This is a genomic window from Paenibacillus sp. SC116 (genome assembly GCF_024733555.1).
Classification (GTDB): domain Bacteria; phylum Bacillota; class Bacilli; order Paenibacillales; family Paenibacillaceae; genus Paenibacillus_B.
The window spans coordinates 230,686-288,356 of the sequence record NZ_JANIOF010000002.1 but is presented as its reverse complement, the minus strand read 5'-3'; the positions used below and the strand labels follow the sequence as shown (position 1 = coordinate 288,356).

The following is a 57,671-nucleotide window of genomic DNA, read 5'->3' as shown; positions in this document are numbered from 1 at the left end:
CTAATCGAATCCATATTCCTTGTACCGATACACCGATTGGATTGAGCTTCATCGCTCGATAATCCGAGATAAGCCATATAATCATGTATACATTGCCAATGGACAGAATCCATGCAAATACGGATGACCATTTTGCTACAAAGAAATGAAGTATTAATCCCTCTAAAACAAGGAGCTTAATGATAAACAAAACCATCGTCAGCCAACCTGATTCCTTATGAGCAGTAAATGACTTTACATCGTGCTGCTCAAAGGAGCGTTTGCCCCAAGAAAATAGCGCATAATAGTATACCGCCAGCTCGTAGGAGAGATAAGAAGTCACGCCCCTTCGGCCAAACAACGATGTAAGACGGCCATGAAACGCCTCCATTGGATGAATACGTACCGGGCCCGTGTCATACTTCTCCATGCCTGCACACCCCTTCTCTGTATATCCACCTCTACTTATGCTCAGTATAACTTGCTACTCTTTCACGCATCTGTCCAAACTATTTCGCCGCTTCTTCAGTAGAGAAGATCAACTTGTAAAACATAGCCGCTGCCTCTTGTCTCAACAGTGGCTTATGCGATTGATAGTTGAAGGAACCATCTTTCCCCTTTTTTACCTCTGGACCGTATATTCCGTTTGCGACCATGAATTTCACGGCTTCCACTGCCCATGCATCTGTCTTGCCTGATAGCTTTGCGTCCTTTTTCTTAGCACCGAGTGACTGCATCACTTTCCAGATCATATCTGCTGCTTCTTGCCGCTGAATCAACTTGTCGGGGTAAAATTTCCCTGATTTATCGAGCGTAACCATCTGCATATCAACGACAGTCTGAATCGCAGCTGCAAATTCATGATTGACACTGTCTGCTACTACAGGCTTTTTGTAAGAGTAGCCCATGTCCATATAATCTACTATCAGTTCTGCGAACTCTGCCCGCGTCATCTCTTCTTCAGGTTCAAGCTCCAGTTCGTCCTCATCAGTATCCTCACCAACATGCAGTGTAATGAGCGAACTAATACCATCAATATAAGCACGATACGGATGATTACGTTCTACATCTTCGTATTTCAGCGCTGGGCCAAGCTTTTTCGCCCAACTTGCTGGATTGAACAGAGGATTATATGCATATTCAATCTGTCCATTCTTCTCTTTGAATGCCAATTGGGAGCCCTCTTCGCTCATAAAAAGAAACTCATCTACTTGCTTGTATTTGGATGGAAAATAACGAATAGAGAGCGTGCCATCTTCGTTTGCCTTAACTGTTGAAACCGTCATACCGATACGCAAATCTTTGTACACACCTTCATAGCGCGCTAACTGCTCTTTCGTCGGTTTCAAGAATTCCGGCTTTGGCGAAGAGTCAGGGAAGTAACGATCCATAAACGCTTCGAGATACATATCCCTTAGTGGCCCATTTGAGTTGTAGATAATAAAGATACCTGTATTTTGTTTTGGCAGCAGCCACAATACCGATGAATGGGTTGGAAGATCTCCACCTTTCAGTACGACATGCTGTCCATTAAATAAATGGTGATAATAAAATTCATAACCATATGCCATGTTCGGTAATGTTGGATGAATGGATACTTGCGGATTTAACATTTTATCCAAAGATTCGGATTGTAAAATACGTCCTCCCTCATAAGCCCCACCATTCAATTGCGTGAGCATGAACTTTGTCATATCTGCCCCAGTGGACAGCATTCCACCTTGCGGAGCAACTGTTGGCTTGAAGGCGTATAACGGAAATTCCGTATTGTCAGTGCTTCCAGGAATATAGCTTTTAGCCAGCCTGCTCTTTAACTCGGGAGTTAACAGAAATCCACTATCGTTCATGCCGAGGGGATCAAGAATATGCTTATCTACATATTGGTTGAAAGGCATGCCTGATACCTGCTCTACAATGTAACCTTGCAGCATCGAGGCAAAGTTATCATAGGAATAGGCTTCGCCCGGCTTGGTCGTTATTTCTGGCATATGATCACGAATGACGTCTTTTAATAGGGAATTTGAATCCGGATTAAGCTGTATTAATTCGCTAGAATCCGCATACTGGACACCAGACGTATGGGTGAGCAAATGTTCCATCGTTAACTTGCTCCCCGTCTTATTTTTCAACTTTGCCTCTCCAAGATACTGCTGTACATCAGCATGCAGGTCAATTTTCCCCTGTTCAACCAACTGCATAACCGCAGCCGCTGTAAATACTTTTGTCACGGAAGCGATACGGAATACCGTTTCTTTTGCATCAACAGGCTTTTTCGTTTTCTCATCAGCATAGCCGTACCCTTTTTCCAGCAGTATTTTCCCGTCTTTAACGACGGATACAACTGCTCCTGGCGCTAGCTTCTTCACTTTGTCTTGCTGGAAAAACTCATCTGTAAACTTCTGAACATCTGCCGTACTTAGCGTTGCTGGGACTGCCGGAGTTACAACCACCTGTGTAGCTGAACCAGCCGTAGAGTCTGCTGCTGTAACTTTTGTATTTGCATCCGCTTCAGCCGCAAAGCTAACTATTGGTGTGAGCAGCATGGCTATTGCCAGTACAGCCGCCCACATACGAGTAATCTTCGTTCTCTTCATAAATATCCTCCTCATATGAAAATACATGACTATAACTCTCTCAAATTAGCTAGTTCACAAAATCTGTCCACTTCAACATTGCTATATTCGCATCACCTTCAACAGATTGACTCCTTATCACCAATCGTACCTTCCCCATCTTTCCGTCAGCTTTCATTATTCTTACATTAATCTTACATAAGAGGAAAAGGGTTCCGCTCGGAGAATGTTTACAGTACGCTAGGAGAGAAAGGGGGAATGACATGTCACACACCATTTTAATCGTCGATGACGAGCCGGAAATTATCGAGATGCTGCAATTATTTTTAGAACGTGAATCGTATACGATCGTTGCAGCAAATGACGGACAAGAAGCTCTGCAACGACTGCAAGAGCATACTATTGATTTAGCCATTGTGGATATTATGATGCCGCGAATGGACGGTCTCCAACTGCTAACAGAGCTGCGCTTGACGAACAAACTTCCTGTCATTCTTCTATCTGCTAAGAGTGAAGACAGTGATAAAATTGTTGGATTAGGCCTAGGGGCTGACGATTTTGTTGCCAAGCCATTCAATCCGCTCATCGTTCTTGCCCGCGTGCAAGCCCAACTGCGCAGGACGTATACCTTTAATGAAGAAGAAGCCCTGCCATCCATGCCGCCTACACGTGTGGGCGAACTGACACTGGATCATGACTCCTGTTCGCTATTGAAACGAGGTCAGCTTATTAGCTTAAGCGCGATCGAATATAAACTGCTTCATATGCTGATGAGCGCACCTGGGCGAGTGTTTACGAAGAAGCAAATTTTCGAACAAGTATGGGGCGAGCACTATATGGCTGATGACAATACAATCATGGTTCAGATGAGTAGATTGCGAGACAAAGTGGAAGATACGCCGAGAAATCCATTGTATATTAAGACAGTACGCGGACTTGGTTATCGTTTCGCAAAGAGAGATGAGCTGCATGCGTAAACCAAAAAAACTTAAGGCCAAAAAGCTATTCGGACGGCTAATTAGCTATTACATATGGTTCTCAGTCACAATTACCTGCATCGCTGTTCTTGTCTTCGGTTTCATCTTTTATCGAACAGTCGGGCCCGTTGAAGAAGTCTTGTCCCCTGGCATACGAGGTAATGAAATCGTTAAAAGCGATTATAAGCAAATCGATGCTTCCTTCATTCAATCCATCGGGGGTTGGGTAGAAATTGTGAATCAAGAACGGCAAGTTATCCATATCATTGGTGAAAAAAAGGCGGGGCCTATGCAGTACGATCGTATACAGTGGCAGAAGCTATTTTATGATAGTAAGGAGAAGCCCTACTATGTATCGTCTGCTCCTATTCCAGGTACGAACGAACAGCTGTTGGCGGTAGTTTTTGTTTCTTCGGAACATGCGATACACGAGACCCTCCTTCATAAAATGGCAGAGGAAATCAACAAAGATTTTTATCATTCGCTACCCATTGGAGCAGTTCTTCTAATTATCTTGTTTATGGTCAATCTGTTTATTTATGGGCGCTTGGCCTCAAAGAGAGTTACCCGACCTCTCAAGTCCATCTTAGAAGGGCTGCACAGCATCGTCGATGGGCAATACGACAAGCGGCTCCAATATTCAGGCGATTATGAGCTGCAACAGATTCAAGATTATTTTAATACAATGGCAGAGAAATTAGAGCAAGCTGAACAAATGAAGCATGAGATGGAAGCGAGCAAACAGCGGATGCTTACTGGTATTTCACATGATTTACGGACACCGATCACGACGATTCAAGGGTATACACAAGCACTGCAGATGGGACTAATTGAAACCGAAGAAAAACGGCAGCAAGTGCTGACGACGATGCTGCAAAAATCACAGCGTGTTTCCGAACTGATCGATGATTTCTTCGAGCTTTCGAAGTTGGAAAGTTCCGATTATCCTTGCGAGCTAGAGCAAACCGACCTGTCTGAGTTCATTCGTGAAATTGCAGCCGAGTATTATCCATTGTTTGAAGAACAGAAATTTGTATTTAACTATTACATACCAAGCAATACCGTCTCCGTGCCTGCGAACAGCAGGTTGTTGTATCGAGCCGTATCGAATCTACTGTCCAATGCCATTCGTTACAACCCTTCAGGTACGACCGTGTCGATATTGCTGGATGTTATGCCTTTAGAGGTGCTTATTCGTGTCGAGGATAATGGGGTCGGCATTGCTGAAGAGCTGCGACCTACCATATTTGATGCCTTTACGCGAGGCGACCGTGCTCGCAAGAGTGATGGCGGTACAGGATTAGGTCTTACAATTGCGAAGCATATCGTCGAGAAGCATAACGGGGAAATTATTCTGCACAGTATTGTCGGAAAAACAGTATTTGATATATGGCTGCCCATACAGCAAACGAAGCAAACAAAAGAGAAAGTAGTCAGTAGTGCCGTTCAAAGAAAGCATATCAAAGATAATGATTGCCTTGAGCTATGATGTGTCAAAATGCATACTAAAACTCACGCTTCTATACGATACAAATAAGTAAGCCCCTGATCACCTTTTCTAGGAAGAGAAATCAGGGGCTTTATTCAACACTTTAGTAAAAGGCTGTAACACTAAACGAAATGCTTGCTATGACTAGCGCTTGCGTCTTGCCAATATCGGCAAGATAAGACCAAGGCCAAGCAACGCGAACGGTGTTACGATGTTCAGTCCGAACTGGAAATACCACTCACTCGTGAACATAGGCACTTTCGGGAACATACCCATCAAACATGCGAATGCTGTAAACACGAAGCACCATAGTCCAATTGCAAAACCGACTTTATTATTTTTCACAAACTTATAATCGGAAATGAATTTATCCGACAGCTTCATCAATGCCATGAACGCCAAGAAGACGAACAAGTAACGAAGCGGCATCACGATAGAATTCAAATCTAGCAGCCAGTTGAACAACGTATTCATATTACCGATACCGAATGCTGGCACCATAATGAGGATACCAACCAATACCGCTGTCATGATATAGCCGTTTATTGGTGTACCACGCTTATTCGTCTTAAGCAAAGCACGCGGCACATAGCGATCGTCTGAATCAGAAAGCAATACTTTAAGCGGTGCATCAATGGAGAATGCCAACGCAGAGATTTGCGCCAATGTATTTGCCAATGCATATAGAACCATGAGCACATTACCAATGCCATAGTATTCACCAAGAATTTGGAACGCATAGTACTGACCATTCATTTTCAAGTCATCAGGGATATTGTTCGAGTCGAACATCATACCCATTGCGAATGAACCTAGAAGTGCACATACCGCCACCATGATAGCCAACACGAGCATACCACGCGGAAATTCCTTCGTCGGATTATGCGTGTTATTTACATAAGGAGAGATTTTTTCCGCTCCTCCTACCGCAAACACGAGCATAGATAGAGTCGTGAAGTAAGCAAAGTTGAACTCCGGAATAAAGGATGATACCGACATATCTGCTGTTGCTACTTGAACCCCTGTCAACATTGGTGCTGTAACAGCAAGTGCAATGTACAAGAGAGACATGACGAAGACGGAAATACCCGCAATCGTACCGATACGCTTCAGTGAAGAGATACCGCGAGATGCAATCCACAAGAAGAATAAGAAGATAAGCAACGTAATCGATTGTAGGATGACTGGAGAAAACTCTTTCACCAGCGACCCCTCACCTGTAGCTGCCCAGCCGAGCGCAATCACGATCGCTTGCGGCTTCTGTGCCAAATAAGGAATGTGCACAACCCAATACGTCCATGCTGCAAAATAAGCAAGGTTAGCGCCCATCGTTTCTTTAATCCAGCTGCTGACGCCGCCTTTGCCATCCTTGAATGTGGAACCAAGCTGTCCAACCATTAGCGCGTAAGGTATGAAATACAACGCGATAATGAGAACCCACGAAGTGATGACACTTAAACCTTGGTTCGCATAGTTATTCACGACATTACCGAATCCCCATACGGACACGAAGGCCATGAGCGCGATGTTATACCATCGCAACTTTTTTGCTTCGTTGTCAATCATTGATGTCCAAGCTCCCTTTCTGTTTGTTAATCTAAGTTGTCAATTTGTTTGGCATGTCCTGTATGCATATAGAATGACGCTGCACCTATTTATGCAGCGCTATCCGCTTATCCCATCATTTCATAATTATTCTAAAAAGGATGTATGGAATTACATATACAAGATGTACCTATATCAGTATACTCCTACCTTTTCAACAACCCTAGCGGAAATAGTATCCTCTTATTGGTATATTAAGGTGATAGATGGTATAACAGCAACTGCATGAGATACCGCTATCTCTCACCCTTGTAATTGATAATGATTATCAATATAATAGGGATATGTTTTCATTATGTTCAGGGAGCGTGTACCTATGTTTATCGAGACGAAAACGATCGTTGTAAAAGAAGGCTTTTCCCAGCAAATTGTAGACCATTTTACAGGACCGGGCATTATCGAGCATTCTCCAGGATTTATCGATCTTAGTGTTCTGGTTAAACGAGTTCGTCGTGGTGACGAGGAAATTATTGTGCTCATCCGTTGGGAATCAGAAGCAGCCTGGAAAGGCTGGGAGACGAGCGAAGCTCATATCGAAGGACATCGTCAAAACCGTGGCAAGCCGAAGCCGGATTATGTAATCAGTTCTGCACATGCAACTTATGATGTGAAGTCCTCCAAAGGCCCTGCAGTGAAAACCGAAGCGGTGGAGCATTAATTGATCAATGTGCTGTTGAAAAGCAGCTATATTCATATTCATTTTTATAGGATTAGAAGCGCTAGATGTTAGAGGCTGCTCCTACGATGCACAGTACCTTTATTAAGTTAGACCATACTAACTTTTTAGATCACTGTACCTGTAAGAGACAGCCTCTTTTGGTCACTCTTTTAATTGAAATCAGATAGTGGAAGAATTAGAGCCAGCCGAGCTAATTAAGCTGACGAACTAACAGAACTTCATCAGTATAAAGCTCCTTGTTTAGTTTAGTGACAATTATGCAGTTATTTCATCTGAAAATAGGCTTATTTCAGAGATTATCGTCAAAAATACATTTATTTAGGCTTCCTTTACCTTCTCAGATGCATAATCGAGAAAAATAACTGCACTTTTGTCCTTATCTATCGCAAAAGGATCGTTTCGACTTAAAATAGATGCACTTTTGTCCAAGCCATCATGTTTTATGCACTCAAGTGAAGGAATTGGCCCAGTATAATCCCCTCTAGGCTCCACATTAACTCTTTTATGCTACATCACGATTATTGTGATGGCGCCAAGTAAGCTAACCCATTCATATATGGGCGCAGCGCTTGCGGGATGTGTATCCCTCCATCCTCATCTTGATGGTTCTCCAACAGTGGAATCAAGATGCGCGGCGTAGCAACCGCCGTATTGTTCAGCGTATAGGCAAATTGCAAGTTCCCCTCTGCATCCCGATAGCGAATGCCAGACCGCCGCGCCTGGAAGTCCAGCAAGTTCGACGACGAATGCGTCTCCCCATAGGCTTGCCGACTTGGCATCCAAGTCTCAATATCGAACTGCTTGTATGTCTTCTGCGCCATGTCTCCCGTGCACACAGCAAGCATCCGATAAGGAAGCTCCAACAGTTGTACAATTTCCTCAGCGTGCGCAGTAATCTCTTGATGCAGCAGCTCTGCCAATGCCCGATCTGCCTTGCAAATGACGACCTGCTCCACTTTGGCGAATTGGTGCACTCGATATAAACCGTGCACATCCTTACCTGCGGAGCCTACTTCACTGCGGAAACAAGTCGATGCAGCTGCCAAGCGAATTGGCTCACTCACATCTACAATCTCATTGCTGTAGTAAGCAACTAGTGGCACTTCCGATGTTCCCACTAGCCATTGATCCTCATCCACAATTGCATACGACTGATCCTGTCCTGTTGGGAAGAAACCCGTATTCATCATGGCAGCCGTACGTGCCATAAGCGGAACCTCTAACGGTGTAAAGCCGCGCTGCATAAGCAGATCAAGTGCTAGCTGCTGTACCGCACGATGAAGCAGCACACCTGCCCCTTTTAAATAGTAATGACGAGTTCCCGCTGTCTTGACACCACGAGGAATATCAATCATATCGTGCAATTCACCAAGCTCCATATGATCTCGCAGCTTGAACGTTGGGGCTTCGGGTGTTCCTACTCGCTTCACCTCCACATTGTCCGCATCCGAGCGCCCCTGAGGCGTATCAGGCGACACAATATTGGGTACATACAACATTCCCTTTTCCAACTTCATCCGCACTTGCTCAAGCTCTTCCTCCAGCATCGACAAGCGTTCATTCATCGCCCTTACCTGCTGCTTCACTTGCTCTGCTTGCACATGCTCCCCAGTTTGAATAAGCTTGCCTACATACTTCGACTGCTCATTGCGCTGCTGGCGGAGCACCTCTACCTGTTGAAGTAGCTCTCGCCTTTGCACGTCCATCTCTAATAGAGCAGCAATATCAATCTCGATCCCTTTCTGCTCCGCAACTTGCTGCACCTCATTTGCATTCATCCGTAACCATTGCAGATCCAACATACACCGCACACTCCTTCTCTTGTTGTGTAAAAAACAAAAAGAGCCCTCATCCGTATGGGACGAGGAGCTCTCTGCTCGCGGTGCCACCCAACTTGACCGAACTTGTTAGGGTTCGATCCTCTTTGGTTCCGCGATAACGGGCGGGCCCGGTTAACTTAGGGGAATGCTGTACCCTGCTGGTCAGCTCCCTTAACGAAAACGCCTCCGAGTTGGATGCTCTTCACTGGCGAATGGTCGTGTTTATTTTGAGTGAGTATAGCAGATTTGCATGAGATAAAGCAAGTGTGTTGCGTCTAGAGCTTAAACTTTTGCATTTCCGCATTCATTTCTTTCATCTTGCTGCCCAGCCAAGCGGCTGTGCTAGCCATCTCTTCTACACTTGCCAGCTGCTCTTCCGAAGAAGCGGCAATGCTTTGCGCGTTATCAGCAGCATCCTTCGCAATCGCAGCCAAGCCATTCATGGAAGCCGATACTTGCTCTGTACCAGCCGACATCTCTTCTGATGCGGCAGATACCTCTTGAATGTGCTCCGCAACACGGTGCACCGCCTCATGAAGGCTTTGGAACTGCTTTCCGGCATCGCGTGCAATTTTCGTACCCGCTTGTGTTTCTCCCGCACTGCGCTCCATCGTTATCGATAACTGTTTCGTCTGAACGATAACGTTCTGTAACTGTGCACCAATCTGCTCTGCAGCGTGACCTGTCTGTTCCGCCAGCTTCCTTACTTCTTGTGCCACGACAGCAAATCCTCTTCCATGTTCGCCCGCTCTTGCCGCTTCTATTGAGGCATTCAAGGCAAGTAAATTCGTCTGTCCTGCAATTTCCTGAATCGATGACACAATAGCCTCAATCTGCTGCGATTGTCCAGCCAATTGATTTGCTTGCTCCGACGACTGTTGAGCAGCCTCCTGAATACGATTCATCTGTTCAATCGTCTGCTTAATCATGTCGCTGCCTTGCTCCACCGTCGCTGAAGCATCGCTGCTCATTTCCGATACAATCAAAGCCGACTCCGCGATACGTTGAATCCCGATCGACACTTCTTCCATCGCGATCTTGCTGTCTTCAACGGTTGCCAAATGTGTGTTTGAACCTGTCGCCACTTCCTCAACCGCTGCTGCAACATGTTGAGCAGATTGAGCATTTTGATCAGAAATAATCGTCAACTGCTCCGCAGATACGGTAACTTGTTCAGTCGTCTCCCTTACATCAGCTGTAATTTTACGCAGTGCTTGAACCATTTGATTGAAGGACTGTGCAAGCTGACCAATTTCATCTTTAGATGAATTCGATACAGATACCGTAAGATCCCCTTGAGCTGCTTCCTGAGATATTTGAGTCAACTGCTTAAGCGGTCCTACCATACGACGAATCAACAGAATCATTACACCCATAATAGCCAAGCCCACAGCTACACCTACGCCTGCTGTCTTCCACAAAATAGCGTCTAGTTCGGCGTCAATCGTGTCGTAATTGAAATCGACCGCAAATAGTGCCACCACTTCTTTCTTTTCATTATGAAGTGTTGTCATCGTCGTAATCCATTTACCACCTAGATCTCGATATACATCACTTATAGCAAAGCCGTCACGAAGCAGCTCATCCTCCGTTTGCATCCACTCATCTGGAAGAATGTATAATTGCCCTGGCTGAACCCCGCTGTCTTTTATAAACTCCGTATTAGCATGCAATAGTCTTTTGTATGTCTTGCCATCTTTCAATTCATCTTTAGGCAGCAGCAAGTAGCTGTTGCTTATGAAGCCATCTCGAACCATGTTATTTAGGTTATCGCTAATCCATTCGATATTCTCGTCTTTCAAATACTCTGCGGGAGCAAGTTTGTTAAGCTTCGCTTCTGCACCTATGATTCCTTCCAATTCAATCTCAACTTGCTTTGTTAAAGTCTTATGTAATTCCGTAAGCTCGTTATAGTAAATCCCTCTTTCTGCTACATAACTATAGCCAGTAAGAATACTGGTAAGCGTAACAATAAGGGCGAAAATACTTAACGCAGACTTCACCACAATACTTCTGGAAATAAAGCCTCGCATCGTAACTCCTCCTTGGTCCAATCAGAAACTTCCTAATTTTCTGGAAATGCTCTATTACTTAAATGGTTTATAGTAATATATCGACATTATTCGACAAATGTTGATACTTCTACACACTTTCTTTCCTTATCAAAAAGAAGTATTCCATTAAAATGGATAACCGCACAAGCTGCCTTTATCAGGTTCAGCAATAACCTTTCATGCTTGTAGTACGAAAGCGCCTACTCTTCTTAAACAAATCCAAGCAGGTTTAAACAAAGAAAATAAAAAAAGCGCCTCCCCCTTAGGGAAAGCGCTCATTATGCTCAATTTATTGGATTAATGCGCTGGGAAGTAGACCATTTGCAGCGCAAAGATAACACCGAAAATATAAAGCAGTGGATGCACTTCGCGTCCTTTGCCACTGAACAGCTTCATCACCGGATACGTAATAAATCCGATTGCGATACCTGTTGCAATGCTGGACGTCAATGGCATGCTCACAATAATAGCGAATGCCGGGAATGCTTCATCGAACTGATTCCACTTGATACGTGCCAAGCCATCCATCATAAAGCAGCCTACGATGATCAAGGCCGGTGCCGTAATAGCCGGTAAGCCAGATATCGCTTGAATGACTGGAGCGAAGAACAAGGATACCCCGAACATAAGCGCTACTACTACAGTAGTCAAACCTGTACGACCACCCGCTGCTACACCTGCGGATGACTCAATGTACGCTGTACATGGAGTTGTACCCATGACCGAGCCAGCAGTTGTTGCAAAAGCGTCAGCCATAAGCGCCTGCTTCGTGCGCGGCAGCTTGCCGTCCTTCATGATGCCCGCCTGCTCAGCGACACCAATCATCGTACCCGTTGTATCGAAAATCGTTACTAGCAAGAAGGCGAACACAACAGTATATAGGCCATTTGTGAAAACACCTTGTACATCTAAGTCAAACAAAACGGGAGCTGAAGGCAAAGACACAACGCCTGCATCAAAGTTCAACAGACCCATAAAGCTGCCTGCGATAGCGGTAACAGCCATACCGACGAACAACGCGCCCTTCACATTGCGAACCATCAAGATCAAGGTTACAAGAAGACCTAGCAAGGTCAAAATTGTAACCGGTTGATGCAGGTCTCCGAAGCCAACCATTGTCGCTTCATTCGGAACCACAATCCCCGAAGATTTCAAACCTAGAAAAGCAATAAACAATCCTATTCCCGCCGTAATCCCGAACTTCAATGCCGGCGGAATCGCTGCGATCAACATCTCGCGCAGCTTCGTGAACGTCAAAATGACGAATAATATAGCAGCCAAAAATACAGCGCCGAATACAACTTGGTAAGTTACGCCTTGCGAAGCGACGACAGAAGCAAAGTAAGCATTCATGCCCATGCCTGGCGCGATCGCAATTGGGTGATTAGCAAGCAAGCCCATTAGCAACGTTCCGATAATCGCGGAAATAACCGTCGCCGTGAACACCTGCTGAAAAGGTACCCCTGCGGATGATAATATAGCTGGATTGACGACAACGATATAAACCATCGTTAGAAACGTTGTCATACCTGCTGTAACTTCTGTGCGGACATTCGTTCCGTTTTCCTGAAGTTTGAACCAATTCTGCAACATACGGATTTTGCTGCCCCTTTCGATAAGAACACTTGGATTACTTAATGCATGCTACCTTATATACGATTTAATGTCAACGAAAAAACATAATTTGTTCGGATTTTAATATTACCAAATGGTTTATAAGCCTCATTTACAATCAAAACTAAGCAAAACACGAACATTAAGCACATCAAATCCCACAAGCAGCCTAATTATTTCCTATCCTCAATCTTGTTCTAACCCAACGAACGGATGAGCTGTGCCAGCTTCCCCATCGCAAACTTCATTTCCTCGATAGAAGCATAGGCATACGACAGTCGCAGCTGTCTACTAGCCCCGCGGTCATAAAGTGTACCGACATTCAGCAATATACCTGCTGCAAGTGCCTGTTCGAACAGCTTGCTCAGTGAAAATGCACCGTTCAAAGTTACCCAGATGTAGAAACCGCCAGTCGGCTTCTGCCAAGTGGCAATGTCATGCCAATCCTGCTGCAGCAGCTCCAGCATCAAGTCTCTCCGCACACGCAAATGAGCTCGAAGTTGTTCCATATGCCGTTGATGATAGCCTGAATGAAGCCAATGGTACGCCATAAGCTGCGACACGGAGCTGGACCCGTAATCCGTCTGCATTTTAATGTCTGCTAACCGCTCAATCACTCGCTCTGAACCTACAATCCAGCCGATCCTCAATCCAGGGCTAACTATTTTCGAAAGCGTGCCGACATAAAGGACTTGCCCATTCACATCTCTCGATTTTAACGAAGCAGGTGGTTGATGATCCAGCCATAACTCTTCATATGCACCATCCTCTAAGATGGGCAATCCAATCTGACTGCATACCTGCATCAATCGCGTTCGCCGTGCTTCACTCATCACGATTCCAGTTGGATTATGATAGGTCGGATTCGTATACAGCAGCACAGCTTGGCGCAGGTGCTTCAAGCGGGCCAAAGCAGAAGTTTGCAAGCCTTCTGCATCCATAGGGACACCTGCTAGACGAATCCCTGCCGATTGAAACGCATGAATGGAATATAAATAAGAGGGCTTCTCCAATAGTATCGTCGATTGCCGCTCTAATAATCCTGCCGAAATAAGCTGTAAGGCTTGCAGTGCTCCTGATACAACGAGCACATTTGAAGGCGATGCGTTAATACCGCGCCTCTCCATTTCTAGACATAGTTCACGACGCAGCTGATAAGAGCCCAACGGCTCTTCATAACTTAGTGGTACTGTATCCACAGTAGATGCTATTTCAGAAAATAGATGACGCATAGACTGCTCTGGCAGCAGACTCGGTGAAAGCTCGCCCGTTCCTAGTCGAATAATGTGAGGTGCGAATTCCATTCGATTTATCGTCTGCACAAGCGGTAAGTTCGGATAGTGCACGCCATCCTCCACGTAATCATTCCAATGCTTGCGTGGGAACAAGGATTGTTGAGCTAGTTGGCTGTCATGCTGAGTCAGATCTGCCTCACCATCACAAGCTACTCGCGTACCTCCCCCACTATTCCCTTCTAGCGTTCCTGCAGAGATGAGTCTATCCATAGCCGCGACAATCGTACTTCGGTTGACACCGAACTGCTTCGCCAACACCCGCTGCGAAGGAAGCTTCATGCCCTGCGTCCATTCGCCGCTCTGTATTTTTAAGATAATATAAGCTTCAATCTGCTGATACAGCGGAACGGAAGAGTTGATATCCGGCCGCCATTGCGATAAATGATCCATTTGACACGCTCACCTTTTTTGCATCGTTCATTCCAATGATGAAGTAAGTGCTGCTAGTATCTCCCGAACTTGCTTGCAGGTAGATTACTAGTGGCAGTAACGCTCCATCTTATTTGGAATGTTATTCCTTCATTTGTTTGTGCTTATTATAAATTTGGTTGGCTGCATGTTCAACCAAATGGTTGGGGACATTTGCCCAACCATTCGATACGATTAGATACATCGACCAGATCGAAGCTATACATACAGGAGGAATCATCATGGTAGAAGCATTTATTCACGGTATTTTGCTTGCATTCGGACTTATTTTGCCGCTAGGTGTGCAGAATGTATTTATTTTTAACCAAGGAGCCATACAGCCACAGTTCAATCGGGCATTGCCTGCCGCACTGACCGCTGCAATCTGTGATACGCTGCTCATTTTACTCGCTGTAGAAGGGGTATCTCTTATTATTTTTCAATGGCTATGGTTAAAGCAGATCCTATATGGGGTTGGAGTTGTATTCATGCTCTTTATCGGGTACAGTCTCTGGAAATCTGCCGGGGCTCAAACAACAGTCCAAGATCGAGTGAAGACAGCACTAACAGGCCGAAAACAAATTTTGTTTGCAGCCTCTGTCTCGATTTTCAATCCGCACGCCATTTTGGATACGATCGGGGTTATCGGAACAAACTCCTTACAATACGAAGGTGAAACGAAGTGGGCGTTCACGTTAGCCGCTATCGGTATCTCGTGGCTATGGTTCTTCGGCTTGGCGGCCGCAGGTCGGATGCTGCGCACCGCCGACACCTCAGGGAAATGGATTGCTATATTTAATCGTATTTCTGCCATTACCATATGGGGAATTGCTTGCTATATGCTTATTACTTTACTCCGAGACTTAACTGCTTAATCTCCCATAAGCTCGTAAAGTAAGCAACCTGTCTATCGTAATACTGCCACGCCATTCTAACTCGCAGGCTGGACTAACCGCTTCCCAGCGGATCGGCCATCCACCGTCCGCCTGCTGCTCGGTCAGTAAATGATCCAAGTGCTGGCTTATATCTTCCGCCGTAACCAACTTCGCAACAGGATGATTGGGTGCAGGGGCCCAATCGAGCACTTTGTGCACATAGCCCTCGGCTTTGGGATCGAGCTCGATAATACCTGGCCGTCTAATTAGCTCGTCCAACCATACTCGATACTCTTGTACTCGTTCCGAATTAGGAGCATGCTCCAAGAAAGTGGCAGCCTGCACAATATCGTGATAATCATAAGGATTCAGATCTTCCAACTGACGCCACATGTATTCTACAGACAACTGGAACCATTCCTCTTCTTGAAAAGAGTGATGCTCCAACAATTTGTACAACAAGCCAATGATGTTGCCCGTCGGATTCAAGGACGGCAATTGATCTTCTTCCCTATGCCACCATGGAGCGTGAGGATAATCATTCACGACTAATGTCGCTAACGGAAAACCTCCTTCAGGGCGCGTAATGCCTTTTAAATAACGGCCAATGCCGTCCATGATCGTCGGATCTACATAACTGACTTCATCCATCAGCCTAAGCGCTATTTCTACAGGCACAGGCTGACTTTGCGGACAACGAATATCCGGTTCCAACGCTTGCCCAAAGCCACCATCCTCATTCTGATATGCTCGCAATGCTGCGATGACCTGTTCTGGACTGCCTTGTTCAAAATGAAATTCGTATCTTCTCCGATCGAGCAGCCTCGCTTGACGATATATAAATGGCTTCGCTTGTCCTAACACCTCTACACTCAATTGTCCTGTCATCTCCCTATTACCTCCCATAATTATTTCCTACCTTCCCCTCTTAGGCAGCGAAAGAGAGCTATTCGACTAATTACGAATAACGAACCAGTTATAGCCCCAACGCTTTGCGAAATGCTTTGATCGCTTCAGGCGTGCACACAGAAAACAACCGTTCTTCCAACCTAGTTCGGGCTTCATCACGTGTCAGCTGTTCCTCTGCCAAACCAATACCTCGCATCCAGTCCCCCAATGTCTCAAAGGACGTATTGCGCCATCCTTTTAACTCGCCATCCTCATTCCGTTCTTCTTTTACACCTGAGATAACAATATCCATAGTGCTCTGAAGCTCCAACAGGCTGCGATCAAAGTCTTTCTTTTTATCTTGTGCCTTCATTCCCGCTTCAGCCCGAAGCGAGCGTGTTTCGATACCAGGATTGGCTTCAATAATGGTATACAGCTCTTTCGCCTCACGAGATAATTGACCATCCTCATAACGTTCCTCCACCGAATGCTCACTTCCAATAAGCGTCTTAAGCGCGGAGACAAGATCAGCGGAAACGAGTACTGATTTTTTCTTCAAAAACTTGCCGTATGCGGCGCTCCCGTCACTAGGAAAGCGAACTCTCCAACGCCACGGATCATTGTCTGCATCCGTATGCCACTGCTCACTAGGTGTAATCACATCCAAAGAAGGATGATTCGGTATCAGCTTCGCCAATGGCAAAATACCGACTTCTCGTATCACTTCTACAGCTTCATCATACGTACAAATGCGTTCGCGATTCATACTTGCGAGCCTCCTAGATCATATTTCAATACATCTGTATAGTAAGAACGCAAATCTGCAATTCAATTCCGGAATGGCATTGAAACCGTTCGCCTCAACGCTTGCTGAGTAAAATTCACGCCCTATTATTCTGTATGGTCAAGTAGGCTGTTCTTCATAACGGGCATACACTTGTGCTGCCAACTTGGCGACTTCCATTCGCAGTTCTAAGGGCTCCAACACTTCAGCATCCATACCAAGCCGATAAAACCATTCTACGACCCACTGCCATTCTGACCTCGGAAGTTCTGCATCCAGTTCCCAACTATCATCCCCGCACAAATGGACCTGCTCACCCAAATGCTCATCTTGTTCTACCTGCAGCATACCTCGGTAGGTAAGACGGGCGACAATTCGCACACGTTCTGTTACTTGTTGGGTTACATCTGGATTCAAAATTTTCGTTGAAGCTTGGTCTTGGGATGCTATATATTGCCCCCTTTGCTGAGCAGCCGCAGTGTTTATCTCTGCGTGTTCTTCCGACAAGTGCATCTCGGCAACCCTATCCACTCGGAACGATCGCGTTTCGCTATGTGTGAATGAATAGGCTTCACAGTACCAGAAGCCATTAGCTGTATACACCCGTTTCGGCAATAGCTTGAGCCACCGCTCATGACGCATGGAACGGTAAAACGCTTCTATGGCATGTCCTTCTACAGCAGCTTCCAACAGCTGGGTCAAATAAGGTGTCCGGTAACTTCGTTTGGGCATAAACAGTTCCATTCTTTCAAGCTTTGTATCAAGTTGTGAACGATAGGAAGGTGCCAGAGCATGCTTAAGCTTGTCCATAACCGTCCAGCGCTCCGCATTGAATGGAGAGTCTGCCAACTGGGTCATCCCTTGCAGGGCAACTAGTGTCAGCAATGCTTCTTCTTCACTCAACGCAAGTGGGGGCAAATGGTATCCTTCCATAAGCTTATAGCCGCCGCGCGGCCCGCTTTCCCCATATAGAGGTACTCCCATTTCACTAAGTGTCTGCATATCCCGCAAAATAGTTCGCTTCGAAACCTCGAATTTGTCAGCCAGTGACTGAGCTGTTTCTGATTGCTGCTGCAATGCCATCACAATAGCGGTCAAGCGGTCACTTCGCTTCACGACTGCACCTCCGATTGACTGTTAAGCCCATTATAGCACCGTATTAGTGACAGCTTGCATGTCACCAATTCCAAAAAAACTTCAATAACAAATCTAGTCCATCCGCCAACGATTATCGTTCCTAAACTTTCTGTCACCAGATTGAAATCCATTTGTATCCAAATCAATCGATTTCACAAAGAAATTCGTAACGATCTCGGCTCCATTTCGATCTATTATATTCTCGGAAGTTCATAATCTATAGGAAAGGCAAGTGAATCATTTGAAAAACATGCTCATGAAAGTAACGTTAGCTGTAAGCGCCGCCTCCTTACTATCAATAGGAGGCTTAGCAAGCAGCACATCCGCACTAACCTCCAATACCTCTCTACAACCACAATTAACTGAAACAGCAGCATCCACTACTCAAAAGAACATAAGCAAGCCGATACCCACTAAATCATCCAAGCATCAAAATGTTGTAGCCAACATGAAAAAACTAGCCAGCAAAGCTAAAAATGCATATGAACTAATTACGTATATGGATCGACATATTCACAAAGTAAAGCCCGAGCAAGCCACGGAGATGCTTATCATTTTAGAAAAATACTATGAAAATCACGTCGAACAAGTCATTGGCCAGTTCAATGAAAAAATTGCAAATCCCAAACTGTACAAACAGCTTAAGAAGCTCGGCAGCAATCTAAATAAGTTCGATAAAATTAAAGATAAGTCGTTTAAGAAATGGCTGCTCCTTCAACAAAAAGGCAAGCTAAAGCTTGATTATGACGGTACCCTCTACTTCTACCGCGTTGACTATAAAGCGATCCAAAACGCCTACCGCTCTGCATTCAACAAAGATACAGCCTTCTACCTTCAATATACGACCCTTAGCGTCGAGGAGCTTTATTATATTTTTAATGATAACAAAAAACCTCCCTACGATACGCTAATGAAACGCGCTGCTGCCATTGATGAATATATACAAAAGACCCCTAAGAGCCGACACATGAAAGAGATAAAAGATTTACACCATGGATACCTGTGGCAATTTTTCAATCGAAATTGGGATGATATGATCGATAAAAAGACAGGAAAGCTACACCCTAAAATGAAAAAAACGTATGCAAGCGTAATTGAAAAGTATGGTGAATCGAGAAGCGGCAGCCTGTTAGTCAAATATGTAGATTTAATTGCACAGCATAAAGACGCCATTTCAGATAGCGATGGCAATATCCTACCGTATATGCATAAGTTTTGGGATGAAGAATATAGTGAGCTCTATAAACAGACGTTTAAATAACAATTCCAGCATTTCACGCATACCCTATCACAAAGACCCCCTTCTTCCTTAATAATCAAACCCAGTCTTTCACGCATACAAAAAGAGGGCTGTTCCCCACTATGGAGAACACCCTCTTTCTTATTGCTATACGAACTATGCTATCCGCCTACATTAGCCGCTAACACAAGATGACTAGCTGCCTGTTTAGTAGATAGCAGTATTCGATTGCATCACTTACGCAGCATTAGCCTTCTTCTTCGTACCTTTGCGGCTAATTTTGCTAACCGCCTCATAGACAATCGGCACGATAAGAAGTGTAAGCAATGTCGAACTCGTCAATCCACCGATAACCGTTACACCAAGGCCACGGGAAATGACGCCGCTGCCCTCCATACCAATCGCAAGCGGAATCAATGCGCCGATTGTCGCGATTGCCGTCATCAAAATCGGACGAAGACGCGTTGTTGCCGCTTCAAGCAAGGATTCACGTACGGAATATCCTTCTTCTTCCTTCTGGATAACACGGTCGATCAATACGATTGCATTCGTTACGACAATACCGATAAGCATGAGCATACCGATAAGTGCCGAAACGCTAATGGTCTCTCCTGCAATAAACAACGCCACAATCGCGCCGATAATCGTAAATGGCAAGGAGAACAAAATTGCAAACGGTGCTAGACCGCCGCCAAATGTAATAACAAGCACCAAGTATACGATAGCGATTGCAGCGATCATCGCGATACCAAGCTGCTTGAATGATTCTTCAATGTCAGCCGTTACCCCGCCTGTAGAAATTTCTACGCCTACAGGAAGCTTCATCGCATCGATTTCTTTTTGCACAGCAGCAGATACTTCCGCTACATTTGATCCAGTAATTTTGCCGCTGACGTCTAGAACGAGACGGCCATTTTTACTTGTAACCGTGTCCGATGTTGTTCCTTCGTTCAACTCGACAACGTCCTTCACTTTCACTTTCGTGCCAAGTGGAGTTGTAAGCTCTCGGTTCAACAAATCATCGACAGAGTTTGCCTTCTTTTCTTTCACTTGCAAGTATACGTTCAGCTCTTCGCCGTCTTTCTCAACGGTCGTCAACACTGGACGCTCTCGCTGTTGGCTAAGTTCCATGCCGACTTGAGCAGATGTTAAGCCATATTGGCTTAGCTTCTTATGATCAATCGCCAATGTATACTCTTCATACGCATCAGACAAGCTGGACTCGACGTCCTTCAAACCTTCAACTGTAGACATACGCTTCTCAAGGTCTTCAACAACTGGCTTCATCTTCTCCATGTTGTCACCGAACACGTACATCTTCATGTCGCTGCCGCTAAATCCGCCCGTAGCGAAGTCCATTTGACCCCACTCACCTTTCGGCGTCTTCTCCTGCAAGTCTGGTATAACATTCTCTTTCAGTTCTGTGAAATTAGGCGTGTCTGGGTTGTAGCTTATGAAGAACAACGCCTGATTACGAGCTCCCGGGCTCATCGGGTTCTCACTGCCTATTGAATACTGCACTACATCTACATGCTCATTACCTTGGAAATACTCTTCTGCCATTGTAGCCGTCTTCTTCACATCTTCCAGCGTTTGGCCTGCTTCCGGATTGAAGGTTGCGATAACCATCTTCTGTTCCTCGGAAGGCAGGAAGCTGACGCCAACGAATGGTGTAAGCATCAAGCTACCAACTAGCAATGCCACCGCAATAAGCGATGTAATCACTTTATGATTCAAAGACCATTGCAGCGTACGTTTATAAGCCAAAGCCAGACGGCCTGGGTTATCTTCGTGATGCTGATGCTTGTCGCTAATTCCATGCTTGAACATTTGATGCGCCATCATTGGCACGATTGTAATGGCTACAAGCAAGGAAGCAAGCAACGCGAATACAATCGTCAAACCGAATGGCAAGAACATTTCACCGACCATCCCCGATACAAGACCAAGCGGCAAGAATACCGCAATCGTTACGATCGTGGAGGACAAAATAGGCATAAACATTTCTTTCGTTGCTTCACGAATGAGATCGAATCCTTTAAGCTTCTCCTGCTTCAAGGACATACGACGATAAATATTTTCAACAACAACGATGGAGTCATCGACAACGCGTCCAATCGCAACGGTCATCGCACCAAGCGTCATGATATTAAGCGTAATATCCATTTGATGCAATAAAAGAACAGCAATAAGCAAGGACAAAGGAATCGATACAACCGAGATTAGCGTTGTACGAAGGTTTCGCAAGAACAGCAAAATGATAAGCATAGCGAAACCTGCACCGAACAAGGCTTTGCTCAACATCGTGTTAACAGAGTCCTCAATCGGTTTTCCTTGGTCAGATGTTGAGATGAACTCCAAATCCGGATATTTTGCTTCAAAGTCCGCAACGACAGCTTTCACAGCGTTTACGACTTCAACCGTATTCGCGTCTGCAGCCTTAACGATCTGCATACCAATTGCATCTTGACCATTCGTACGGGATACGGACTCCGCTTGACCCGTCAGCTTAATATCAGCTACTTCACTGAGCTTCACTGTCGGCATCTTTATATTCGCAGTTGCCTGACCTTGCGCAGTAGGAGGAAGCGTCTGAGCACCTGCACCAGCGCCTGCGTTAGGTTGACCAGCTGCGCCCGGCATTGCTCCCATTCCAGCTCCAGGCGTCGCTGGCTGTTGTCCACCAGTGCCTGCACCGACTCCGCCCATTGCAGCCGGATTGTAAGGAATCTCAAGATTACGGAGCTCTTCCAATGTTGTTAATTTGCCATCGACAACAACGGATTGCTCTTTTTCACCGAATTGGTACAATCCTAACGGGAAGCGCACATTAGATGCTTGCAGCAGTCCACGTACCGTATCCTCTTGCAAGCCATATTTCTTCATCTGATCGCCTTTGAACGTCAGCTGTACTTCATCAACTTGTTGACCGGAAACTTGGATGCTGGCAACGCCATCGACACCTTCCAGCTTCGGCACGATTTCTTCTTCTACTTGCTTCGTCAACTCTGCGAGCGATTGCTTGTCGTTCGCTGCACTGAGTGTAATAACTGGGAATGCACTGAAGCTCATACGAGATACTTTCGGAGATTGCACGCCTTCAGGCAAGCTAAGCTCAGCCATAATGCTCTTCACTTCTGCTTCTGCCTTCTCCATATCTGTATCGAAATCATACATAATCGTAATTGCAGATGCATTTTGGAACGATGAGGAATCTACGGTTTCGACTCCCTGCAAGTTCTGTATCCGCTGTTCGATCGGCTTCGTGACTTCATCAGCCACTTCCTGCGGAGCAGCACCTGGATAAACAGTCGTTACCGTTACGACAGGTGTCGTAATATCCGGCAGTGTCTCCATCTTCATTTGCGTTCCTGAGTATAGACCTGACACGACCACAATGATCGTAATCAACCACAGGGCAAACTTGTTTTTCAAAGAAAAATTAATAATACTGTTCAACGTCTCTCCTCCACTCCTGTTTTGCTCTCTTTCCTTATCCTTGGTTACGGCATGATATCCATAACAGAGATATGGTTATTTATAGAGTTGAACAAACATAAAATTGACTTTTGACTGACTAGTCATAATAATTTAAAATATAACTGACCAGACAGTCGGAGTCAACTAGTGGAGGATGTTACATCTTAAGTGGCAGGTAAAGCAGCTTCCTTATATAGAATGAACGTTGACGAACAGAACATTCACGTCATAATAAAAGGTACCAGACATAAATAGGAGCGTATCCAATGAAGGAAAAAGAAAAATGGTTGATCGAGGCTGGTATGAAGCTTTTTGCGCGCAAAGGCGTATTGGCTACATCTATCCAAGAAATCGCTACCGAGAGCGGCATTTCCAAAGGCGCTTTCTACTTGTACTTTGATTCTAAAGAAGACCTGCTGCTAGCTATATTCCGGTATTACTACGACCTTATTAATACCAAAGTTAACGAAGTAGGACAACATATAGAGGACCCAAAGGAACGGTTCATTCGTCAGCTCCAAGTTCAACTGGAGGAAATTGAAAAGCATAAGGAGTTTATCGTGATGCATGCACGCGAGCATGCGATTCCGTTCAATCAAGATATTGCACAATTCGTGTTTACGATGCGGGATGAGATGTTTTCCTTTTTCCGGAACCACCTGATTCGTATTTATGGGGAAGAGCGTGTTCAAGCCTATGTAACGGACCTTACTCTGCTCTTGCAAGGCATGATGCAGGTATTCTGTGAAATGATGCTGCTCCACAATAAACCAAGCGATCTTGCAGAATCGGCTGCTTATATGATACAGCGCGTCGAACATCTGCTGGAAGGCTTCGAGCGTTCCGGTGATAAGCCGATTTTCGAATCTTATTGCAATCACAGCATGTGCTTATCGTACGCAACTGCCCCAGCCGATCCGAAGCAGCAATTACTGCAAGAGATTCATACGCTGGCAAAAGAAGCAGCACATACGGCCGAAGACGAGCATCTTCGCATTACATTGGATGTGCTGAGCGAGGAACTGTCAGCTAATGAGCCGCGGCTTCCCATCGTAGAGGGCATGCTGTACAACTTACGAAATTATGAAGCGATGGCACCTATTATTGAAAAAGTGCACAACCAATTCAGCACCTCTTCTGACTCAGCTAAATGAAGATAAGGCAGTCATGCTGATAAGATACCATTATGGATGCAAAGACCATTCTTTTAAAAATAAAAGAGGCGAAGAAACCTACCCGTTCCCTCGCCTCATGCTTTACTTATTCATATAAACTGATTGTCCAGAAAATAGAGTGCGGACGCAATGTGCGGCAGGTCAAGCTTGTACATTTACAATTACCCCTGTATCCGAACTTGATTGCGTCCCGCTTGCTTGGCTTCGTACATCGCTTGATCCGCTAGCTGAATCAACAGGCTTTCTTGTTCTTCCTGCTCAGGCTGTACCTTCATCGTAAAGCTGCCCAAGCTGCAAGTCACGACTGAAAATGCTGGCGATACATTGTGCATAATGCCTAAATGTTCTACAGTTAAACGCACAGATTCAGCAATGACAGCTGCCTGTATTTTATCTGTCTGCGGTAAAATAATCGCAAACTCTTCACCACCATAGCGAGCTACGATCGCATTAGAGTCGGATAATGCATCTCGCACCGCATGGGCAATACGCGTTAAGCACTCGTCTCCCTGCTGGTGACCATACGTATCATTGTACAGCTTGAAATAGTCGAGATCGAACAGCATGAGCGTTAGCGGCGTACTCTCTTCAGAAGAAGTTTGCCACTCCCGCTCTAGTACTTGATCGAAATAACGGCGATTGTATACGCCTGTCAAACCATCCCGGAACGAGAAATCTTTCAATAAATGGTTTGCCATTTGCAGCTTCTCATTTGCTTCTTTCATTCGCTGCTCTGACACAATTCGTAACGTAACATCGCGGTAAAAGATCGAGATCCCTTCTTCTGTTGGGTACATTCTCGTCTCTAGCCAACGCTGCTTCGGCTCATCGAACCAAAGAAATTCTGTTCTGACCTTTTCCGTCATTGTCCTCATACTATGCTCATACCATTCTGTGTCTAGCAGATGCGTATTATATACCCAAAAGTGCTTACCCTTTACTTCCGAAAAAGAAATACCCTCAAATTGCTCCGCACTCTTATTTGCAAACATATATCTCCAATCATTGCTCAGTGCAATGAAACAATCCGATAAGCTGTTTAACGTGTTATTGAGATGTGTCTGTGACTGTTTGAGTTGAGCTTGTGAACGCGTCAGGCGAATATAGAGTTGGTTCACCTCAAAGAACAGGACAGCAAGTGCAGCCGTAGCAGACAACAGCGCATTAAAACGCGCCATATACCAGCCAATGCTATATCGTTCGCCTGCGTACAAGGTCAGAATCACATCTAAACAGAACGTAAATACCGATAACGTCAACCAAATATGCAGCACACTGTTGAATTTAGTCCTCAGCAGCAGTATGGTAAAAGCCATTACATTTAAGACAGCAACAGCAGGCCCTATCCCAGAATAAACAAGATTTTCATAATTATGCCCATTTAAAAATGCCGGAAGCTCAGCGCGATAGGAGTACAGCAAATAAGTCACTATAACAACGACAAACCCTGTTCCTAGCAGCATGCCTCCCCGCAACCATTTCTCCTTGCTCAGTTTTATTGGCTGACCATCATTGTTACTGTTCAAATTCAACGAATATAAAATAATACCAATGGGATAGCCAATATGCCATACCAACCATAACCAGAGGGATAGTTGCTCTAAATTGCCTACCCAATAATACGGCAGTATACCAGGAAAAGTAGCGGCATGCGGAATAACGATAAGCGCAGTAAATAAGAAGGTCGCGGATAAAATGAGCAAAGGCTTCTCACCAGATGCTCGATACTGTATGTAGAAAAGATGGGAGGTTACAAAATCCCCAATCAATACCCATGCAATGAAGAGAGGATAAAAGGCATTTACTTCTAGAAAATGGTTCTGCGCATAGGGGAGAACAGACATTGACAGACCAATGATCAACAAGCCAACAACAGTTGCAATGACCGTCTGTTTTCGTGTTGGCGGTAACTTTAACAGAGTTGCCAATGGATCCTTCATATCTGACATTACTCGTTCAACCTTTCTTCATCATTAGTTGCTGCATTTGAGTTTGAGTTTACTCAAACAACATGGCAACCTGAGTATGACTTGTTTTCGCAATTCCTATTTTCCCCGAAATGTAACTTTTATCTTACTACAAGGAAGTTGCAGTGTACACCTACAGCCACGTCAGGGTTAATTCTCATTTTGAATATTGAATATTTGCTTTCGTTATATGAAGTTACTTTGCATATGTACATACTCAGCCAACTTTATGACAAAGCTATTGACTGCTGAAGCACAGCCCTATAGAATAAGTGAAATTATATATATCACTATCTCGTATAGGGTCGGAAATAAGGTCCGGCTGTTTCTACCGAACTACCTTAAATAGTTTGACTACGAGGAAGGATCAGGCTGCTCCCGAGCTGAACAAGCTTGTGGAATGCAATCGGCGATTCATATAGACAGCAGACTAGAAAGGCAGTGTTTCGTATTAACGCCGCAGCCTTCTTCGGTTTGTCTTGTTGATCTACCTATTTTGGGATAGATCGAATCTGTTGACCGACGCAGAGATGCAGCCGATATTTCCTTCTACTCCAGTCAAACTCTAAGTGTTCATTTGATACGCTAGAGTTTTTTTCATTTGGAGGGGAATTGCAAGTGACAACAGGACAAACCGAACAAGAAACAGCCATGAAACAGTGGATTGCTGCTGCTTCCAAGCGTGAACTGGCAGATATCGTTATTCGCAATGGCCGCATCGTAGATGTATTTCAGCACGAAATTAGAGAAGGCGATATCGCAATTACGAACGGTCGCATTGTCGGTATCGGCGAATATGAAGGCAAGCAGATTATTGATGCAGAAGGACGCTTCATATGTCCTGGCTTTATTGATGCCCATGTCCACATTGAATCATCGATGGTAACCCCCTCGGAATTCGCACGTGTGGTGCTGCCGCATGGAGTAACTTCTGTCATCACAGACCCGCATGAAATTGCCAATGTGAGTGGTACAGCAGGTATTCAATATATGTTGGACGCTTCCGAAGGACTGCCGCTTGATGTGTATGTTATGCTTCCATCTTGTGTACCTTCTACACCCTATGAACATGCTGGAGCTGTGCTGCAAGCAGATGCATTAGAGCCTTTCTATCATCACCCTCGAGTGCTTGGATTAGCGGAAGTAATGGACTATCCTTCCGTGCACAGTGGTGAGCCAGATATGGTACGCAAGCTAACTGACGCTTATGCGAAAGGCAAGCTTATTGATGGCCATGGTGCTGGGCTAAGTGGTGAGCAGATTGACGTTTATCGAGCAGCAGGCATACGCACGGATCATGAATGCGTATCTGCTGAGCAAGCACGAGAACGTCTTAGCCGCGGCATATATGTGCTGCTGCGAGAAGGCTCGGTAGCCAAAGATGTACGGAATCTCGCTTCCGTTGTTACCCCTCACAACGCACGCCGCTGCTTATTCTGTACAGATGACAAGCATTTGGACGAGCTTGTACAAGAAGGCAGCATCAACTGGAATATAAAGCTTGCGATTGAATCGGGCATTCCAGCGTTGACTGCCATTCAAATGGCAACATTGAATGCTGCGGAGTGTTATGGTCTCAGTACGAAAGGAGCTGTCGCTCCCGGGTATGATGCTGATCTGCTATTTCTCGACCATCTAGACACAATAGACATTAGCCATGTATTTAAAGCTGGTGAGCTTGTCGCTTCTAATGGAAAATATGTAGGTTCAAAATTGACGACTACGGCTCCTCCGTCTGCTGTATTGAACAGTGTTCGATTAAATCCTGTACAAGTTGAGCAGCTGAGCATTTCTTTGCCTGAACACAGCTCCTGCTCTATTATTGGCATTCAGCCTAACAGCCTATTAACCGAGCATCTCGTTGAAGAGGTAACCATCGTGAACGGTTGCTTCCAACCTTCCGTTCAAGCCGATCAACTGAAAATGGCCGTTCTTGAACGTCATCATCATACAGGCCATATTGGACAAGGTATCGTAAAGGGCTTTGGCTTTAACGCTGGTGCAATTGCATCGACTGTTGCCCATGACTCCCATAATCTAGTCGTCGCAGGCACGAATGATGCTGACATGCTAATTGCAATTAATGAGCTTCGTCAGATAAACGGTGGACTTACGGTCATCAAAGATGGACTCGCACTTGCCACTTTACCGTTACCGATAGCAGGTTTAATGGCAACACAGCCCTATGAGGAAGTATTGGAACAGCTCGAGCAACTCCATCATGCATTGGAGCAAATCGGAGCTTCGACTGACTTTCATCCATTCGTGACCTTATCCTTCTTATGTCTGCCTGTCATTCCAGAGCTCAAGTTAACGGATATGGGGTTGTTTTCATTCGAATCCTTTAGTCATATTTCTATATGGCAGACACGCTCGTAAGAGCCTTACGATTATGACTATGCCACTTATTCTTATTCACCGAATCCGCCGGAATATACGATTATTAAGCGAATTCTAACTAACAAAGGCGCCCTTGTGCAGGCGCCTTTGTTTATTTATATGCTCCATATCAATAAGAAATAAAGACAGGAACCCACGTAATATATCCTCTTCCTGTCCCCCATCCACCTCCGGGTTGACCCCCACCAGAGTGGCCCGGTTGACCTGGTTGGCCCCAGCCGCCGCCATGATGCCCTCCACCGTGGTGGCCTCCAGGCCAACAAGCTGGATGCCATGGTTGCCATGCGCACCATGCAGGCATACCATGTCCTGGTGTTGGCGGCCATGGCCAAGGTCCGGGACCGGAGCTTGGACCTGGACCAGGTCCTGGGCTTGGGCCAGGGATTACTGGACCCAAATAGGACAGCCCGCCCAAGTCAGCAAGATTTTGATATTGTGTCTGTCCATTGATATCTATCGTCACGGTTTTTGTTGCTGGATTATAGTTAAGAAACTTCCACGTCACATAGCCTGGGAATCCAATAACGGTTGATCTAAAATAATGTCCAAAGAGCAGCCAAGCCGGGATCAATCAGTTGTGGCATTGCCATTGTCAACACTCCTCTGTCGATTCACTAATTATAGTTAGGTTAGTTATATGCCTATCCATACAGAGGCGTGACAATGAACTATTTATATGCGGGCTTTTTCAATAATTCAGGCACAGTTACTAGCTCTATCCCCTGATCACGCAACTGCTTGATGATTCTTGGGAGAGCTTGAATGGTTCCGCTCAAGTCTTCGCCCTCTCCACCAGCAGAATGCTGAAGCACAATAGAACCGGCTTTAACATCGCCCATTACATTGGCCACCACTTGATCCGCATTCAGACCCTTCCAATCCAATGAATCGACATTCCAATTCACAATGGATATCTTTTTGCTAACGAGCCACTTGATCTGTTCCTCAGTAATATTGCCGTATGGCGGTCTAAGGTACCGCATCGTCTTGCCTGTCAATTTTTTTATCGTCTTCTGGGTATCCACTACTTCACGCTGGAATGCGGTGTTCGATACCTTCGCCAAATTCGGATGATTATACGTGTGATTTCCTAATATATGTCCTTCTTTTACGATACGATCTATTATATCAGGATGCTTCTGCGCCCTGTTGCCAACAACGAAAAACGTCGCCTTCACTTTATATTCATTCAGTACATCGAGAACTCGCGGTGTAAACAATTGATCAGGAGCATCATCAAATGTTAACGCTACACGAGGTGGTGTTGATGGGCCTGAGAAATGAAAATTCGAACGGTATTTTTTACGGAGCTGTTCAAGTGTCAGTGATTGCGTATTGCGGTTCTTACTTTCGGATCCGCCAGCAAGCTCTGGCGCTCCATTGGGTACAAGCTTGTACTCTTTAATCGTATTATTTTTAACAGACTTCGCCTGATTGGTATTCGATGTTTCATTTGTACTGGAGTTGGAGTAACAGCCTGCTGTCATCACAGCGAAGAGAAGAATCGTAAATAAGCCTTTCCGCAAATATCCTTTTCGCACCATATTTTCATTGCCCCCTAAATGTATATAAGGTTACAATTCCCCAATTATGCGAGGTTCATAAATGGAAATCCCTTGCTAAATATCCCCTACTCTACTGTTCCTTGTAGATTTTTGACTTTTCATTCTTTTAATTATTACCATGATAAACATACTTCATTTCACAGTTATCTAGAGTTGATATTCAATATAATCCATAATTCCTCTTCTACTCTCATTTTCAGAAAACAATCCTATAAGAAAATATAAAAATGTATAAATATTAATATTTCAGAACAAAAAATCATTACTATTTTCTCTTTGTAAAAAAGAATTAATTGTCAAAAAAGTCTACTAATTTTGAATTTTTATGCAAAAAAATATTTATAAATACCTCACAAATTATTAATTTCAAAAAAATTACACAGGAACTTATTGACTATTTTTCAAACGATGTTATTCTAAAAGTGTTCAGAATATTTGGCCAATTTATCCTGAAAATAACACAAAAAACCACTTACAACGAAGGAGTACACCCGATGAATCTAAAGAAATTCCTCACTACATCTCTTCTTTTCTCCATGTTGTTCACAGTTTTAATCCCATCTCTTAATGCGGCTGCGGCTGCTCCCGTCGAACAACAAGTTGTAAATCAAAATGACAACGCTTTCTCCTTGGTTAGTGAATTAAAATTCGAATCACAACCTGTAGCTGCTGCACCTTTAATTATCATTGTTATGAGAGCTGCCGCTTTGGCATATGGGACTAAAAAAACATATGATAGAGTAACAGAAGCCATAGTAGAAAGTGCAATAAATAACCATTTTGATGTACCAATGTGGGCAAACTATAGCTACAATGTAGCTGAAATAAGTGTACAGGGGAAAAATAAAACGATTAATTTCGAATTCGGAAATTCAGGTTATGGCATGGAACATATTTTGTCTAAACATCATCCTAAATACTGGACTGGACTAGGTTATGGAGAATATAATTCTTTCTTTATAGACAGTACTTCAATCGGTGATATCGTAACCATCGTTAACACGGTTGTAAATGAAAGCGCTGCAAACAAAAACAAGGCTGTATTGGCTTCTTTGAGTAAAGAAAATACGGCAATTGATGGCACTTGGAACGGTGATAAATATCGAGTTGTTCTTGATAAAGATTTAGATGTTATCACGTGCTATCCTTTAGGTTGGAATGTTGCTGATTCTGAATAATTAATATATTCTTTGGGCTCAATAGCAAGTGCCATACAAAACTTGCTATTGAGCTACATCCGTGAAGAAAGGAACTTGTCATGTATAAAATTGAATCTTATCTGGTCTTACCTCATGAAGAAATTTTACAACTCGGCTCGTGTACAGGGTCTATTTATGAAACTTATCCTGAAAAATGTTTTGTAAATATAGAACAAGAAACAGATATGTTGAACTTATTAAAAAAGCCTATGTATGGCGAAGATAAATTCAACTCGTTAGTTACAATTAAATATAATGACACCTTCCTAATTGGTTATAAAGCATGGGGAATGAAAGTTTGGAGCTCATATATTAATATGATTTTCTATTACCTGACTGAAGGCAACTCAAAAGCTATGTTTGGGGTTAATCCTACAGTATTAGAAATGAAACCATTGGGATCCCATAAATCAAGTATTTCACTTAGATTCGACGAAGTAAACGATAACAAAGTCATATACACTTTTACTGCAAATGATGAAGAAATTATAATCGCTCTTTTAAATTCCGCCAATCACTATATTAATAAAATGCAGGAGTATGGCTTCAATATTCAAACTGAGTCTATGAAATTTAAAATCGATAAGAGCTTTGATATTATTCACACTAGAGGAGTGTCACAAAATTGAAAAAGATCAGAGTACTTATGCTATTTGTATTTACGATGCTTCTCTCAGCTACTGCAGCTAACGCTTCCATCATTGATCCAGCGCACAATTCTTCTCTTAGAGAAACGATGATTTCTAGCCCTGATACTGCCATTACACAATATCTAGAATCTGCAGTTCGGGGAGATTTCAATACACTATCCTCTCTATCCAATGATGCACGCTACTCAAATGATTATCAAAAAGAAGCTCTATACGAGCAAACATTAGATAATTCAAGCAAAAAACCTATATCCTATCAAATAATCAATTCCAACCCCTTAGATGGCGAAACACATCAGTATTTAGTAGAATTAAGATTTGAAAACAGTGGTGTGTCTAATATTCCATTTGTACTAAAAAATTCTCAGTTCGGATGGAAGGTAAATATATCGAAACAATCTATTGATGAGAAACCGGGATATTCCCTTATAAATGAAGGTAATGTAGCAATGCCCCGAGCTGCTTTTGCCGCAGTAAGCAATGCTAGTTGCAAATGGAATTTCTGGGGGCGTGTTGATGGTAGAACATTTGATTCGAAATGTTCAGGGTTTTCTATTAACGCACCTTCACTCAAGGTTCTGTTAAATCTTCAACAATATAATGATAAAGGCGATAGTTACGAGCCTATGATCAAGTATGAAATTGTTGAAAGTAATTGGTGGTCAGATGATACTTGGGGCTATACAGATATTATTGGCACTAAAAAAGGAAAGGCGTATCAAGAGCATGTTTATGGTGATAAACAAACGGCAACGGATGTTTATATCAGATTCACAACTCATGACACCTCCCCTGATGTCGTAACTACTCTAGCTGGATTTGGTGAATTATATGACTCATAGTACATAAAAGATATACAAATGCATGTAACAAATGCATAAAACCCCCTAGTTGGCTGTACAGCGAACCAGGGGGTTTTTTATTGCAACATATCACTTTATACAGCTTGACCTTCATCTGCAAACTGGCTGTTGTACAAGCCCGCATAGAAACCGTCTCGCTCCAATAATTGTTCGTGCGTACCCTGCTCGATCACACTACCCTTGTTCATAACAAGGATGAGATCTGCATCACGAATCGTGGACAGTCGGTGAGCAATAACGAAGCTTGTTCTGCCTTCCATTAACGTGTTCATCGCCTTCTGGATATGAACTTCTGTACGCGTATCAACGCTGCTGGTCGCTTCGTCCAGAATCAATATTCTCGGATCAGCAAGGATTGCACGCGCAATGGTAAGAAGCTGCTTTTGACCTTGGGAAATGTTCGAAGCTTCTTCATTCAACACCGTATCATAACCCTCTGGCAACGTACGAATAAAGTGGTCAGCATGCGCCGCCTTCGCTGCTCGGATAATCTCATCCTCAGAAGCGCCTACACGGCCATACGCAATATTGTCACGGATTGTACCATTGAACAGCCACGTATCCTGCAATACCATACCGAACAAGCCGCGTAAATCTGCACGCTTCATTTCATGGATAGGTACGCCATCAATCGTAATCTGTCCACCGTTAAGCTCATAGAAGCGCATGAGCAAGTTAATCAAGGTTGTCTTGCCTGCTCCCGTAGGACCGACAATAGCAACCGTCTGACCTGGTTGCACCTGCACGTTCATATCCGTCATCAACAATGCATCCGGCTTGTAACCGAACTGTACGTGATCGAAGACGATAGCCCCGCGTGGCGCTTCCAACTGCTTCACTTTATCGGAATCAGGACGCTCTTCTTCTTCATCTAACACCTCGAATACGCGCTCTGCTGAAGCGATCGTCGATTGAATCAAGTTCGCAATGTTTGCTGCTTGAGCCAAGGGCTGTGAGAACTGTCGAGTATATTGAATAAAGGCTTGAATATCACCAATTTGAATCGTACGATTTGTTACGAGCACACCACCAACGACACAGACAAGGACATATCCAATATTGCTGACGAAACTCATTAAAGGCATAATCATACCGGACATAAATTGCGCGCGCCATCCGGCATCGTATAGGCGATCGTTCACCTCATCAAACTTCTGAAGCGACTTCTCTTCACGGCCAAATGCCTTCACAATTTGATGACCCGTGTACATTTCCTCAACGTGAGCATTCAATTCACCCAATGAATCCTGTTGGTTTTTAAAATGCTGCTGTGAGCGGCCCGCAATTTTCTTCGTTGCGATAACACTGAGCGGCAATGTTACCAACGTGATTAAGGTTAACAGCGGACTAATCGTAAGCATCATAATGATAATACCGATAATCGTAATTACCGATGTAATCAATTGCGACAAGCTCTGCTGCAAGGTTGTACTAATATTATCTACGTCATTCGTAACCCGACTAAGCATCTCGCCATGCGGCTGTTTGTCATAATAGGATAGTGGCAATCTTGCCAGCTTACGATTTATTTGTTCACGCAAATCGTACACGACTCGCTGAGCAATTCCTGCCATCACATACTGCTGAACATACATAAACAAGGCACTAAACACATACAGCACAACAAGAATCATTAGAATGTTCCAAATGTAATCAAAGTCGATTCCTGCACCAGGAACCCCATTCATCATATTCATAAGCCCTTCGAACAATTTCGTAGTGGCATTACCCATAATCTTCGGACTGACAATCGAGAACAAAGTTCCCAATACAGCCATAAAGAAGACGATAATAAGCGACGTTCTACTCGGTTTCAAATAACTAAGCAAACGACGCAGTGTACCTTTAAAGTCCTTTGCCTTCTCACCAGGAACAGCCATGCCAGGTCCCATAGGGCCTTTCGAACCTTGATGTCCTTGAGGGGATCGTTCTTTTTGCTGACTCATGCGATCTCCTCCTCTGTAAGCTGGGATGCTACAATCTCCTGATATACTTCGCTTGATTTAAGCAACTCTTGATGCGTACCGATGCTTGCGATTTTACCGTCATTCAAAACAATGATTTGATCAGCATCCATAACCGTACTAACTCGCTGAGCAATAATAATGAGTGTCGCTTCTTTTGTCTCTTGCTTCAAAGCAGCACGCAGCATGGCGTCCGTCTTGAAGTCCAATGCAGAGAAGCTGTCATCAAACAAATACACGTCAGGTCGACGTACTAGCGCTCTCGCGATAGACAAGCGCTGCTTTTGACCCCCTGACAAGTTCGTTCCGCCCTGAGACACCATCGTTTCATAGCCGTCACCCATTGCTTCAATGAAATCAGCTGCCTGGGCAACTGCAGCCGCATGACGTACTTCTTCATCTGTAGCATCGTCTTTACCGTGGCGAATATTTTCAGCAACTGTACCTGAAAATAGCACTGCTTTTTGTGGGACGAGACCAATCTTATGCCGTAAATCTCCCTGTTCTAGCTCACGGACATCGACACCACTCAAGCGGATAGCCCCTTCGCTTACATCATAGAAACGAGGAATTAAGTTCATCAAGGTAGACTTACCAGATCCTGTACCACCAATTATTGCAGTAATCTCACCTGGGCGAGCTTGAAAACTAATGTCACTAAGTGCAGCTTCTTCTGCACCAGGGTAACGGAATGTAACCTGATCAAACTCCAAATATCCCTTCTTACCTACATCCGCAGACTTAGGCTGTTCTGCATCTGTTAGCTCTGGCTTCATATCAAGCACTTCATTAATACGAGCTGCGGAAGCAGACGCACGAGGGATTAACACGAACACAAGCGAAAGCATAACGAGCGAGAACATAATTTGCATTGCATATTGAATAAAGGCCATCAAATCTCCGACCTGCATACTTCCACTCTCAATACGAAGACTGCCGAAAGCAATAATTGCGATGGTCGTCAAGTTCATAACTAACATCATAACTGGCATAAGCAAAGCCATAATACGGTTGACTTTGATCCCTGTATCCGTCAAGTCACGGCTAGCCTCTTCAAAGCGCTTCTGCTCATGCTCGACACGATTGAAGGCACGAACAACGCGAATACCTATCAGCCCTTCACGTACGACAAGGTTGAGCTTATCAAGCTTCACCTGCATCGCTTTGAACAGCGGAATACCTTTGCGAGCAATGAAGAAGATAACAAGCGCCAACAGCGGCAATCCAACAGCCAGTACCATGGTAAGCGGACCGTCTTTGGATACCGCCATAATAAGTCCACCGATACACATAATAGGCGCCATCACCATAATGCGCAGGATCATAACCAACACTTGCTGAACCTGGTTAATATCGTTGGTTGTACGCGTAATCAGAGACGACGTCCCCACTTTGTCGAACTCCTGCAAAGAGAAGTTCTCTACATGCCGAAATACATGGGCACGTAAATCTTTACCGAACCCAACTGCTACTTTGGATGACCAATAACTGGCCCCAATGGCACAAAGCATGCCACCTCCAGCAATCAGGAGCATCAAGCCGCCCATTTTCCAAATATAATTAACATCACCCGTAACAATGCCTGTATCCACAATATCTGCCATTAACGTTGGCAAATACAGCTCTGATAACGTTTGTATAAAGACGAGTGCGAGTACGATTGCTGTCGGAAGACGATAAGCCTTCAAAAAGCGAATCAGCTTCATCATAATGATCCATCCCCTACTTCAAAATCCATTTCTCTTACTGTTTGTCTTACTTATCCATACAATTCTTGCGCTCGGCATTTTCTTGCTGGTAGTAGTCAAACACCTTCATTAATAGCTCGGCAAGGCGCTCGCTATCTACTAAACCAAGATGATCAAGAAGCCCATTGAACGACTCCATAAATCTCTTCTTAGCCTCTGCTGCGATTTGCTCTCCATCAGAGGTCAGCTTCACACGAACTACCCTGCGATCCTCCGGGTCCATATATCGCTCAACCCAACCACTCTCTTCCAATCGATTAATAATCTGAGTAATGGTTGGAGATGTAACCTGAAGCAGCTGGCTTATATCGGATACCCGCATCGCCTTCTCTCCTTCAAGCTGCGTCTTTTGGATACAGAACAGCACCGTCATATCGCTGCGCTTCTGCCCATCTGACGTTTGCTGCTGCCATTCCGCACGCTGAAATTGCCGAAATGACCTCATTAACTTCTGTGATACTTCATCTCTCCTCGACTCATTTCCCTTTTCACTAGACATGATTGCCACCCCAGTTCTCTATTCTTTAACTTCTTCAAGTAATTACGTTATTATTAGATAAATAACTAATTAATTAGGTCGCCTATCTATTAGGTTACCTAATTATATGACCACACCAATTCCATTGTCAAATCCAAAGAAAAACATACGAAATAACCCCCAAATCTCAAGATAATCCGTAGATTGGAGGTTATTTACGTTTATTTAGTTCGTCAGCCACACCTGCATAAGCGAGAATAACTGCTCCATATTAAGCGGCTTGCTTATATAATCAGAAGCGCCAGCATCCAGACATTTCTCTCGATCCTGTTTCATTGCCTTGGCTGTCAACGCAATAATAGGCACATCATCATAGCCATGCATTTGTCGAATACGCGACATGGCCTCGTACCCATCCATCACAGGCATCATGATGTCCATAAGAATTAGATCCACCTGTTTATTCCTATGAAGTTCATCCAGCGCTTCCTTACCGTCATGGGCTGTAATGACCTCAACGCCTTCCTTTTCCAATCGATTCATCAATGCAAATACATTTCGCACATCATCATCGACGACAAGGATGCGTTTACCTTGGAACAAGTAGGCTCTACCCGTATGCTCGCTGTTACCGCTGTGGCTATCACGGGAAGCATCCTCTTCTTTGTTAGAATAATGTTGAGGACGAAGAGGCGTCTCCATTGCAGCAGCAGCCTGATGATAGTTCAACTCTTGTTGTACAGCCTTGCCAGCCTCAGCATCCGTCAAAGAAGGAATGTATACGGTGAACTTGCTTCCTTCACCATGAACGCTGCTTACCTCGATTATACCGCTTAATAAACGGCATAGCTCGCGACAAATAGATAGACCCAATCCTGTTCCGCCATATTTACGATTCGTGTTGCCATCCGCTTGACGGAATGCATCGAATATCATGGCCTGCTTATCTGCTTCGATACCAATACCTGTATCCGTTACTTCAATGGCTAGCCATGATGATAAATCAGCTCGCACTCCTGCCTGTACCACTTTCTTACACTCTTCATCATCCAAGCCTCGCAAATGAAGCTCAACAGAGCCCTGCGAAGTAAACTTAAATGCGTTGGAAAGCAAATTGCGCACAATCTGAGTCAGTCGCTGTTCATCCGAATACACCACTTTAGGTGCAGAAGAATGATCGATATTCACTTGGAAGGAGAGGTTTTTCTGCTCTGCCATAGCTGTAAACTGAGCTCTCATATTATCGCCAAGCTCTAATGGACACATTGCTTCGATGAAAATATCGAGCTTACCTGCCTCAACCTTCGATAAATCGAGGATATCATTGATCAGATTCAACAAATCGGTACCAGCTGTATGAATAACACGAGCATACTCCTGCTCCTCTGTAGACAAGTGTCCTTCCTGGTTCTCATGAAGCATCTGAGACAAGATAAGCATGCTATTCAGCGGAGTCCGAAGTTCGTGAGACATATTTGCTAGAAACTCCGATTTATACTGGGAGCTTCTCTCCAACTGCAACGCATACTGCTCCAATTCGATTCGAATCTGCTCCAGTTCATTCGACTTCTGTACGGCATTGCGATTCTGCTCCTCAAGCTGCTCATTGGTCATGCGCAGCTCTTCCTGCTGCATTTGCAGCTCCTCCGATTGGGACTGCAACTCCTCGGCCATAGCTTGTGCTTCTTGCAGCAAGCGCTCGATCTCCATCCTACTTTCGACGCTATTAATCGTTCCACCAAAGGAAGAGATGATACTTTCCACCAGCTTCAACTGCTTAGGTTGGAATACATCCACCGTAGCAAGCTCAAGCACAGCAATGATTTCACGCTCATACTCAATCGGTGCAATAAGAATACTACGCGGTTTGCTCTGTCCAAGGGCAGACGACACCTTGATGTAATCATCGGGTACATCATGAATAACCATTAGTCGATGATCAGCAACAGCTTGACCAGCAAGCCCTTCTCCTATAGAAAAGGATGCAACACCTACATCTGATTGAGCTCCTGCATAGCACGATGCCTTAACATAACGTGAATGCGCACGTCTTCCGACTCTCGTATACATCACTCCATAGGAAGAACCGGTTAGTTCAGACATTTTTGTAATGAACGTCTTAGCCAACGTCTGCATATCCTCTACCTCTTGATACATCTCCATCACTTCGGCCAAACTAGACTGAATCCAGTTCTGTTCCGCATGTGTATCAATAAGCTGATTCGTCGCTGTCGCCAGTTCTCCAATCTCATCATTGGTTTCTGCTTGAAGTCGATCCGTGTAGTCTCCCTTTTTGGAAGAAATGTAATCAATCGTTGTGGTTACTTCTTTGAGCATCGTCACGATTGAACGAGAAATGATAACGCCCGTACCGAGAGATACCACCGTAAGAATAATGAATAGAGCATACATTCCCCATTCCAATATGTTGCTTTGCTTCTCTAATTCATTGACCCGCTCCTGTGTAATTCGCTGCTCCTCCGTTTGAAAATCAACAAAGTGTTTGCGCAGCTGGTCTACATAACGCTTGCCTGTCATATTTTCCTGAAGCAAATCATTGAACGCACTCTGTCGTTGATTTGCAGGCTGTGCAAGCAACGGTTCACCGAACTCTTCAATCCAACTCTTAAACATCGAATGAATCGAATGAAGCCGCTCTACTTGCTGCGGATCTGAAGCCACGAGATTATAGAGCTGTTCCCAATCTTTCTCCCATTGACTCAACGCAAAGGTATAGGGCTCCAAGTAAGAACCATCATCTGAGAGTAAATAGCCCCTTAATCCTGTCTCCAGATCGAGCATATGCTTCTCTACTTTATGGCTCAATAAATGAACTTTCATATCGTTATTAACGATGTTATCCGTTTCATTTTTGATCGAACTAACTTGTACATTCACGCCTACAATAGAAATAAGTAAAAACACTAAAACTAAGACATAGCCTAGCAAAATCTTCTGACGTATTGTCATTTTTAATTTATGCAAAAAATAGCCCCTCCTAACTACCTGTAATAGGGTCAATCTGTGCGTACATGAATACCTTTAGAATAAGGTCACGTATGATTATACCTGTAATCGCCTTAAAATGAGATAAATTGAGATAATTTTTACAAGAGTAGGAATAATCCTTAATTTAGAACCATGCCTCATGCAGCAAGCGAACGCCTTCTTCAATTTCTCGTTCTGTCAGTCCTCCAAATCCAATCAGCAGTCTCGTTGCTTGGCTCCGTTCCCGGTTTATCCAGAAGCGAGATGTTCCATAAACGCGCACGCCTTGGTTGGCCGCAAGCTGAATAAGATCTTCTTCGGTATAATCGCTATGTACTTCTAACACGACATGAAGACCCGATCGGTGACCGATAACAGATGCCTTCCTCCCAAAATAACGGTGAATGCACTCGACGAGCAGCGCATGTTTCTTCTGATACACCTTTTTCATTTTGCGCAGATGTTTCTCCCAATGACCTTCTGCCATAAATCGTTCCAGTGTATGCGTATGAATCGTAGAAACGGTAGGCTCTAATTCGCTTACCCGCTCTCGGAAAATGGGTACAAAGCGTTCGGGAAGTACCATATAGCTCATGCTAATGCCATACAACAGAGCTTTGGAGAAGGTACCCATATATACAACACTATCTGTTTTATCCAGCCCCTGAAGCGCAGGGATTAAGCAGCCTTGATAGCGGAATTCACTGTCATAATCATCTTCTATAATAAGAGCCTGCTGCTCAGCCGCCCATTGCAACAACTTCAAGCGCTTATTAACAGACATAATCATGCCTAATGGGAACTGATGCGAGGGGGTAACGAACACAAGCTTAGCCTCAGATTGCTTAATTGCATCTACATCAATTCCATCTTCTTGGAGTAAGATAGGGGTAATCTGATAGTTCTGATGAACAAATGCTGACTTAACCCCATTATAGCCCGGCTCCTCCATCGCGACTTCACGATGATCGCCGCCAATTAACTGACAGAGCAAGGTCGTTAACTGTTGAATGCCAACACCCATAACGATCTGTTCAGGCCTGCATTTCACACCCCGTGAATACCGCAAGTAACTAGCTAACTGGAGGCGCAATCCATACTCTCCTTGGGGATCACCCTCTCTGGTCAGCGCTTTTGTGTTTGCCTGCATCGTCTGTAGAGAAATCCGATTCCATACGGAGTAAGGAAAATAACGCATATCTGTTGAGCCATTGCGAAAATCAATCCGTATCTTACTCGTAGTATCTGGCCTGTTCAAAGAAAGCGGTTCGCGTAATTGTTCTTTCATTTGCTCTGCCCTAGCTTTCTGCTCGGAAAGCAAGTAATCCTGCTCCAGATCTACTACGTACAAACCACTTCGTGCTCGACTCTCTGTATATCCTTCTGCGGTCAATTGCATATAAGCGGCTTCAACTGTGTTTCTACTAATGTGCAAATGTTCAGACAGTTGACGAATGGCAGGCAGTCGAGTTCCCGCAGGCAGATGTCCATATGTAATCTCATCTCGAATATGCTGATACAGCTGAACGTAATAGGGAATATTGCGATCACGGCGCAAATCTACCATCAGCTCTAACATAAAAGGTACCTCCTGAACTTATTCGCCTATTATTTCGTAAAACGAATGCATTCTTCCCTTCCATGTATTATTGACCCTACTATAAAAACCGAAATTGACCCTAACAATTAGGGTCAGATCTTCGTATACTAAAAACCAACCAAATAATCCTCTATCCATGAAGTAAAAGATTATCTACATGTATCTATCATATCACATACATCTACTATGCTGCTTTAAGGGGGACACCATACACGATAAAGATATAGCTTTCACAAGCGAAAAGGATATATTCTCCGTCGTATTGATATTTCTTAAGCAATATCAGCCGATTTGGAGCTTTTCACACTGTAGGGCTTCTTTTTTACCTTTCCATGCCAAAAAAACTACTGTTACAATATACATAGTTACTAATTACGTAACGATAACTGTCGGAGGATCATACAACTATGGGCTGGTGGCATCAGGCAAGAAATGATGTGAAGCGATGGAATCGCAATATTAAGCTTTTTTTCCTTTCCAATATGCTTTATCAGTTCGGAAGCGGCATGTTTATGGTGCTGTACAACTTATACATACAAGCGCTTGGTTACGGAGCTGACATGAATGGCAGTATCGTCAGCATTCAATCACTAGCAACGGCATGCATGTTCATTCCCATTGGCTTGGCAGGCGATCGGCTAAGCCGCAAACATATTCTTATTATCGGCGCTCTGCTGACCGGACTTAGCTTTATGGGGCGCTCTTATGCAGAAGATCCTCTTAGCTTGCAGACCTATGCGGTCATCACAGGTTTATTTATTTCTTTTTATCAAGTTATCGCCATTCCATTTTTAGCTGAAAATGTGAGTAAGTCGGAGCGATTATCGCTGTTTAGCATTCACTTTTCAGGGGTGCTTGCTGCACAGGTGGTCGGTAGTATCGCTGGTGGATATGGTGCCGATATGCTGCAAGCAATCGGCTGGAGCAAAATTGATAGCTTGCAGACTGTCCTTATGCTTGGCGGCGCTGCCACTGTTGCTTCTTTCCTCCCGCTTCTCTTTATTAAAGAGAAAAAGAAGGAAACAGCAGAAGTTAGGCTTCGTCCACAACCAAAGCTCGTTGAGAAGGATAGCTATGTATCATCTGACGGAGATGATTCTTCATTATCTATCCCGACGACCGCTGCTGTCTTAACTCCTGAGCAGACGAAGCGAAGCGATTGGATCAACATCAGTCAATTCACAACGGCCCAACTGCTAGTCGGCCTCGGTTCAGGCTTGGTTATTCCCTATTTAAATATGTATTTTACTGATCGATTTGCAGTATCACTGACAGCGGTCGGGCTACTCGTTTCATTAGGGCAAATTATGACGATTGTCTCCATGCTAATTGGCCCTACACTTGTTGCCAGAGTGGGGCAAGTACGAGCCGTCGTTATTTTTCAACTGCTATCCTTACCGTTTCTATTACTAACAGGCTTCACAACGATGTTCACCATCGCCGCCTTCAGCTTCCTGTTCCGTCAGGCGCTGATGAATGCAGCTAATCCGATCCAGTCTGCCTTAATGGTGGAACGAATCTCGGATGCACGGCGTGGAATTGCTAACTCGTTTACGCAGACTGCTTTTATGCTCGGTTGGGCAACGATGGGTCCCGTGCAATCCGCAATATTAAAAACCTACGGTACATATTGGGGCTATGCAGTTACATTCTGTATTACAGGAATCCTATATATTACTGCCGCTGGCTTGTTTTACTACGTGTTTCGAGAATCTAAGCAAACGAAAAATGAATCCCAAGTGCTCAACTAAACAACGTTTCGCTGTGCGCAATAGCTTAAGAAAGAGAGCGATAGCGCTCTCTTTCTTTCATTTTTCAGCATAATTATATCGCTTAAACATATGTATAAATGAGGCAATACCTATCCAACCCGAAATCAGCTGTACATCACTGCGCTTGTCGAATAATGTCGATATGCAAATTATTTTACTATTTATCAACAAAGTTGTTGTAAGCGTAACCAAAACTTTATACAATGAGAACAATTAAAAATGGAAACCTAATAGACATCTAGAAATTCTCCCGTAATACCTACCTTTTCAAATCATTTCTATCATTCTTACCATGACTTACTCACCATGACCTTCACACCTACCTACATAACAAACTGTTTCTCAACTCTATTCATTTAAGGAGGTGGTGCCCCTCTTTGAGCGGGTATACCTTAAAACTTTGCCGCGTCTTATCGGTAACGTATTAGCATGAAACAAGTAATAAAGTATCTGTAACAGAAGAACGAACCTATTCGATTGATGAATATCTCCTAGCTCTAGCACCTAAGAAGGGAACCCCTTATTTAGCTTAAGCAAATAAATAATAAATTCTTAAATGGGAGTGTTATCGGATGAAAAAAAGTTTGAACTTGTTACTAGTTACAATGATGGTTTTCACCCTTGCCCTTGCAGGCTGCGGTAATGGCGGCGAGAAAAAGCCAGCAGACTCAGGAAATGGCGCTTCAGGTGATCCAGCTGCTGAGGAGCTCTCACTTACCCTCAGACATATTAACGTAAGAGCTACAGCTGCTAAGACGCTCAAAATTCTTGAAGATGTAGTGAAGAAAACTGAGGAAGAAATACCGGGCTTGAGCTTCAAGCTGGACGGTGTTGAAGATACAGTCAACCGTGACGTCAAGTTGAAAGCGGAAATGCAAAACAACAACCAACCGCCTATCTTCAACTTGTTCGGTGGCGCTGACACTAAAAACTATGCAAAAGCAGGACGACTGCTTAACTTAACTCCAATTCTGGAGGAGTTGGGCTTGTCTGACCAGTTCTTTAACTTGCGTGAATTTACGGTAGACGGAAAAGTGTACGGCCTGCCAGAATCCGGCTTCGTAGAAGGTTTCTTCTACAACCGCAAACTGTTTGAAGAAGCAGGCGTTCAAGTGCCTACGACATGGGAAGAGTTCCTAAAAGTATGTGAAGCATTGAAGGCGAAAGGCATCACGCCAATTGCACTCGGAGCAGGCGGCGGTGATGGATGGTCTGCAAACATGCTTCTTAACAACTTGTTCGTTGGCCTAGGTGGACCAGAAATTCAAGAGGGCTTCTTAGCAGGAACGTCCAAATGGACAGATGCCCCTGTCGTTGAAGCATTTAAGCGCATAGTAGATTTGAAAGACAAGGGCTTCATCGATCCGAACGTCCTTGGACTAAAATATTCTCAAGGTCAAGCTAACTTCTACACAGGTAAAGCGGCTATGTTGTTTGACGGCAGCTGGGCAGTTAGTGCGATTACAGGTGAAGATTCCAAAGTAGCCAATGATGCTGGATTCTTCCGTATGCCTAATGTAGGCGGAGGCGGAGATGGTTTTATTAACGGCGGCTGGTCTAACGGTTATGGCTTCTCCGCGAATTTGAAAGAGCACGAGTTGAAAGCAGTAAAAACATTCATCAAGAACTTCTATACCGTTGAAAATCAAACACGTGGAATTGTAGAAACGAGCCGTATTCCTTCCATGAAGGGCGTTACAGACTTGTCTGGCGCTAACGAGCTGACAAAGTCAATCGGTGAGCAGCAAGCTTCTTCTAAAGGCGCATTCCCTGCATTTGATGCCGTTGTCCAACAAGAAGTCAAAGTTACGTTGGAAAGTACGATTCAGGAAGTTCTAGGCGGACAAATCTCTCCTGAAGATGCTGCGAAACGTCTTCAAGAAGTACAAGAATCGGCTAACAAAAAATAAGGTAATCGTTTATACACGAGAACCAATTAGAACCTCTAACGGCAGATCGGGGCTGCAATTTACATTGCAGTACCCGGTCTTTGCCCATTAGAGGGTCATAAGGACTTAGGAGATGAGCCATGAATAAAATACAGCGCAACCTTGTGGCATTTGCCATGTTTGTCGTCCCTGCCTTAGCCTTGTACATAACGTTCTATTTGGTACCGCTCTTTAATTCCTTGCAATATTCCGTTACGGAGTGGAATGGCATTAACGACCCCGTATACACGGGACTAGATAATTTCCAAAAAGCAATGCAAGATGAAAAGTTCTGGGTAGCTTTCTGGAATAACATTTATTTCGTATTGTTCTCTGTCTTTATCCAAGTACCTGTCATCGTAGTCGTATCTGTTATGATCAGCAGTGTAAGAAGAATGCTAGACTTCTACAAACTGACTGTATTTTTGCCAAGTATCCTATCTACCGCCTCCGTGGGGGTTATCTGGCAGTTTATTTATGCCCCAGATGCGGGACTCTTGAATCAACTACTGCGTTCCGTCGGACTTGAATCTTGGGCGAAAATATGGCTCGGAGACAAAACGACAGCGATGTTCTCGATCCTCGTTACGAATGGTTGGCAATGGACAGGCTTCTACATCGTCCTCGTGCTGGCAGCCATATTTTCCATCCCCAAAGAAATGCTGGAGGCTGGCGAGATTGATGGAGCTGTCGGTTGGCGGAAAGCATGGCTGCTCACGATACCGCTTATTCGTCCCGTTATTGTCGTTACGATGCTGCTATCCATTACAGGCGCAATGAAAGCGATGGATATTGTTATGATTATGACAAATGGCGGGCCATTCCATTCTACAGAAGTAATGGCTACGTACATGTATAAACAAGCTTATTCCTTAAGTGATTTCGGTTATGCGAATGCGATCGCCATTATTATTACGATATTCACAGCAATATTGGCGTTAGTATATCACCTGATCAACAAGCGGACGGAGGTAGACTACTGATGAAGCAATCACGTTCAATCAACTTTGTATCTCACATTATTCTCGTCATTTATGCGTTGCTCGTCATCTACCCGCTGTTCTTTATAATTACGTCTTCTTTCAAAGATAACAGTGAAATATTCGATGACCCATGGGGCTTACCAGTCAGCTTCTCATTGGAAAATTATATTGAGGCAATGTCCAATTCTCATATTGACAGCTACTTTATTAATAGTTTGTATATTAGTTCGATCTCTACCTTTGCAACCATTTTATTGTCGACAACGATTGCCTATGCGGTAACACGTATGAAGTTCCATACGCTCAGCAAAGCGGTTTATAGCTTACTTTTGCTATCCTTATTAATACCGCCAGCATCACTGCTCATTCCTTTGTACAAAATGATTAATGACTTCGGCATTTACGATACGCCATTGGCACTCATTATCCCTTACTCTGCATTTGGTATTCCTTTGACCGTATTCGTTATTGCGGCATTTTTGAAGTCTATTCCGCTGGAACTTGAAGAAGCAGGGGTTATGGATGGCTTGAATACATACGGTCTACTATTCCGTATCGTCATTCCGCTTACATTGCCGACACTAGTTACTGTATTTATTTTGAACTTTATCGGCAACTGGAACGAATTCGTTATGGCGAACTTGTTCATTTCTAATGAGGCATCGCGTACGCTCCCTGTCGCGGTCAAATCCTTTGTCGATCAGTACAATATGAACTATGGCGCATTAACCGCTGCGATAACGATAAGCATTGTCCCTGTCATACTCATTTACAGCGTCTTGCAGAAGAAGATCATTGAAGGTGTTACGGCAGGAAGCGTGAAAGGCTAATATCAGCTAAATTTAATTGTGTATTATACATAAAGTCATCTCAACGATAAGGTTGGGATGGCTTTTTTTGTGGCAAGATGATTAAAGGCATGATTGTTATGGTTTACAAAGACAAGGTGAAGAGATATAGTATCGTTTTGAGGGCTGGAGGTGGATGCACATATGATTAAGAACTTAAAAAAACAAATGACTACCTGGACGCCGTCTAGAGTGCTCTTGTTCGGATTCATCGCGCTCATCGGGCTAGGGACTATACTCTTAAAGCTGCCAATCGCGGTACATGAAGGACTCCACATTACTTGGATAGATGCATTCTTTACCGCTACTTCAGCGATTTGTGTCACAGGGCTTACCGTAGTAGATACTGGTGCAACGTTCACCGTCTTTGGAGAAACGATTATTATGTTACTCGTTCAACTAGGCGGAATCGGCTTTATGACCGTAGCGATGCTCGTATATTTGATGCTCGGCAAGCGTATTTCGCTTCGTGAGCGGTTAATCCTGCAAGAAACGATGAATGCAGGCAGTATGGAAGGAATTGTGCGCATCATTAGACGTACCATTATATTCGTGTTCGTCATTCAAACCGTTGCCGCACTCATTCTGGCTCTGCATTGGATGCCAGAAATGTCCGCTGGACAAGCTTTATACTATGGCGTATTTCATAGCGTATCGTTGTTTAATAACGGTGGCTTTGATCTATTCGGCAATAGTTTTCAAAATTACGCAGATGACTTGCTCTTCAACTTAATTGCCTTTATTCTCGTCATTTCGGGTAGTTTGGGCTTTATCGTACTTGCTGAGCTGTATGACTATCCGCGTTTGCGCAAACTATCGCTGCATTCAAAAGTAGTACTCTCAGTTACAGGCATTTTGATCGCTGTAGGAGCTATCTTTATTCTACTGTTCGAATGGTCGAATCCACACACGCTCAAAAATATGTCGCTAGAAGGCAAGCTATATTCAACGATGTTCCAATCGATCTCGACGCGTTCTTCAGGGACGACAACGGTCGATATTACAAATATGAATCAAGTTACACAGTTCTTTATGATCATTCTCATGTTCATTGGCGGTTCGCCAGGTTCTGCCGGGGGCGGAATTAAAACGACGACCTTTGCTATTCTTATCGCAGCTGTATGGGCAATGATGAGAGGCCGTGAAGATGTCGTATTGTTCCGCAATCGCCTTTCCAAAGATCTTATTCTTAAGACACTAACGATCATCTTCTTAGCGATCTTTATGGTGCTATCTGTAGCCATGCTGTTAGCCATTACCGAAGATCAGCCATTCCTAGCTATTCTGTTCGATACGACCTCGGCTGTTGCAACGGTAGGCTTGTCTATGGGCGTTACAGAGCAAATGTCTGAATTCGGTAAAATCGTACTGTGCTTCGCTATGTTTATCGGACGTCTCGGACCAATGACTCTGGCTTACGCACTTGGCACCCGCCGCGAACAGTCATTGTACCGCTATCCAGAAGGAAAGATTATGATCGGTTAAAATAACATGACTGCTTTCTAAAATAATAAACCGTTTCATTGCAGCTTTTGTTGTAGTGGAGCGGTTTTTCGCTTATCTATGTGGAAAAATGGACTGATGAGTCGTGGCTCCAATAAACGTATCATGTACATGCACTGGTAAGTAACTATTTTTAGATAACAATTTTCCTACTTGTCAATCTAGCCTATTCGGTTTATCTTCTGATCATATCTATGACAGGGTGGTGGTTCATTCTAACATGCAAAATCAAGAAATCTCATTCACTTTATTCGTTTAAAACAAAGGAGAGAATTTATGTTGAATCACAAATGGACAAGCTCTACATTATTGCTAAGCTTAGGCTTAGCGTTAACAGTATTCACACCTGCCCCGATTTCTCAACCTGCAATTGCAGCTGGATCGGGCGCACACTGGTCTTATGAAGGATCTACTGGACCCGAACATTGGGGAGACTTGAACGAAGCTTATCAAATATGCAAAGTAGGCAAGCAGCAATCACCGATCAACATTGACACAGATGAAACGACTGAACATGCCAACGACAAAGGGTTTTCGGTAAAGTACAAACCAGCACTATTCACCATCGCCAATAACGGTCACACCATCCAAGCTAATGCTACCTCTACAGACAATACACTTCTTATCGATGGCAAAGCCTATTACCTGCTCCAATTTCATTTCCATACACCTAGCGAACACACTATTAATGGCAAAGCATCTCCACTCGAAGTCCACTTCGTCCATAAAAGTGCAGACGGACAGCTGGCTGTGCTTGGCATCCTTATTAAAGAAGGAAAGGCTTCTACAGCACTAAGTGAAATGTGGTCGAAGCTGCCTAAAAAGGAAACGAAAACAGACATCAAGTTAGCGAAAACGATTGATATCAATCAACTGCTACCCAGCGACAAAGATGCATTCCGTTATGATGGTTCTTTGACGACACCTTCGTGCAGCGAGGGAATTAAGTGGACTGTGCTTGACGATCCTATTACCATGTCATCCAACCAATTGAAAGCATTCCAAGCTATCTTCCCGAACAACAGCCGTCCTGTTCAACCTGTGCATGACCGCGTCATTTATGAACATGATTAATGTTTAAAAAATAAAAGGGTATCCCAAAAGTCAGTTTCTATAACTTTTGGGACACCCTTCTTATATTATCCAGAACGCTTTGCGATTTGAACCTCTATCTGCTGCTGGCGACGTTGACGCAGCCAGTCTTCCAAACCTCCTGAACCGAGCAGGACACCCATAATAATAAGTAGGAATCCTCCAATCTGCGCCAAAGTAATCGTTTCTCCGAGCAATAGCACAGAGCCAACTAGAGCAAAGAACGGTGTGAAATTCATAAAGATTGCTGACTCAGCCGCTCCTACTTTTCCTACCGCATAATTATAAATGAGATGACCGATTGCAGTCGATACGGTAGCCGATAAGACAAAAACAACCCAGACATCAGCTGTAGCACCTGTCATACTGCTCAATCCATTAGGCTCTGCGATCAAGCTGATAACGAATAGAACAGCCGAACCGAGAAGCAGCATGTAGCCCGTCATTAAACGCGGATCTAACGTATCAGCTGCTTTTTTAATCAAAATATAACTGAAAGCTTGGGCAACGATCGCTAAGAACACCTGAACGTCTCCTAGCGAAAATCCACTAACATCTCCCGAGCTCTTTAACATAATAAAAGTAACACCAGTAAAACCAAGAATGATACCAATCGTCTTAAACCAAGTAGCTCGAGCTCCTAAGAAAACCATGGCCATAATTGCAGTCAATAGCGGACCTGTTCCAAGAACTAGTCCTGCACTTGAAGCAGAGGTGCCCGTAAATCCAAGCGATAGGAAGTAATGATGTCCAACAACGTTAAACATAGAAGCAGCCGCCACATACTTCCATTCTTTTTTAGTAAGCCTGCGTACTTTGCCAAGCGCGAATAAAATGATAAATACTGTAACAGCCGCTAATAGAATACGAAAAGCCGTCATCGTAAGCGGCATAAAGTTCGCTACTAGTACCTTCATCATGATCGTGTTCAATCCCCACGCCAGCATGACAAAGATGAGCAAGCCATAGATCCCCCATTTTTTCATTCGTAACACTTCTTTCTGTCTGCAAGTTGTGTATCTCTCCGACCTATATCATAACGGAAATGTCCACTAATTCCAATCATTTTGATCTATTTGTTTTCCGTAGAAGGACAAAAAAGCCCGTATTATGGATAACTCCATAAATACGGGCTTCGAATGATGTATATATGACATTATGCAATGCCGGGACACTAACACTGCAACTAACCTAGTTCAACACATACTCCGCAAGAACGGACTGCACTTCATAAATGTTCAAGTTCTTATTGAACTGCTTCTGCAGCGGCGTAGGGCTCCCAGACACCCAAATCTTTAGCTCAGCATCCATATCGAAGCTGCCCGCTGTTTCAATGCTGAAATGAACAATGCTCTTATACGGGATCGAACGGTATTCAACTTTCTTCCCCGTAATACCTTGCTTATCTACTAAAATGAGGCGCTTGTTCGTGAATAGGAACATATCACGAATCAGCTTATATGCCTTTTCGATTGACTCAGAATGGGATAGAATACTTGCATACTCCCGATTCGCTTCTTCCAAATTCACCTCAGATGCATTGCCCATAATTCCATCAAAAATACCCATGCCTCTTCCTCCTCGAATAACTAAGTTGTCTCGTACCTAGTATATAATGGAAACGACTTAGAACATTCCTATAATTAATGGTGCCACATCACAAATTGCTCCGGGTGCTTACGAATGTCCTTGGCAATGGCAGCACGGAGCTCCGGAAACAGTGCCGTCACAGTCTGATCCAGCTCTTCCAGCTCATGCTGTAAATCCGGATAATCCGACATATGCTCGCCGAAATAATCACAGACTTTTCTGCCATTCCGAAGCGATATCTCTGCCATTCTATCTCGCAAATCCTTTAACTGTATAAAAAATTCGGCCGAATGTTCCCCAGCTACTCGGCGTATGTAAACATCAACTACGTTCCAGAACGGTCCATGTGCAAATAAATATTCTAAATGACAAAACCATCCGTATACACCTTGCTGTCCTAAATGTCTAGCGAAGGTCTGAAACAAGAACAGAGAACGCTGTCCTTCCGTCAAAGTATAGAAAATATCCGTTGATATTCGCACCATCTTTTTATCTACCTGATGGGCAATAGGCTCATTGCATACAATTAATAAACGTTCATCATCCAGTGTTTCAAATACGTGTTTTTGTATAAAAACTAGCACCTTTACGCCCTCCTGACGATCTACAAAAGAACAAACCAGATATTGCCATGCGATGAATCCACCTCGATTATAGCCGCCGATGCATAGGACGAGCAATAGATTTCATCATCTACAGCAAATTACTCTAGTGAACTGTAGAATATCTGCCATCTAGTATATGAACGGGTATAGCGATAACTCTATCATAAATAGTTGCTTCCTCACTCTTGATCATTGCGCTCTATTTCTATTAAGATAAGTTCAACATTATAATTGTAAGCGCTTTATATATTTGATTAACAGGGAACAAAATACTATTTTTAAGGAGTTGATTATTTTGTCGACGTTTGGAAAACAGAATAGAGTTAAGAAGTTTTTCCTTCTGAGTGCAAGCTTGTTACTCGCTATCAGTTTATTCACAACAACACTGACCCCGGCTTCAGCAAAAGCACCAGTCCTACATGCAACTACGAATCAGCCTCCTTCTCTTTCTACAAATATGGATATTTCTCAATCGGCAACACCAGCAAACAATCCTATCACGAATCCTAACCAAGCATGTCGCCCAGCAGGCTTGTACGACTCTGGCGTACAAGGAATCCCATACTGTACAATCTATGACAGCAATGGTCGTGAAAAGCTGCCCAATGATTCCAAACGCCGCATTATTGGTTACTTTTCAGACTGGAGAACAGGAACAGACGGTAAACCTAAATACCTTGTAAACGATATTCCATGGAGCAACATCACACATATCAACTACGCCTTCGCTTTTATCGATAGCAGCAATCAAGTATCCGTTGGAGCAATGAGCCCCACCAATAAATCGATAGGCATGCAATGGCCCAACGAACCCGCAGCAGCAATGGACCCAGCATATCCTTATAAAGGACATTTCAATCTCCTAAACAAGTTTAAAAAGCAGCACCCTGGTGTCAAAACATTGGTATCAATTGGCGGTTGGGCTGAAACTGGGGGATATCCTGATGCTTCAGGCAACCGTGTCAATTCGGGTGGCTTTTACTCGATGACAACAAATGCAGACGGAACGATCAACCACGCAGGCATTAACACGTTTACTAACTCTGTTGTTACTTTTCTTCGCCAATATGGATTCGATGGTGCAGATATCGACTATGAATACCCTACTACAATGGAACAAGCAGGCAATCCACTAGACTGGGCAGCTTCTACACCACGTCGTGCCGGCCTTAATGCAAGCTATGTGGAGATGATGAAGGTGCTGCGCACCAAACTGGATCAAGCGTCCGTTCAAGATGGGAAATACTATATGCTAACTATAGCTTCCCCAGCTTCTAGCTATCTACTTCGCGGTATGGAAACTTCGCAAGTATTGAAATACCTCGACTATGTGAACATTATGTCTTACGATCTGCACGGTTCATGGAATGAATTTGTAGGTCCAAATGCTGCCCTATTCGATGATGGTAAAGATGGTGAGCTTGCTGCAGCAGGCATGTACACGTCACCAGATTACTTAGGGATGGGACATTTAAATACGGACTGGGCTTACCACTATATGCGCGGCATGATGCAAGCAGGACGAATTAATATTGGAGTTCCCTACTATACACGCGGCTTTAAAAACGTCCAAGGCGGTACAAATGGACTGTGGGGCAAAGCTGCAACGATGAACTGCATGCCGGGTGAGTTTAAATGTGGAGATGGCGCTATCGGCATCGATAATATTTGGCATGATAAAGTAAATGGTCTTGAAACACCTGGAGGCTACAGTCCAATGTGGCATGCGATGAACCTCGAAAACGAAATTCGCGGCTCTTATTTGAATCTGTTCGGACTCCCTCAGGCGCAAATCGTAGGGACCTATAATAAACACTATGATAGTACGCTAGTTGCCTCTTGGTTGTGGAACCCACAAAAGAATGTGTTCCTCTCTACTGAAGATGCGCAATCGATTACTGCTAAAGCAGATTACGTCATCCAAAAAGGTATCGGCGGAATTATGATCTGGGAGCTCTCAGGGGACTATGATTTCTATCCTCAGCGCAATAACGGCCAAGGCGAATATTTTATGGGCTCTAGCCTAACAAGACTTATTCACAACAAGTTCAAGACGGCTGCTCCTTACAGTAATGCCAACCCAGGAACATTGCCACCACCGGCAAGTATGCTCAATGTGAAGGCAGAGTTGATCCAATTCCCGATGGGCGGAAACAACTTCCCAGTAGCACCTAAACTTGCTCTAACAAATAACACAAATGCTGTCATCCCAGGTGGATCAGTACTACAGTTCGATATCCCTACGTCAGCACCTGGCAAAGTAGAAAACTGGAACGGCTATCCGATTACAGTCACTCCAGGCCATACAGGACCAAATATTGGCGGCCTGCAAGGGGACTTCCATCGCGTTACGATGACAATACCCGATTATGAAACCATTCAACCAGGCCAGACAAAATTGATTCAGATGGCATTCTTCCTGCCTCTCTCTGGTCCAACGAATTACAGCTTAACCATAAATGGAGTAAGATACGGCATTCAGTATTAATCGTAAATGAATCTTTCCTTCTTTGTTAAGTTAGCAGGCCAGGCAGATCCTACAACTGCCCGGCCTGTTCTTTGTTCATGTATATAAAGTCCGTGACGACATCTGCACTCTACCATTTCCATGAACGAAAACTTACTCGCAACTCGTTGTTACGGAACATCGCGGCACGAGTTCGAATTAAGCAGTATAATGCTTCGCGAACCAAGCTGTTGAAGCCCTCACTTCATTTGATGTGAGTTGATGCCCAAGGTGATCCCAGAACAATTGAACCGCAGCACCCGCATCTTGCAACAAAGCAGACAGATCTTCTGTCTCAGCAGGTGTACACATCCGGTCATTGGAGCCAGCTCCTATAAATACAGGCAAACCGTTTAGGTCAGGCAAGGCTACACCACGTCTAGGCACCATCGGATGATAAAGAACCGCACCGTTCAACGCATTTGGATGATGGAAGAGCAAGCTTCCAGCAATGTTGGCTCCATTCGAATAACCTACTGCCACAACGCGATCACGGTTAAAGCCGTATTGATCTGCTGCTGAATCGATAAAATCTTTCAATTCTTGTGTGCGGAAAAGAAGATCCTCCTCATCAAATACCCCTTCAGCTAAGCGGCGGAAGAAACGAGGCATCCCATTCTCCAACACGTTACCACGAACACTAAGTACCGCAGACTTCGGCGATAACACTTCTGCTAATGGCAGCAAATCTTGCTCCGTACCGCCTGTCCCGTGCAAAAGCAGCAATACAGGAGCATTAGGATCCGTTCCTTCTATAAATAAATGCTTCATGACACATCCTCCTTAACGATTCGTTACATGTTCTCCTATTATGAGGTGAGACTAGCCATTCGATCCTCAACTACTTTATATTCCATGTAATGATTTATATCTCGAATTCAAGATACTTAATGTAGATGTATCATACCGCTTCCATCCTTATCTGTCAAACCTATGGCCATACACCATGATTCAGCAAAATCGCTCGTATCACCTACATCTGGCAACAAAAAAACAGCACAGCTGCTGCCCCTAATTGGACAGCCACTGTGCTGCGTATGTTTTACCAACCTTACACCGTCGAATCATTCTCTGTGTTCGATTTCCATTATTCGACCGCCTTCATAACAAGCGGTCGGTCAAGTTGATACAGGCGGCGATAGCGAGCCTCCTGCTTCATTAATTCTTCATGGGTGCCGCGCATAATGATGCGGCCTTCTTCCATGAAGATGACTTCATCCATCTGCTCCACACCTACGAGGTGATGAGTAATCCAGATGAGCGACTTATCCGCCATAGCGTCGAACATCGTCGCCAGCAGTTCCCGCTCCGTGCGCGGGTCGAGACCTACCGTTGGCTCGTCGAGAAGCACGACCGGCGTCTGCTGCAGCAGGGTGCGCGCTAGCGCAACTCGCTGGCGCTCTCCGCCGGAGAATCGCTGCCCCGCCTCATGCATAGGCGTGAGGTACCCTTCGGGCAGCGATTCAATTAAGCCATCCAGCCGCGCTTGGCGGGCGGCTTGGCGAAGCTCTTCCTCAGACGCGTCACGGCGTCCAAGGCGAATGTTGTTCGCAACCGTCGTATCGAATAAGTGCGGGCTCTGATTGAGCACCGATACTACGGCTGCGATACGATCTGCGCCGGCGTAAGCATGTGCCGACGTACCATTGATGGTGACCACGCCCGATGTAGGGGCGAGCGCGCCTTGAATCAGCTTCAGCAGTGTGGACTTGCCTGCGCCGCTGCGACCGATAACCGCTATCTTCTTGCCCTGTGGAATATCAAGCGTTAGCTCCTCCACGGCCATTTCTCCATCCTGCTCATAACGGTAGCTTGCCTGCATAATACGAATATGCGCCGATTGGCGAGCCGATTGCACAAGGTTTTCCGTTATGAGGGGGTGACTACCACAGTCACTGCCGCTGCCGATGCTATCTTTAACTGCTCTATCGATAACTTGATGCTCCTTTGTAGAAGCACTTCTCTTGTCTACTTCTATGCTCGTTCCTTCAACCTGCTGCTGTTGCAAAGGAAGGTCTCTATTTCTCTCGCCCTCTCTGTTGCTCTCCCCGTCGCCTTGATCCACCTTCGCCATCCGATCCAAGGAATCTGTATACTGCGGCAGTTTATCAATTGCATCCGACACTGGCAGGAACGCCTCCATCATCGGGAAGACGACGAGCACAAATGCCGCAATTAGCGTAGCATTAATCGCTTGTGCAGCAAACATCTGCGCTGCCCAATAAATCATCGAGATCACAACTGCGCCAACGACACCCTGTGCTGCAAAAGTACGCCACTTCGACCAATTGCTCAAAGAACGCTCCAACTTCGCTACTTCTGCCTCTTCCTTTTCATAGTCGTTAACGAACGTCTCTTGCCGTCCGCTAATGACCCAATCGCCCATACCAAGCACGGCATCCGTTAGCTTCTGGTACAACTGATTGCGCTTCTGTTTCAGCTGGCGGTTGCGTGCCTTGTTCACGTACAGCGATAACGCTGGTAGTACGAATATAAGCAGTGCGATATAGAAAGCCATCAACAACGCAAACGCAGGATCAAACCAGCCGAGTGCAGCAATAACGACCATATAGGCTGCTAGTGCTACGATGCTCGGGAAAATGGTCCGCATAAAAATATTTTGCAAATACTCTATATCATCTGCCAACATGCCGAGAATGTCACCCGTACGAAAACGAGAGCGAATGAACAACGCTTGTGGTTCCAACAGTCGATACAAGCGAACACGCATATGAGATAAGATGCGCAGGATCGTATCATGACCGACCAAACGCTCTACATAATGCACAACGGAGCGACTAATACCAAACGTACGGACCAGAACAACGGGAACGTACACCATTAAAATATTTTCCGGACGAAGCGATGACTTTGAAATTAAATAGCCTGATGTAAACATGAGCGCTGAAGCACATAACGCTGTCAATAGACCGAGAAAGACGATGAAAGCAAAGCGCCACGTATGTGTCGAGAAATACGGTCGTATCCAATCTTCACGCTTCATCCTTCGCCCACCCCTTCCATTTGCATGCGCATCATCTCGTAATAGAGCCCCTTGCGCTCTAACAGCTCTTCATGCGTGCCAGTTTCCGCTATGCGGCCATGCTCAAGCACAATTACCCAATCCATCTCTGTCATCCAGTGCAAGCGGTGAGTGGCCATCAGAACCAGCTTGTTCTCAAATAACGGAAGCATCGTCTCTTTCAACTCGTACTCCGTCTCAATATCCAAATGCGCTGTAGGCTCATCCAGCAGTATAATAGGACGCTGGCTTAAAAATGCACGAGCTAGGGCTATACGCTGCTCTTGTCCACCACTCAAGGAACGTCCACCATTACCAATCACTTCGT

42 protein-coding genes and 1 riboswitch (2 of these 43 only partly in view) are annotated in these 57,671 nt (G+C 44.4%); of the genes, 17 read left to right on the top strand and 25 right to left on the bottom strand.

The window, feature by feature from the left end; translation table 11 throughout:
• Nucleotides 1-409: the 5' portion of a hypothetical protein gene (locus NQ117_RS13040; RefSeq protein WP_258278464.1), read on the bottom strand. It extends 287 nt beyond the left edge of the window; only the first 409 of its 696 coding nucleotides appear in the window; its start codon is at nt 407-409; its stop codon lies beyond the left edge, outside the window.
• A 79-nt stretch (nt 410-488) separates the two neighbouring features.
• Nucleotides 489-2,573, bottom strand: a complete 2,085-nt coding sequence (locus NQ117_RS13035) for a serine hydrolase domain-containing protein (RefSeq protein ID WP_258278463.1) — start codon at nt 2,571-2,573, stop codon at nt 489-491.
• A gap of 242 nt (nt 2,574-2,815) precedes the next feature.
• On the opposite strand from NQ117_RS13035, the gene NQ117_RS13030 reads away from it, so the two are divergent.
• Nucleotides 2,816-3,529: a response regulator transcription factor gene (locus NQ117_RS13030; RefSeq protein ID WP_258278462.1), complete on the top strand. Its 714-nt coding sequence runs from the start codon at nt 2,816-2,818 to the stop codon at nt 3,527-3,529.
• The gene (locus NQ117_RS13025) at nt 3,522-5,018 is read left to right on the top strand and encodes a sensor histidine kinase (protein WP_258278461.1); all 1,497 of its coding nucleotides are present in this window, start codon (nt 3,522-3,524) and stop codon (nt 5,016-5,018) included. The genes NQ117_RS13030 and NQ117_RS13025 overlap by 8 nt, the downstream gene beginning before the upstream one ends.
• A gap of 144 nt (nt 5,019-5,162) precedes the next feature.
• Here NQ117_RS13025 and NQ117_RS13020 read toward each other — a convergent pair whose 3' ends face one another.
• On the bottom strand, nt 5,163-6,584 hold the full coding sequence (locus tag NQ117_RS13020; RefSeq protein WP_375163068.1) for an amino acid permease: 1,422 nt from the start codon (nt 6,582-6,584) through the stop codon (nt 5,163-5,165).
• A gap of 355 nt (nt 6,585-6,939) precedes the next feature.
• Here NQ117_RS13020 and NQ117_RS13015 point away from each other — a divergent pair, with 355 nt between their 5' ends.
• Complete coding sequence (locus NQ117_RS13015) at nt 6,940-7,281, top strand: antibiotic biosynthesis monooxygenase family protein (RefSeq protein WP_258278460.1); 342 nt, start codon at nt 6,940-6,942, stop codon at nt 7,279-7,281.
• A gap of 539 nt (nt 7,282-7,820) precedes the next feature.
• Here NQ117_RS13015 and serS read toward each other — a convergent pair.
• The 4 genes from serS to NQ117_RS12995 all read right to left on the bottom strand — a co-directional run bounded on the left by serS (nt 7,821) and on the right by NQ117_RS12995 (nt 14,475).
• Nucleotides 7,821-9,104 (bottom strand): serine--tRNA ligase, encoded by a 1,284-nt coding sequence (gene serS, locus NQ117_RS13010; RefSeq protein WP_258278459.1) that lies wholly within the window; start codon nt 9,102-9,104, stop codon nt 7,821-7,823.
• Between the two features lie 293 nt (nt 9,105-9,397).
• Nucleotides 9,398-11,155, bottom strand: coding sequence for a methyl-accepting chemotaxis protein (locus NQ117_RS13005; protein ID WP_258278458.1), 1,758 nt, complete (start codon nt 11,153-11,155; stop codon nt 9,398-9,400).
• Between the two features lie 318 nt (nt 11,156-11,473).
• Nucleotides 11,474-12,769 carry an NCS2 family permease gene (locus NQ117_RS13000; RefSeq protein ID WP_258278457.1) on the bottom strand — a complete coding sequence of 432 codons (1,296 nt, stop codon included), beginning with the start codon at nt 12,767-12,769 and terminating at the stop codon, nt 11,474-11,476.
• Between the two features lie 218 nt (nt 12,770-12,987).
• On the bottom strand, nt 12,988-14,475 hold the full coding sequence (locus NQ117_RS12995; protein ID WP_258278456.1) for an aminotransferase-like domain-containing protein: 1,488 nt from the start codon (nt 14,473-14,475) through the stop codon (nt 12,988-12,990).
• A gap of 260 nt (nt 14,476-14,735) precedes the next feature.
• Between NQ117_RS12995 and NQ117_RS12990 the strand changes: the two genes are divergently transcribed.
• Nucleotides 14,736-15,368: a LysE/ArgO family amino acid transporter gene (locus NQ117_RS12990; RefSeq protein ID WP_258278455.1), complete on the top strand. Its 633-nt coding sequence runs from the start codon at nt 14,736-14,738 to the stop codon at nt 15,366-15,368.
• Here NQ117_RS12990 and NQ117_RS12985 read toward each other — a convergent pair.
• The 3 genes from NQ117_RS12985 to NQ117_RS12975 all read right to left on the bottom strand — a co-directional run bounded on the left by NQ117_RS12985 (nt 15,357) and on the right by NQ117_RS12975 (nt 18,156).
• The gene (locus NQ117_RS12985) at nt 15,357-16,256 is read right to left on the bottom strand and encodes a prenyltransferase/squalene oxidase repeat-containing protein (RefSeq protein WP_258278454.1); all 900 of its coding nucleotides are present in this window, start codon (nt 16,254-16,256) and stop codon (nt 15,357-15,359) included. The genes NQ117_RS12990 and NQ117_RS12985 overlap by 12 nt on opposite strands.
• 88 nt (nt 16,257-16,344) lie before the next feature.
• Nucleotides 16,345-17,022 carry an AlkZ-related protein gene (locus NQ117_RS12980; RefSeq protein WP_258278453.1) on the bottom strand — a complete coding sequence of 226 codons (678 nt, stop codon included), beginning with the start codon at nt 17,020-17,022 and terminating at the stop codon, nt 16,345-16,347.
• A 138-nt stretch (nt 17,023-17,160) separates the two neighbouring features.
• Nucleotides 17,161-18,156 (bottom strand): helix-turn-helix transcriptional regulator, encoded by a 996-nt coding sequence (locus NQ117_RS12975; RefSeq protein ID WP_258278452.1) that lies wholly within the window; start codon nt 18,154-18,156, stop codon nt 17,161-17,163.
• A gap of 253 nt (nt 18,157-18,409) precedes the next feature.
• On the opposite strand from NQ117_RS12975, the gene NQ117_RS12970 reads away from it, so the two are divergent.
• Complete coding sequence (locus tag NQ117_RS12970; protein WP_258278451.1) at nt 18,410-19,438, top strand: hypothetical protein; 1,029 nt, start codon at nt 18,410-18,412, stop codon at nt 19,436-19,438.
• Nucleotides 19,439-19,654: 216 nt separating this feature from the next.
• Here the strand turns inward: NQ117_RS12970 and NQ117_RS12965 are convergent, their stop codons facing one another.
• Complete coding sequence (locus NQ117_RS12965) at nt 19,655-22,876, bottom strand: efflux RND transporter permease subunit (RefSeq protein ID WP_258278450.1); 3,222 nt, start codon at nt 22,874-22,876, stop codon at nt 19,655-19,657.
• Nucleotides 22,877-23,163: 287 nt separating this feature from the next.
• Here NQ117_RS12965 and NQ117_RS12960 point away from each other — a divergent pair, with 287 nt between their 5' ends.
• Nucleotides 23,164-24,051 (top strand): TetR/AcrR family transcriptional regulator, encoded by an 888-nt coding sequence (locus NQ117_RS12960; protein ID WP_258278449.1) that lies wholly within the window; start codon nt 23,164-23,166, stop codon nt 24,049-24,051.
• A 182-nt stretch (nt 24,052-24,233) separates the two neighbouring features.
• Here the strand turns inward: NQ117_RS12960 and NQ117_RS12955 are convergent, their stop codons facing one another.
• Nucleotides 24,234-26,021 carry a diguanylate cyclase domain-containing protein gene (locus NQ117_RS12955; RefSeq protein ID WP_258278448.1) on the bottom strand — a complete coding sequence of 596 codons (1,788 nt, stop codon included), beginning with the start codon at nt 26,019-26,021 and terminating at the stop codon, nt 24,234-24,236.
• A 293-nt stretch (nt 26,022-26,314) separates the two neighbouring features.
• A riboswitch (purine riboswitch) is annotated at nt 26,315-26,416 on the top strand.
• 274 nt (nt 26,417-26,690) lie between these two features.
• Between NQ117_RS12955 and ade the strand changes: the two genes are divergently transcribed.
• Complete coding sequence (gene ade, locus NQ117_RS12950) at nt 26,691-28,418, top strand: adenine deaminase (RefSeq protein ID WP_375163075.1); 1,728 nt, start codon at nt 26,691-26,693, stop codon at nt 28,416-28,418.
• Between the two features lie 130 nt (nt 28,419-28,548).
• Here ade and NQ117_RS12945 read toward each other — a convergent pair whose 3' ends face one another.
• Both NQ117_RS12945 and NQ117_RS12940 read right to left on the bottom strand, forming a co-directional pair.
• Nucleotides 28,549-28,944, bottom strand: a complete 396-nt coding sequence (locus NQ117_RS12945; RefSeq protein WP_258278447.1) for a hypothetical protein — start codon at nt 28,942-28,944, stop codon at nt 28,549-28,551.
• A gap of 163 nt (nt 28,945-29,107) precedes the next feature.
• Complete coding sequence (locus NQ117_RS12940; protein ID WP_258278446.1) at nt 29,108-29,983, bottom strand: polysaccharide deacetylase family protein; 876 nt, start codon at nt 29,981-29,983, stop codon at nt 29,108-29,110.
• A gap of 515 nt (nt 29,984-30,498) precedes the next feature.
• Between NQ117_RS12940 and NQ117_RS12935 the strand changes: the two genes are divergently transcribed.
• The 3 genes from NQ117_RS12935 (at nt 30,499) to NQ117_RS12925 (ending at nt 32,695) form a co-directional block, all read left to right on the top strand.
• A complete protein-coding gene (locus NQ117_RS12935; RefSeq protein ID WP_258278445.1) occupies nt 30,499-31,182 on the top strand; it encodes a hypothetical protein in 684 nt (227 codons plus the stop codon).
• A gap of 80 nt (nt 31,183-31,262) precedes the next feature.
• Nucleotides 31,263-31,832 (top strand): hypothetical protein, encoded by a 570-nt coding sequence (locus tag NQ117_RS12930; protein ID WP_258278444.1) that lies wholly within the window; start codon nt 31,263-31,265, stop codon nt 31,830-31,832.
• On the top strand, nt 31,829-32,695 hold the full coding sequence (locus tag NQ117_RS12925; protein WP_258278443.1) for a hypothetical protein: 867 nt from the start codon (nt 31,829-31,831) through the stop codon (nt 32,693-32,695). The genes NQ117_RS12930 and NQ117_RS12925 overlap by 4 nt, the downstream gene beginning before the upstream one ends.
• 95 nt (nt 32,696-32,790) lie before the next feature.
• Here the strand turns inward: NQ117_RS12925 and NQ117_RS12920 are convergent, their stop codons facing one another.
• The 5 genes from NQ117_RS12920 to pdxR all read right to left on the bottom strand — a co-directional run bounded on the left by NQ117_RS12920 (nt 32,791) and on the right by pdxR (nt 41,473).
• Nucleotides 32,791-34,662, bottom strand: a complete 1,872-nt coding sequence (locus NQ117_RS12920; RefSeq protein ID WP_309137876.1) for an ABC transporter ATP-binding protein — start codon at nt 34,660-34,662, stop codon at nt 32,791-32,793.
• Nucleotides 34,659-36,389, bottom strand: coding sequence for an ABC transporter ATP-binding protein (locus NQ117_RS12915; protein ID WP_258278442.1), 1,731 nt, complete (start codon nt 36,387-36,389; stop codon nt 34,659-34,661). Before NQ117_RS12915 ends, NQ117_RS12920 begins: the two co-directional genes overlap by 4 nt.
• A 46-nt stretch (nt 36,390-36,435) precedes the next feature.
• The gene (locus NQ117_RS12910) at nt 36,436-36,927 is read right to left on the bottom strand and encodes a MarR family winged helix-turn-helix transcriptional regulator (RefSeq protein WP_258278441.1); all 492 of its coding nucleotides are present in this window, start codon (nt 36,925-36,927) and stop codon (nt 36,436-36,438) included.
• A gap of 204 nt (nt 36,928-37,131) precedes the next feature.
• Entirely contained in the window at nt 37,132-39,891 is a 2,760-nt protein-coding gene (locus tag NQ117_RS12905) for a response regulator (protein ID WP_258278440.1), read from the bottom strand.
• 148 nt (nt 39,892-40,039) lie between these two features.
• The gene (gene pdxR / locus NQ117_RS12900) at nt 40,040-41,473 is read right to left on the bottom strand and encodes a MocR-like pyridoxine biosynthesis transcription factor PdxR (RefSeq protein WP_258278439.1); all 1,434 of its coding nucleotides are present in this window, start codon (nt 41,471-41,473) and stop codon (nt 40,040-40,042) included.
• Between the two features lie 428 nt (nt 41,474-41,901).
• Between pdxR and NQ117_RS12895 the strand changes: the two genes are divergently transcribed.
• The 6 genes from NQ117_RS12895 (at nt 41,902) to NQ117_RS12870 (ending at nt 49,602) form a co-directional block, all read left to right on the top strand.
• On the top strand, nt 41,902-43,245 hold the full coding sequence (locus NQ117_RS12895) for an MFS transporter (RefSeq protein ID WP_258278438.1): 1,344 nt from the start codon (nt 41,902-41,904) through the stop codon (nt 43,243-43,245).
• Nucleotides 43,246-43,838: 593 nt separating this feature from the next.
• On the top strand, nt 43,839-45,176 hold the full coding sequence (locus tag NQ117_RS12890) for an ABC transporter substrate-binding protein (RefSeq protein WP_258278437.1): 1,338 nt from the start codon (nt 43,839-43,841) through the stop codon (nt 45,174-45,176).
• A 119-nt stretch (nt 45,177-45,295) separates the two neighbouring features.
• Nucleotides 45,296-46,177: a carbohydrate ABC transporter permease gene (locus NQ117_RS12885; RefSeq protein ID WP_258278436.1), complete on the top strand. Its 882-nt coding sequence runs from the start codon at nt 45,296-45,298 to the stop codon at nt 46,175-46,177.
• Nucleotides 46,177-47,007 carry a carbohydrate ABC transporter permease gene (locus NQ117_RS12880; RefSeq protein WP_258278435.1) on the top strand — a complete coding sequence of 277 codons (831 nt, stop codon included), beginning with the start codon at nt 46,177-46,179 and terminating at the stop codon, nt 47,005-47,007. The genes NQ117_RS12885 and NQ117_RS12880 overlap by 1 nt, the downstream gene beginning before the upstream one ends.
• Before the next feature lie 165 nt (nt 47,008-47,172).
• Entirely contained in the window at nt 47,173-48,510 is a 1,338-nt protein-coding gene (locus NQ117_RS12875) for a TrkH family potassium uptake protein (protein ID WP_375163074.1), read from the top strand.
• A gap of 294 nt (nt 48,511-48,804) precedes the next feature.
• The gene (locus NQ117_RS12870) at nt 48,805-49,602 is read left to right on the top strand and encodes a carbonic anhydrase (RefSeq protein WP_258278433.1); all 798 of its coding nucleotides are present in this window, start codon (nt 48,805-48,807) and stop codon (nt 49,600-49,602) included.
• 65 nt (nt 49,603-49,667) lie between these two features.
• Here NQ117_RS12870 and NQ117_RS12865 read toward each other — a convergent pair whose 3' ends face one another.
• The 3 genes from NQ117_RS12865 to NQ117_RS12855 form a co-directional block, all read right to left on the bottom strand.
• Nucleotides 49,668-50,606, bottom strand: a complete 939-nt coding sequence (locus tag NQ117_RS12865; RefSeq protein ID WP_258278432.1) for a DMT family transporter — start codon at nt 50,604-50,606, stop codon at nt 49,668-49,670.
• A gap of 205 nt (nt 50,607-50,811) precedes the next feature.
• Nucleotides 50,812-51,189: a PH domain-containing protein gene (locus NQ117_RS12860; protein WP_258278431.1), complete on the bottom strand. Its 378-nt coding sequence runs from the start codon at nt 51,187-51,189 to the stop codon at nt 50,812-50,814.
• Between the two features lie 74 nt (nt 51,190-51,263).
• Nucleotides 51,264-51,794, bottom strand: a complete 531-nt coding sequence (locus NQ117_RS12855; protein WP_258278430.1) for an EF-hand domain-containing protein — start codon at nt 51,792-51,794, stop codon at nt 51,264-51,266.
• Nucleotides 51,795-52,110: 316 nt separating this feature from the next.
• Between NQ117_RS12855 and NQ117_RS12850 the strand changes: the two genes are divergently transcribed.
• On the top strand, nt 52,111-54,303 hold the full coding sequence (locus tag NQ117_RS12850; RefSeq protein ID WP_258278429.1) for a glycosyl hydrolase family 18 protein: 2,193 nt from the start codon (nt 52,111-52,113) through the stop codon (nt 54,301-54,303).
• 177 nt (nt 54,304-54,480) lie between these two features.
• On the opposite strand, the gene NQ117_RS12845 is transcribed toward NQ117_RS12850, so the two are convergent.
• The 3 genes from NQ117_RS12845 to cydD form a co-directional block, all read right to left on the bottom strand.
• Nucleotides 54,481-55,092, bottom strand: coding sequence for an alpha/beta hydrolase (locus NQ117_RS12845; RefSeq protein ID WP_258278428.1), 612 nt, complete (start codon nt 55,090-55,092; stop codon nt 54,481-54,483).
• 316 nt (nt 55,093-55,408) lie between these two features.
• Nucleotides 55,409-57,325 (bottom strand): amino acid ABC transporter ATP-binding/permease protein, encoded by a 1,917-nt coding sequence (locus NQ117_RS12840; RefSeq protein WP_258278427.1) that lies wholly within the window; start codon nt 57,323-57,325, stop codon nt 55,409-55,411.
• Nucleotides 57,322-57,671 carry the end of a thiol reductant ABC exporter subunit CydD gene (gene cydD, locus NQ117_RS12835; protein WP_258278426.1) on the bottom strand. The gene runs 1,402 nt beyond the window's last position, so only the last 350 of its 1,752 coding nucleotides appear in the window; its start codon lies off the right edge, out of view; it ends in the stop codon at nt 57,322-57,324. Before cydD ends, NQ117_RS12840 begins: the two co-directional genes overlap by 4 nt.

Bases quoted from the DNA above. Each gene is read 5' to 3' on its own strand.
- NQ117_RS12915 (WP_258278442.1), bottom strand. From the start codon at position 36,389: ATGATGAAGCTGATTCGCTTTTTGAAGGCTTATCGTCTTCCGACAGCA.
- NQ117_RS12885 (WP_258278436.1), top strand. From the start codon at position 45,296: ATGAATAAAATACAGCGCAACCTTGTGGCATTTGCCATGTTTGTCGTC.
- NQ117_RS12865 (WP_258278432.1), bottom strand. From the start codon at position 50,606: ATGAAAAAATGGGGGATCTATGGCTTGCTCATCTTTGTCATGCTGGCG.
- NQ117_RS12940 (WP_258278446.1), bottom strand. From the start codon at position 29,983: ATGGTGCGAAAAGGATATTTGCGGAAAGGCTTATTTACGATTCTTCTC.
- NQ117_RS12990 (WP_258278455.1), top strand. From the start codon at position 14,736: ATGGTAGAAGCATTTATTCACGGTATTTTGCTTGCATTCGGACTTATT.
- NQ117_RS12845 (WP_258278428.1), bottom strand. From the start codon at position 55,092: ATGAAGCATTTATTTATAGAAGGAACGGATCCTAATGCTCCTGTATTG.
- NQ117_RS13030 (WP_258278462.1), top strand. From the start codon at position 2,816: ATGTCACACACCATTTTAATCGTCGATGACGAGCCGGAAATTATCGAG.
- NQ117_RS12985 (WP_258278454.1), bottom strand. From the start codon at position 16,256: ATGACAGGACAATTGAGTGTAGAGGTGTTAGGACAAGCGAAGCCATTT.
- ade (WP_375163075.1), top strand. From the start codon at position 26,691: ATGAAACAGTGGATTGCTGCTGCTTCCAAGCGTGAACTGGCAGATATC.
- NQ117_RS13025 (WP_258278461.1), top strand. From the start codon at position 3,522: ATGCGTAAACCAAAAAAACTTAAGGCCAAAAAGCTATTCGGACGGCTA.
- serS (WP_258278459.1), bottom strand. From the start codon at position 9,104: ATGTTGGATCTGCAATGGTTACGGATGAATGCAAATGAGGTGCAGCAA.
- NQ117_RS12840 (WP_258278427.1), bottom strand. From the start codon at position 57,325: ATGAAGCGTGAAGATTGGATACGACCGTATTTCTCGACACATACGTGG.
- NQ117_RS12880 (WP_258278435.1), top strand. From the start codon at position 46,177: ATGAAGCAATCACGTTCAATCAACTTTGTATCTCACATTATTCTCGTC.
- NQ117_RS13035 (WP_258278463.1), bottom strand. From the start codon at position 2,573: ATGAAGAGAACGAAGATTACTCGTATGTGGGCGGCTGTACTGGCAATA.
- NQ117_RS12995 (WP_258278456.1), bottom strand. From the start codon at position 14,475: ATGGATCATTTATCGCAATGGCGGCCGGATATCAACTCTTCCGTTCCG.
- NQ117_RS12980 (WP_258278453.1), bottom strand. From the start codon at position 17,022: ATGAATCGCGAACGCATTTGTACGTATGATGAAGCTGTAGAAGTGATA.
- NQ117_RS13020 (WP_375163068.1), bottom strand. From the start codon at position 6,584: ATGATTGACAACGAAGCAAAAAAGTTGCGATGGTATAACATCGCGCTC.
- NQ117_RS13015 (WP_258278460.1), top strand. From the start codon at position 6,940: ATGTTTATCGAGACGAAAACGATCGTTGTAAAAGAAGGCTTTTCCCAG.
- NQ117_RS12860 (WP_258278431.1), bottom strand. From the start codon at position 51,189: ATGGGTATTTTTGATGGAATTATGGGCAATGCATCTGAGGTGAATTTG.
- NQ117_RS12960 (WP_258278449.1), top strand. From the start codon at position 23,164: ATGAAGGAAAAAGAAAAATGGTTGATCGAGGCTGGTATGAAGCTTTTT.
- NQ117_RS12870 (WP_258278433.1), top strand. From the start codon at position 48,805: ATGTTGAATCACAAATGGACAAGCTCTACATTATTGCTAAGCTTAGGC.
- NQ117_RS12910 (WP_258278441.1), bottom strand. From the start codon at position 36,927: ATGTCTAGTGAAAAGGGAAATGAGTCGAGGAGAGATGAAGTATCACAG.
- NQ117_RS12890 (WP_258278437.1), top strand. From the start codon at position 43,839: ATGAAAAAAAGTTTGAACTTGTTACTAGTTACAATGATGGTTTTCACC.
- NQ117_RS13005 (WP_258278458.1), bottom strand. From the start codon at position 11,155: ATGCGAGGCTTTATTTCCAGAAGTATTGTGGTGAAGTCTGCGTTAAGT.
- NQ117_RS12935 (WP_258278445.1), top strand. From the start codon at position 30,499: ATGAATCTAAAGAAATTCCTCACTACATCTCTTCTTTTCTCCATGTTG.
- NQ117_RS12930 (WP_258278444.1), top strand. From the start codon at position 31,263: ATGTATAAAATTGAATCTTATCTGGTCTTACCTCATGAAGAAATTTTA.
- NQ117_RS13000 (WP_258278457.1), bottom strand. From the start codon at position 12,769: ATGTTGCAGAATTGGTTCAAACTTCAGGAAAACGGAACGAATGTCCGC.
- NQ117_RS12955 (WP_258278448.1), bottom strand. From the start codon at position 26,021: ATGTCAGATATGAAGGATCCATTGGCAACTCTGTTAAAGTTACCGCCA.
- NQ117_RS12920 (WP_309137876.1), bottom strand. From the start codon at position 34,662: ATGAGTCAGCAAAAAGAACGATCCCCTCAAGGACATCAAGGTTCGAAA.
- pdxR (WP_258278439.1), bottom strand. From the start codon at position 41,473: ATGTTAGAGCTGATGGTAGATTTGCGCCGTGATCGCAATATTCCCTAT.
- NQ117_RS12895 (WP_258278438.1), top strand. From the start codon at position 41,902: ATGGGCTGGTGGCATCAGGCAAGAAATGATGTGAAGCGATGGAATCGC.